This window comes from Bacillus sp. AK124 (assembly GCF_053903085.1).
Genome location: NZ_CP096378.1, coordinates 4,235,001 through 4,292,500 on the forward strand (window position 1 = coordinate 4,235,001; position 57,500 = coordinate 4,292,500).

Sequence of the window (57,500 nt, forward strand, 5' to 3'; positions counted from 1 at the left end):
CACCGGCAGTCACCTTAGAGTGCCCAACTGAATGCTGGCAACTAAGATCAAGGGTTGCGCTCGTTGCGGGACTTAACCCAACATCTCACGACACGAGCTGACGACAACCATGCACCACCTGTCACTCTGCCCCCGAAGGGGAAGCCCTATCTCTAGGGTTGTCAGAGGATGTCAAGACCTGGTAAGGTTCTTCGCGTTGCTTCGAATTAAACCACATGCTCCACCGCTTGTGCGGGCCCCCGTCAATTCCTTTGAGTTTCAGTCTTGCGACCGTACTCCCCAGGCGGAGTGCTTAATGCGTTTGCTGCAGCACTAAAGGGCGGAAACCCTCTAACACTTAGCACTCATCGTTTACGGCGTGGACTACCAGGGTATCTAATCCTGTTCGCTCCCCACGCTTTCGCGCCTCAGCGTCAGTTACAGACCAGAGAGTCGCCTTCGCCACTGGTGTTCCTCCACATCTCTACGCATTTCACCGCTACACGTGGAATTCCACTCTCCTCTTCTGCACTCAAGTTCCCCAGTTTCCAATGACCCTCCCCGGTTGAGCCGGGGGCTTTCACATCAGACTTAAGAAACCGCCTGCGCGCGCTTTACGCCCAATAATTCCGGACAACGCTTGCCACCTACGTATTACCGCGGCTGCTGGCACGTAGTTAGCCGTGGCTTTCTGGTTAGGTACCGTCAAGGTACCGCCCTATTCGAACGGTACTTGTTCTTCCCTAACAACAGAGTTTTACGATCCGAAAACCTTCATCACTCACGCGGCGTTGCTCCGTCAGACTTTCGTCCATTGCGGAAGATTCCCTACTGCTGCCTCCCGTAGGAGTCTGGGCCGTGTCTCAGTCCCAGTGTGGCCGATCACCCTCTCAGGTCGGCTACGCATCGTCGCCTTGGTGAGCCGTTACCTCACCAACTAGCTAATGCGCCGCGGGTCCATCTGTAAGTGGTAGCCGAAGCCACCTTTTATAATTGAACCATGCGGTTCAATCAAGCATCCGGTATTAGCCCCGGTTTCCCGGAGTTATCCCAGTCTTACAGGCAGGTTACCCACGTGTTACTCACCCGTCCGCCGCTAACATAAGGGAGCAAGCTCCCATCTGTCCGCTCGACTTGCATGTATTAGGCACGCCGCCAGCGTTCGTCCTGAGCCAGGATCAAACTCTCCATGAAGTTTGATAATGACTACGCACATTCGCATGTGCGATTTATTTAATGAATTAACAGGTACGTTTTGTCTTGTTTAGTTTTCAAAGATCATTATTAAAGCGACTTTTATATTATATCCAATCTCGGATATTAAGTCAAGAACTTTTTTTAAGTTCTTTTTTTCTTTCGCCGCCGTTTTGCGGCAACGAATAATAATATACCACCGTATTTATGATTGTGCAATACTTTTTTGAGAAAAAATTTAATTTGTTTTAAATGCGCAGCAGCCGCTTGTTACACGGCTGCTGCCCAAACGTCATTTAACGATGTCTCATTTGCGGGAATAGTAAAACGTCCCTGATTGAAGGAGAATTCGTCAAAAGCATAATCAGTCTGTCAATGCCGATTCCAAGTCCGCCGGTAGGAGGCATTCCGTACTCCAGTGCTTCGACAAAGTCTTCATCCATCATATGCGCTTCATCGTTTCCTTCTTCACGTTCTTTTAATTGAGCTTCAAAGCGTTCTTTTTGGTCGATAGGATCATTTAATTCAGTAAATGCATTCGCGTGTTCACGGCCGACGATAAACAGCTCAAAACGGTCTGTAAATCGAGGGTCTTCAGGGTTTTTCTTAGCAAGCGGAGAAATCTCCACAGGGTGTCCGTATATAAAAGTAGGCTGAATCAACGTTTCTTCAACTTTTTGCTCGAAGAACTCATTAATGATATGTCCTACTGACATGCTTTCAGAAATTTCAATTCCGTGTTCTTTCGCGAATGCTCTTGCTTCTTCTACCGATACTTCTTTCCAGAAGTCTACACCAGTGGCTTCTTTAACAGCATCGACCATATGAAGTCTCTTCCATTCAGGCTTGAGGTCAACTTCATAATCTCCGTATTGAACGGTTGTAGTGCCAAGCACTTCTTGTGCAATATGAGCGATAAGGTTTTCCGTCAAGCTCATAATATCTTTATAGTCAGCATAAGCTTCGTAAAGTTCAATCATCGTAAATTCAGGATTGTGCCGTGTGGAAACTCCTTCATTTCTGAATACACGTCCGATTTCATAGACTTTTTCCAATCCGCCGACAATCAGCCTTTTCAAATGGAGCTCGATAGCGATCCTCATGTAAAGCGGCATATCAAGCGCATTATGATGCGTAATGAACGGACGGGCAGACGCTCCGCCCGGAATCGCGTGCATCGTAGGCGTCTCAACTTCTAAGTATCCGTGGTCATCTAAGTATCTTCTCATCGATTGAATGATTTTGCTGCGCGTTATAAACGTATTTTTGCTTTCCGGGTTTACGATCAAGTCCAAATAACGCTGACGGTAGCGCTGTTCGATGTCTTTTAATCCGTGATATTTGTCCGGAAGCGGACGAAGTGCTTTTGTTAATAAATCAAAGGATGTAGCTTTGACAGACAATTCGCCAACATTCGTTTTAAACATGACGCCTGTAACGCCGACAATGTCCCCGAGGTCAGAGCTTTTAAACCATTCGTACTGCTCTTCACCGACACTGTCTTTCCTGACATAGATCTGAATCTGGCCCTTTAAATCCTGAATGTGCGCGAATCCCGCTTTTCCTTTTCCACGCTTTGTCATCATCCGGCCGGCAATCGTCACTTCAATTGCTTTTTCCTCTAATTCTTCTTTTGAGAATTCATTATATGATTCAATGAGATCAGTTGATTGATGGGTGCGGTCAAAACGCTGCCCGAAAGGATCTTTCCCGTTTTCTCTCAATTGATTCATTTTATCGCGTCTGACTTGCAGCTGGTCGTTTAATTCTTCATGGTTATGCTCTTCATGACTCATCATTTATCACTCCGTTACTTTTAGTCTTTCAGGAAAAAAGCAGAAAAACTGCCAGTGAAAACTGGCAGTGAGCAGAGGTCGGATTTATCCTACTTTTGCATCCTGAAGCTCTTTTGCCTCGGCTTCAATCGTAAACGCGTCTAAAAGCTGAACGAGCTCATCCCTCGTTTCGCAATGATTAATTTCATTCCGGACCTTTGCGTTTCCTCTTATGCCTTTTAGATACCAGGCTGCGTGCTTTCTCATTTCGCGAACCGCAACATTTTCGCCTTTCAGTCCGATTAATCGGTCAAGGTGAAGTTTGCAGACAGACATTTTCTCACGCACTTTCGGCTCATCTTTCAATTCGCCTGTTTCTAAATAGTGAACCGTACGGTAAATCATCCACGGGTTACCCAGCGCTGCACGGCCGATCATGACACCGTCAACCCCTGTTTCATCAAGCATGCGTTTTGCATCTTGCGGAGTTTTGACATCACCGTTTCCGATTACCGGTATTGAAACGGACTGCTTCACTTCTTTGATAATATCCCAATTTGCCGTTCCTTCGTACATTTGCACGCGGGTCCGCCCGTGAAGAGCGACCGCTTTTCCGCCTGCGCGCTCTACAGCTTTCGCATTCTCAACGGCAAAGATATGGTCTTCATCCCAGCCCATTCTCATTTTTACGGTCACCGGCTTGTCAACAGCCTCCACTACTGCAGAAACCATTTCATAAATTTTATTCGGATCAAGCAGCCATTTGGCTCCTGCATCACATTTTGTAATCTTTGGCACCGGACATCCCATGTTTATATCAATAATATCCGCAGTTGTGTTTTGGTCAACAAACCTCGCCGCTTCGACAAGCGTTTCTTTTTCGCCGCCGAAGATCTGCAGGCTGAGCGGTTTTTCACGTTCATCGATATAAAGCATTCCCATCGTTTTTGCATTATTGTAAAGGATCGCTTTATCGCTGACCATTTCGGCGCAGACCAAACCCGCTCCGAATTCCTTAACCGTCAAGCGGAAGGCGGAGTTGCAGACACCGGCCATCGGCGCAAGCACAACCCTGTTTTTTAATTCTATATCACCGATTTTAAACATTTTTAGTCCTCCTTTCTTATTCTTCTGATGGAGATAATTCCTCCACTGTTATATTTAAAGTATTGGCTACATCCCTGAGCATGCTCTCCGACGGCATACGATTCCCGCGTTCTACTTCACCAAGCACAGAAACGGATATACCCAATGCTTTTGCAAACCCTTCTTGAGTATAACCCTTCAGCTTTCGATATGCACGAATTCGTCTACCCCAGATTTCTGCTTCCATACTCTTACACCTTCTTGATTTTTCGCATGATTGACAGCTCCCTCAAGCTCGGGATAAATCTCCAGCAGCGGGATGAGCACAAACAAACGTTCATGCATTCTAGGATGAGGAACGATAAGTTGCTCTGTCTCAATATTTTCACGATTATACAACAAAATGTCAAGGTCTACAGTTCTCGGCCCCCATCTGATGTCGCGTTTGCGGCCGAGTTCTTTTTCAATACGCTGAGTCAAATCAAGCAATTCAAACGGTGAAAGAGATGTTTTAACAGCTGCAGCCATGTTTAAAAATAGATCTTGGTCTGTATACCCGACAGGATCTGTTTCATAAATCGACGAGATGTCTGTCACCTGTACAGACGGATGTTGATGGAGGAGAGAGACAGCTTTTTTTAAATATTCTTCCCGCTGGCCGATATTCGAGCCGAGCGCTATATATGCCGAATTGTTCATTGTCGTTTCCTCGTCATCTCGATGGCCACCGATTTATAGTGTCCCGGTATAGGCGGGTCAGGCTTGACGACTTTGACCGTGCATTCCTGAACCGCTTCAAAATGCTTCAGCACTTTTGCGGCAATCGTTTCTGCGAGGGTCTCCACAAGGTTGACCGGCTCTCCCTCCACAACCTCTTTGCACAGCTTATACAAATCAGCATAATTAATGGTGGCATCAATACGATCCGTTTTTCCGGCTTCGCTTAAGTCTAGAAATGCTGTCAGATCAACGCGGAATCTTTGGCCAAGTTTGTTTTCTTCTTTGAAAACACCGTGATATCCGTAAAACTCCATGCCCTCTACATACACTTTATCGATGATAAACGCCTCCTTTATCAATCATGGCATCCATCATTTTTGCCATCCTGGAAATTTGCTTGACGTCATGCACCCTGACGATATCGCACCCTTTTTGAATACCGAGGCATACCGTCGCGCCCGTGCCTTCCGCCCTCTCCTCAGGCGGCAGATCCAGAACGCGGCCGATAAATTTTTTGCGTGACGTCCCCAATAAAACCGGGTATCCGAGTTCGCTGAATTTCTCAAGCTGGTTCATGACCGCCAGATTGTCATGATACGTTTTGGCAAAGCCGATACCCGGATCAAGTACGATGTGATGATCTTGAACGCCTGCTGATTTTGCAATGCTCACACATTCCATCAAATCAGACAGCATGTCCGGGATCAAGTCCTTATAATTCCGTTCCTCGCGGTTATGCATCAAGATAATCGGCACATTATGAGCGGCCGCAACCCGGGCCATGTCAGGGTCTGCTTTTGCTCCCCAGACATCATTGATAATCGTTGCACCGGCCTTAAGGGCTTCATCCGCCACTTTTGCTTTATAAGTGTCAACAGAAATCGGCACGTCGATTTCCTGAACAAGTTTTTCAATTACAGGTATGACCCTTGACAGCTCCTCATCAAGAGAAACCTTTTCCGCCCCCGGCCTCGTTGATTCTCCTCCGATATCAAGGATATGGGCGCCGTCTTCGATCATTTGCTTTGCATGAATAACGGCGCGGTCGATGCTGTTATATTTTCCGCCGTCTGAAAAAGAATCGGGCGTCACATTTAAAATCCCCATGATCAATGTTTTATCTTCATAAGACAATGTGTATTGCTTTGCGGTCAACTTCTTTGAACGCACCGCTGTTTGAAGCGCCATATCCTTCACCCTTTAATTGAAATATAGTCTTTTGCTGCTTTTCTATCGTTAGTGTATGCCTCTTGCAGACGTTTCGACAAATTTCCATCCTTTCCCGGAAATTGAGTGCTGCCGATTCTCCGGAATGGAACGATTTCCTGAACGGAATTGGTCATCCATGCTTCGTCCGCAAAGAGAAGCTCCTTTAAAGGGTATACCCCCTGCATAACTTCGATTCCCATATCTGCAAGGCGCTCGATGACATAACGCCGGGTGACGCCGCCTAATATGCCGGTATCAAGAGAAGGTGTATACACACAACCGTCTTTTCCCCAAAAAATGTTGGAAATGATCCCTTCGGCTACAGCTCCGCCTTCGGTAAGAAAAATCCCTTCTTTGGCAGCGTCTGGTCCGAGCTCTCTTTTTCCGAACAGATTATTTAAAAAGTGATGTGATTTCAAGCGGAACGGACCTTCTGGCGTATTGCGTCGGACCTGTAAAATGACACCCTCCTTTTCAACCGGAACCGATTCAGGATGAAAAGGATTCATCATCACCATAACACCGGGTTTTTTGTATGAATCAGGAAAAAGACCTGATTCACCGGGGCCGGCAGATATATTTAACCGGACCTTGGCATCCAGATTTGGGGGCTGATTCAACTGAAGCAGCCTGTCAAGAATGGCAAGCACTTCGCTTTTTGTCAGCTCAAGCTCAATTCTCAGCTGTTCCAAAGCGTTGTTCAGTCTGTCCATATGCCAGTCTAAAAGGAAGGGCTCCCCTTCATAAAGACGGAACGTTTCAAATACCCCGATTCCGTATAAAAAACCATGGTCAAAAGGAGAAAGTCTTGCTTCCTCCTCCTTCACATATTGACCGTTCAGGTAAATGATCATGTGTTCACTTTCTTTCGGTAAGTCTCAATAAAATTCTTCAGCATTTCTTTTCCGGAGGCAGTCATAATCGACTCCGGATGGAACTGAACGCCTTCAATAGGCAGTTCTTTATGCCTGATGGCCATAATCTCCCCTTCTTCCGTCCAAGCCGATGTCACAAAACAACCGGGCAGCGTATCCGGTTTGACGATCAACGAATGATACCTCGTGGCCGTGAGCGGATGTTCCAAGTCTTTAAAGACCGTCAACCCGTCGTGCAAGATCTCGGAAGTTTTCCCATGCATTAACCGTTCCGCCCTGACGACATCGCCTCCGAAAACCTGGGCGATCGACTGATGTCCGAGACAGACCCCGAAAATCGGTATCTTCCCGGCAAAATGGCGGATCACTTCAAGGCTGATCCCGGCCTCATCCGGACTGCAAGGACCGGGAGATATCATCAAAAAGTCAGGCGACAGATCCTCTATTTCCTGAAGCGTGATCTCATCGTTCCGCTTGACGACTAACTCCTCGCCAAGCTCACCTAAATACTGAACCAAATTGTACGTAAATGAATCGTAATTGTCGATCATTAGAATCATATCTCAGCTCTCCTCTGCTCTTTTTTCTCTTCTTCACTCAACTGCAGCGCCTTTTTCATCGCCAGGGCCTTTTTAATTGACTCTTTATATTCATGCTTAGGGTTGGAATCGATGACGATTCCAGCTCCGGACTGCATGAACGCCTGGCCCGCTTTCACATATATCGTTCGGATAACGATATTAAAGTGCATATCCTGATTATATCCGAACCATCCTATAGAACCAGTATAAAGCCCCCGTCTCGTCGGCTCAAGCTCCTCTATAATTTCCATCGTTCTAACTTTCGGCGCTCCTGTAATCGTACCGCCGGGAAACACGGCATGGATGACATCCACGGCATCGCATTCGTCCCTTAGTTCCCCGCACACATTAGAGACGATATGCATGACATGGGAATACTTCTCAATCACCATGAATTCATCGACCCTGACCGAACCGTACTTGGAGACCCTGCCGAGGTCATTACGCTCTAAATCAACGAGCATCACATGTTCGGCGCGCTCTTTTTCATTCATGATCAGTTCGTTCGCGAGCGCTTCATCCTCCGCTTCATCCGCCCCGCGGGATCTCGTCCCGGCAATCGGTCTTGTCTCAAGCCTGGTGCCCTTTTTCTTAATGAGCAGTTCGGGCGACCCGCAGATGATTTGAAAATCCGGGGTTTCCAAGTAGGACATGTACGGCGAAGGGTTGATTTCTCTTAACATTTTGTATACCTCATAAGGAGGCGCAGACAGGCGCTCCGACTGGCGAACAGAAAGGTTCACCTGAAATACGTCGCCGCTTGCAATGTATTGCTTCACCTTCTCAACGGCCTGAGAAAAGCCGGCTTCTGTAAATGAAGCTGCGAATGACGGGCTTTTATTATCATTTGATTGATGACCGCCAGCGGTCTTCGGATGTTCCGTCTTCCACATTTGCTCAAGCCTGTCCAGTTTCTCTTCCGAAGCGGCCGGCGATTCTTCAACGGTGTGGGTAATCACCCAAAGCTGCTGCTGCTTATGATCATAGACGGCTATATCATCAAATACGAGAAAGAATAAATCCGGCGTTTGCAGATCATCGATAGACAGGATTTTGAATTTCTCAATATATCGGGCATAGTCATAGCTTAGAAAACCGACAGCCCCGCCCTGAAAGTCGGGAAAATCTGCAACCGTCTCCGTTTTCAGCGTTTCAAACCACTGAGAAAACTGCTGAAACGGATCCCCCTCTTTGAATATGATGTCCCCTTTGTATTGAATCGTCGTGATGCCGTCTTTCCCTTTTGCTATTGCGACAGGGTCGAGCCCGGCTATGCTGTATTCTCCGCCTCTCGCACTTTCGAGCAGAACGCGGTATTGCTTTCCTTTCGACAGGCTTTCAAATTGCTCTAAAAACCGTTGATTGGAAAATGGGAACGCTCTGGCTACAGGCCTTCGTTGTCTCATCATATCATTCCTCTGCCGTTAGTCTAATGTCCTTATTGTAATGCATATCTTTTTTCTAGGAAAAGAGAATTTCATTTCCAATATAGAAAAAAGTCCTTGAGCATGTTCACTCAAGGACACCGAGCTTTTAAAAGGGCTTCGCCCGTGAAAAACAAAAGGCCGCCGACATTGTCGGCAGCCTCCCGTTTCAACTGGAGCCTATTCAAATTGATAAAGAGGCGTGCTTAAGTATCTCTCTCCGTTACTAGGAAGAACAGCGAGAACTTTTTTGCCTTTCCCAAGCTTTTTAGCGACTTGAAGAGCAGCACAGATCGCAGCACCCGAAGAAATTCCTCCGAGAATTCCTTCTTCTCTCGCCGCTTTACGGGCAAATTCAAAGGCTTCTTCGTTTTTCACTGTGATGATTTCATCGTAAATTTCCGTATTCAAGATTTTCGGAACGAATCCCGCTCCGATTCCCTGAATTTTGTGCGGACCTGGTTTTCCTCCGGAAAGAACAGGAGAATCAGTCGGTTCAACCGCGAAAATCTTGATGGACGGATTTTTTTCTTTCAGGACTTCTCCGGCACCTGTTATCGTTCCGCCGGTTCCGATACCTGCAATGAATGCATCTAAACCGTCTCCGAATTGTTCGGCGATTTCTTTTCCCGTTGTGCGGCGGTGAACTTCTGAGTTCGCAGGGTTGTTAAATTGCTGAGGCATAAAATAGCCGTGCTCCTCAGCCAGTTCTTCCGCTTTTTTAATCGCGCCTTTCATTCCTTCAGCACCCGGAGTCAGCACAAGCTCAGCTCCATATGCACGCAGAAGGTTGCGGCGCTCAGAACTCATTGTATCAGGCATAACAAGAATCGCTTTGATGCCCTTCGCTGCAGCGACCATGGCAAGTCCGATTCCCGTATTTCCGCTGGTCGGTTCAATCAGTGTATCTCCTTCTTTCAGAAGGCCTTTCTCTTCAGCATCTTCTATCATGGCAAGCGCAATCCGGTCTTTTACGCTGCTTCCAGGGTTCATATACTCCAGTTTCACATATACTTCAGCACTGTCTTCATCAACTAGTCGATTTAATTTAACGACAGGTGTATTTCCGATTAAGTCATAAACAGAGTTTGCAACGCGAACCATTTGAACACCTCAATTTCCGAGTAATTTTATTGGGATTATATCTAATTTATCAATATCAAAATATTTTGTCAATCTTTATTTTTTATCGTCATAAAACCAAGATACTTTCGCATCTTTCCAAAGTGTCTTCACCGAAGCTTTGTCGCCTAATTGATCCATCGCGATCTGCCTTCTGATTTGATTTTTCACTTCGCTGTAAGTGAAAGCTTGCCCCGGGAGCTTTTCTTTGAGCTGGATGATTGCATAGCCTTGGCTCGTTTTAATCGGTTCATCCACCCATTGATTTTCCTTTAGCTGCTCAGCTTTCTCTAAATATTCGGCCGGAATGTTTTCGTGCTGATCATTGACGAACCCGAGGTCGCCGCCGTAAGGAGACGTATACCGGTCAGTCGAATGTTCAGCCGCGGCCGCTTCAAAGCTGGATCCTTCCTTCAGCTCTTTAAGAACTTGTTCTGCTTCGTCTTTATCTTTGACAACGATATGCTTGAGGCGATAAGAATCATCGAATTTATATAAGTCCTTATTTTTGTTATAGAATGACTTCAATTCGCTGTCAGAAATGACAATATCTTTTGTCAGGAGCTCTTCTAGAAGAATATTATGCTTGATCTGCTCTTTCCATTCTTTTTCTGTTGTGGCTTCGTCTTCGTAGAAGGAATTGTATACAGCTTTAATCAGCAGAAATTCTCTTTCAATGTCTTCATCAGACACTTTGATCTTATTTTTTTCGGCCATTTGGGTAACAACGCGGTCGTTGATCATATCTTCAAGCGTTGATTTTCCATAGCGCTCTTCCATTTCGCTCAGCCATTCTTCACGCGTGATGCCGTTTTTTCCGATATGTGCAATGACTTCTTGAGCGGACGGTGAAGAAGCAGTCTGCGATTTCGTCAAAACATACGCGATCACGATACAGTTGACAAAGATCGCACCTAAAATAATCGGCCAAAGTGTTCTTGATTTCAATATGGTGTCTCCCCTTTCCCCATTGTAAAAGACCCGCTACTGCATAGCGGGCTTATATTTCATCTCGAAGCGCTTCAAGCTCTTCCTTTGTAAACAGATACTTTTCATTGCAAAAATGGCATTGAGCCTCAGCTTGGCCATCTTCATCAATCATCTGTTGAATTTCATCTTTGCCAAGACCGATGATGCCTCCTGAGAAACGCTCTTTTGAACAATTGCATGTAAACCGGACAGGAACGGTTTCCAGTATTTCCGGTTCTTCTCCCAATACCGCAGCCAGCACTTCCTCAGGTGTCAAACCTTTCTGAATCAGCTTTGAAATGGGCTCCACTTGAGAAAGGTTTGTTTCAAGCTTCGTGATTGTTTCATCGTCCGTGCCCGGCAGCAGCTGAAGGATAAATCCGCCTGCAGCTAAAATCGTATTGTCGGGGTTGACGAGCACCCCTACACCCACCGAAGAAGGAACCTGTTCAGAAGATACGAGATAATATGTAAAATCCTCGCCGATTTCTCCGGAAACGATCTCAACCTGGCCTGTAAATAAATCGCGGAGACCGAGATCTTTTACTACGCTTAGTGTGCCGGACGTACCGACGGCTCTTCTGACGTCCAGTTTGCCGTGTTCATTTAAGTCAAAATGAACGTGCGGATTGGACACGTAGCCCCTGACATCTCCTTTTGCATTTCCGTCAGCGACAATCGCGCCGATAGGTCCGCCTCCTTCAATCTTGACGGTAAGCTTGTCTTCGCCTTTCAGCATGGCACCGAGCATGACAGCCGCCGTCATCGTTCTTCCTAAAGCGGCGGAAGCGGTAGGCCATGTGTTATGCCTTCTTTGGGCTTCATGAATCGTTTCTGTTGTATTCGCTGCATATGCTCTCACTTTGCCGTCATATGCGATGGCTTTCACTAAATAATCCATACCTCATCCTCCTATACACTTTCAACACGATTCCGTTCATAAATAAGCTCTAGTCCCTTCAATGTAAGGAACGGGTCAACGATATCGATGCAGTCCGATTCGTCTGCTATCAAGGAAGCAAGACCTCCCGTCGCAATGACTTTCGGATTTTTCTTGGACTGCCATTTCATCCGTTTGACAATGCCTTCAACCTGTCCGACGTAGCCGTAAAGGATTCCGGACTGCATCGCGCTGACCGTACTTTTGCCGACAATATGATCGGGCCGTGCAATTTCAATTCTGGGAAGCTTGGCAGCTCTCGAATAAAGCGCTTCAGTTGAAATCGTGATGCCCGGCGCGATCGCACCGCCCATGTACTCCTTGCGCTCGTTAATATAACAGTACGTCGTAGCGGTTCCAAAATCAACGACAATCAGGGGGCTCCCATAGAGATGAATAGCCGCCACTGCATTTACAATGCGGTCTGCTCCGACTTCTTTCGGATTATCGTATTTTATGTTTAATCCTGTTTTCATTCCCGGACCGACAATCTGAGGCTCGATCTGAAAATATTTAATACACATTCTTTCGAGGGAGAACATGATCGGAGGTACAACTGATGAAATAATAATTCCTTCGATCTGGTCAAACATCAGTCCGACATAATCAAATAAAGAACGAAGAAGCATGCCGAATTCATCTTCCGTTTTATGGCGGCTTGTCTCAATCCGCCAATGATATTCGAGCTCTCCTTCGTGGTAGATGCCAAGGACGGTGTTTGTATTTCCCACATCTATAACAAGCAACATTCTGATCACCACTTTTGACTAGTTTCTCTTACTTGGGCATAAAACATTCTACCATCATACAATACACGATGCCGATTCTGTTTGTAAACGAATCAAATCGTAGTGAACAAAGATTTTCCAAAGAGGTTTTTTAACCATAAAAAAAGAAAACTGCCAAAAGCAGAGCTTGGCAGTTTTCCTGAAGAGGCGGAAATGAGTCGTTACTCTTTCTCATCCTCGTTTTTTTCTTCGTCATCTCGTTTATTGATGTTGACTTTCACATCGTCTGTCTTTTCCTGATCATCCGAATATGTGCGATCAGGAAGTCTTCCGTGCTCAGACAAATGTTTGATTTGCTCAGCGTCGAGCGTTTCAACTTCCAGCAATGTTTGAGCGATCAGCTCAAGTTTGTCGCGATTTTCAGTAAGGATTGTTTTTGCACGTTCATAACATTCCTTAATGAAGCGCTGAATTTCTTTATCGATTTCATACGCAATCGCGTCGCTGTAGTTTTGGTCATTGTTGAAATCGCGTCCCAAGAACACTTGCCCGCCTTGCGATTGTCCGAATTGAAGAGGACCGAGCTTTTCAGACATACCGAATTCAGTTACCATTCGTCTGGCAATGCCTGTAGCGCGCTGGAAGTCGTTATGGGCACCCGTGCTGACCTCACCGAAGATGATCTCTTCAGCTACACGGCCTCCAAGCAAGCCGACGATCTTATCGAGAAGTTCGGGTTTGGTTTGGAAATAACGGTCTTCCTTAGGAAGCATAACGGCGTATCCGCCCGCTTGGCCGCGCGGTACGATCGTTACTTTATGCACCATATCCGCTTCATCCAAGACAAGTCCGATTACAGTGTGTCCCGCCTCGTGATAAGCCACGATATTGCGTTCTTTTTTCGAAATGACCCTGCTTTTCTTTGCAGGTCCGGCGATGACGCGGTCTGTCGCTTCATCGATGTCTCGCATATCGATCTTTTTCTTATCTTGACGCGCTGCTACGAGAGCCGCTTCATTTAAAAGGTTTTCAAGATCTGCACCTGAGAATCCAGGCGTCCGCATCGCGATCGCTTTTAAGTTTACGGATTCATCAAGCGGCTTGTTTCTTGCGTGTACTTGAAGTACAGCTTCACGGCCTTTAACATCTGGGCGGTCAACTGTAATTTGACGGTCAAAACGTCCCGGACGCAGCAATGCAGGGTCTAAAATATCGGCGCGGTTTGTCGCAGCGATAATGATGATTCCTTCATTGGCGCTGAATCCGTCCATTTCAACAAGAAGCTGGTTGAGCGTCTGTTCACGTTCATCGTGCCCTCCGCCAAGACCTGCTCCCCGCTGGCGTCCGACAGCATCAATTTCATCGATGAAAATCAGACACGGTGCATTTTTCTTAGCGTTTTCGAATAAGTCGCGAACACGTGATGCACCAACCCCGACGAACATTTCAACGAAGTCAGAACCGCTGATGCTGAAGAAAGGCACCCCTGCTTCTCCGGCACAAGCTTTCGCCAGCAATGTTTTACCGGTACCCGGAGGTCCGACCAAAAGCACGCCTTTCGGAATCCTTGCTCCGAGTTCAGCGAACTTGCGGGGATCCTTGAGGAAATCAACGACTTCCACAAGCTCTTGCTTTTCTTCATCCGCTCCTGCCACATCTTTGAATTTGACGCGTTTCTTTTCTTCTGTATAGAGCTTCGCCTTGCTTTTTCCAAAGTTCATAACACGGCTTCCGCCGCCTTGAGCCTGATTAAGCAGGAAGAAGAAAAGAATGAAGATAATAACAAAAGGGATGATGGTGGTAAAGAACGTCATCCATCCATTTGCTTCCTGTGCAGGTTCTACTTGTATCTTCGTTTTTTTCACTTGATCAATAATTTGATCTGCCCCTTTTCCTTCAGGAACATGGGTCAGGAAATATTGATCTTTCTCATAGGTCGTCAGCTGTCCCCGAACCTCGTACACGCCCCTGACAGGCTGGATGGAGACATTTTCAACCTTCCCTTTATCTAGGTTTGAAACAAAGTCACTATACGTCATATTTTCTGTTTTCGGATTTGCGGTTTGGAAGTAGCTCACAACTCCGATCACAACTAATAAAATAAGTAAATAAAAAATGGTATTACGGAAGACCCGATTCATTCCTTACCTCCTCCCACAGTAAGCACAACTATGTTCAATAGTATCATAGAAAATCGTTCCAATACAACAGATATCCCTTTCGCTAACAAGCCCGAATCAGCTCTCATAAACCGCAGGTTTCAGCACTCCGATGTACGGAAGGTTACGATAGCGTTCAGCATAATCGAGACCATATCCGACAACGAATGCATCGGGAACTTCAAAGCCGACGTAATCCGCTTTGATATCCGCTTTTCGTCCGCTTGGTTTATCAAGAAGGGTTACGATCTTAATCGATTTTGCTTTGCGGTATCGGAAAAGCTCTACAAGATAACTCAAGGTCAGCCCACTGTCGATGATATCCTCAATAATTAAGATGTCACGGCCCTCTACAGATGTGTCCAAATCTTTAATGATTTTTACCTCTCCGGAAGAAACCGTTGAACTGCCGTAGCTTGATACATCCATGAAATCCATTTCCAAATATGTATCAATATGCTTCAAAAGATCAGCCATAAACGGCATGGCTCCCTTTAACACACCGATTGCCAGCGGAAACTTGCCGCTGTACTCTTCTGTCAGAGTTGCGCCCAGCTCCTTGACTTTCTTTTGGATCTCTTCTTCTGAGATCAAGATATTTTCAATATCCTGTTTCATTCTTTGCTAGCCCCCTACACTTTTCATGCTGTCTATATTGTAATACAATGCGATCATTGTTTGTAACATCAAGTTCCTCAAAAATGGTTTTTTTCAGACCAGGTATCCAAATAATGTTTCCAACCGCGTCTGTTACAATGGGCCAGCTGTCTCTTTTCGCAAGAGGCACTTTTTCATCAATAAATATATCTTTAACCTTTTTTGAGCCGTTCATCCCTTTAAGTTTGATTCGGTCTCCGTTTTGCCTTGTCCGTACATAAAGGGGGAATTGAACCTGCTTGGGACTTGTTGCAAAAACATCGTTTCCTTGCAGCTTCCGGGTTGAACCGGGTCCGCTCACATGAAGGGAGGAGCCGTCGGGAAGCTTCAGTTCTTCTTCGTCTGCCCCGCTTATTTCATAATGATAGGAAACATTTTCACATTGTAAACGCTGAAATGTAAACAAACATGTATGATAAGATTTTGCAACTTTTAGCCCATTCGGAAAATCAAGGGAACCGGATGGTCCACCTTGTGAAATCCAATCCAGAAACACTTGAATATGATGGGCTGAAAACGCTGATGGAACGTTTTCATAAAGATAGTTTAATATTAGATGAACTCCCCTTCTTTGTAAAGGCATAGGGAGCGCAAGAAGCCGATCGATGCTGATTTCGACACCGGAACTTGACTTGCTTGTGATTACTGTATTCATTTTGCCTTTCGTTAATGCCTGTAAGTATAATTCGTCTTCTGTCAGGAATTCACTTACGGATTGAAACCTTTTATGGACATCTTCCGACTCTTTCTTCAGAAAAGGGAGAACATGGTGCCTGAACCGGTTCCTTGTGTAATCATCCTCATTGTTGCTCGGATCGGTTCTATACGGTATTCGATTCTCTTTGCAGTAAGCCAAAAGATCATCCTTTGACAGCCTTAGAAACGGCCTAAGCAGCCAGCCGCTGTCAAAACGGCGCTTTGGCTGAATTCCAGCAAGCCCGAGCCCGACAGTGCCTTTTGCCATCTTCATCAGCATCGTTTCCACCTGATCATCGCCATGATGAGCCAGAACCAGGTATTCAGCCCGGCGCCTTTTCATTAATTCTTGAAAAAACGCATACCGGCATTCTCTCGCAGCAGCCTGTTTATTCAGATTGTTTTCCGCGGCAAATGTCTGGACATCGATTTGCACCGCCTCGCATTGTATGCCTTCCGCCTCGCAGTAGTCCTGAACAAACCGCATATCATGCTCAGACTCTTCGCCTCTGAACATATGATCGACGTGTGCGGCAATCAGCGTCGCCGAGGCAGGAACCGTACGTTGCAGAGCATGCAGCAGCGCCATCGAATCAGGCCCGCCGGAGACGCCTGCAACCAGTGTCGCTCCATCAAATGACAGTTCGTATTTTCTCATGAAATCTTCAATACTTTTCACAATGTCCTCCCACTAAGAGCAGGGTGTATTTCAAAAGATATAAATATCCTAACACTTTCAATCGGTCCCTGCAAAGAAGAGCTATCCGCCGGCAAAGCAGAGCTAAATAAAAAAGAGAACGATATACGCAAAGTAAAGGGCAAGAACGCTTACGACGATCAGCAGCGTTTCAAAAACACCGCCGGATTTAGAACTGTTTCTTTGCTTTCTGCGCCCGCTTCTTAACATTTGCTGCTGAGGCGTCCCCCGCTTATGCCGCGGGCCTTGAGACGGGGCGGATGCCGATGAAGAGCGGGCGGTTCTCGACTGGCGGCTGCTTTGCATTCTGGCCGGCCGTCCGATTGCCAGGAGGTCTCCCTTCATTTCATCAGCTGTTCGATAGCTTCCTTTTAAAGCAGAAGCAAGAACCGGCTTATACCGCTTTAAAAACGGCTGTCCGTCGATGACTGACATAAGCTGTTCCTGAGGTCTTGCTGTCTTTTTAAATTCTTTTTTCACCGCACAGTTCACCATAATCATGGCGACTGAAAACAGATCATACGAAGGCTCAGCCTTACGGGTTCCAAATTCCCAATAGCCTCTGTCAAAAAACTCTGTATATTCCTTGATTGCCCGGCCTTCTTTTGTCGTCCCGCCCACATCAATGCAGCGGATTTGCGGCGGCGGGCCCGTCACGATTAAATTCTCGGGCTTTAAATCTCCAAACACCCATCCTTCGCGATGAATGGCCGACAAACTTGAGAGAAGCTGGCTGATCAGCACCGGTATCCATTCCTCGCCTTTTTCGTTTACATATCTTAAAAGAAGCGGACCTTCAATATATTCCATGACATAAAATGAAAGTTTTTTGCCCGCACCCGCAACCATCATGTCATCCACATCAAAAAAAGAAGGCCCCATTGCTTTTGCCTGGGCCTTTGAGAAAGATTTCAGAACATTCACTTCCGAGGTAATGGACAGGCTGTCATCGCTCACTTTTAATGCAACGCGGCCCTTTCCCGAATCGGCCAGATACACAACGCCATTCGCCCCTTTTCCAAGCTGTCTGATGATCTTGTAGGAATGATTGTTCCACTTTCCAACAACGGCTGCACCCGGCTTTAGACTAGCCGCCAAACTCGTCGAAGCGTTTTTCATCGTCTTCTAACATTCTCCTTCTTGAGCCGATTTTGTTAAAATGCTGAATCGCCTCTCGTATTGCGGGTCCTGTCGGCGTAATGCCGCCGGCTGAAAGCTTGGAAAATATTGAAGAAAGAGATTCAAACTTCGGGGTCCAATCAAGCACAAGCTCGACCTCTTGTTTTTTCCCGGGAAATATAAGCATCGCAAATTCATTTTCGCCGATTCTTGAATTGAGACTGATGGAAAGGTCTATCAATGCTTCTTTAACAGTCGGCAGCTTCGGATTCATGCTCGCGCTTGTATCGACAAGAACCAATACATGAAGATGTACGGTCTCGCCGAGCTCATCTACGACTTCCATAACTTCACCGCGTTTATCAGGAGGCAGTTCATCCATTTCGGTATGCTTGCCGAGAATTTGTTTGAGCTCACTATTGACAACGCCTTGAAGGGTTTGCGTCATCGCCTTTTTTGTCACCATTTGAACGGTCTGCGACAGCTGCGACGCGTAAACAACCTGGTGAACTCCCCCGCCTGCGAGGGCGATCCCTTCAACTTCTTTCATCGCCTCCTGATCCATTTCATGCTCGTCCATAATCCCAATCACATTCACGGTAATTCCCTGCTCCTTCGCAAAGGCGGCCATGGCCTGCGGGTCTTCGCCGCGGTTTGAACAGCCGTCCGTCAAAAGCAGGATTTGATTCAAGTGCCCCTTTTTCATCGTTTTTATTCCTCCTGGACAAAGATATCTTGATTTAGTTCCATCATCGCCAGAAGAAATTTGATTTATACGAAGGCTAAGAAATCTCTTGATTCTTTTGGAAAAAAGACGGCGCCGGAATGGAGGCCCACTTTGGCGTATTATGGTCCAGCTTGATAACAATCACCGTCATATCGTCCTCAATCAGACCCGACCTTGTCCGAATCACTTCTTCCATGATCAAGTCGGCGATTTCCTGCGGCTCCTCGGTTTTCAGAGATTTCAATTTACGCTTCATCCACAGATCATGATTTTCAACATGTCTAGGCCCTTCAAAGATTCCGTCGCTCATCATAATCAAAAGGTCTCCCGCTTTTAATTGCTCGCTGACTACATCAACATCGAATTCTGTAATGATGCCGATCGGCAGATTGCTGGCCTCCACTTTGATAATCTGATCGCCTCTTTTAATAAAGCTCGGGGTGGAGCCGATTTTCAAAAACTTGCAGCTCGCATCCTGAAGATCGATGACCGATAAATCCAATGTCGAATATATTTCATCTGTCGTCCTTAATGAAAGAATGCTGTTGATCGTTTTAATCGCCACTTTTTCGTCGATGCCCGACTGAAGAATCTTTTCCAACAGCTTGATCGTCTCATTGCTTTCAAAATGGGCCCTTGCGCCATTTCCCATACCATCGCTGATGGCGGCCGCATATTTGCCGGTGCCGAGCTCCATCATATTGTAGCTGTCGCCGGAGACAAGCCCTCCTCCTTTTGCTGCATGTGCGGCTCCCGTCACCACCCTGTATGACTTCGCCGAACCGAAAGCAACATGACAATATCCATTCGGATGGCCGGCGCACTGTTCCGCTTTGACGATAATTTGTTCTTCCAAAATATCGGACAGCATCGGAGCGATGATTTTTTCACACTCCCCGTGGCCGTTGCAATACGGGATACTCATTTCGATATCGATATTTCCCTGCTCTAGGCTGTAAATTTCGACTTGTTGAATTTCAATGCCGAAATGCTGCAGCGCATCCCGAATTTGTTCTTCTTGAATAAAATGCTGCTCCCTCTCCCTTTTTATTTCCCGAGAAAAGTCCGCCATGACCTGAGAAACCCCGAGCAGCTGCTCTGCGACGAGACGCCTGCTGTCATGCACCTTTTGTTTTAATGTCTGGTTTGCCCTAAAATGAGACAGCTCGTCTTCCATCAGCGCTTCTACTTGCTTTGATTTGGAGCAGTGCTGATGAAACTCCTTTTTCAGCTTGCGGTTTTTAAAATATTGCTTTTCTTCTGTTTCCTGCATAACTCGTTTCATCAAGTCATATGTTTTATCAAAGTTCTGAACCCAGCACTTGTTTTTTTTATAACAGGACTGGCAGGAGTGTTCTGTTACAGTGCTCAAAAACAGATCGATCTCTTTTTCTTTTCCTTCATCATCCGGAACCGAATGATAAAAGGTAGCGAAGCTTTCGGATAATGCGTGAAAAACACTCGAAAACTGATCGACCTTCTGCGCGGTGACATCGCGGATTTTTCTTGCATATTGCTGCTGTTCCTGAGCGTGTTCAGTCGTTCCCGGTATATACTTAGCCACTTTTTTCGTAATCGACTGAGGGGTTAAAAGAAACAGGCCGATTGCAATCAGTGATTCATAAAGCGTCGGCACAAGTTCAGCTGAACCTTCTCCGTACAGAGAAATCAATAGAGATCCGATCAATAAGCCGACCGCTGCACCGAACTTTTTTCCTTCTTTTAACAAACCGCCGAGAAGGCCTGAAAAAGCCAGCAGGCTCATCTGATATAAATTGCCGATATTTGAAAGGCTGAGGATCAGCCCCGTCACAACCCCGACTGTACAGCCGATGCTCGCGCCCCCGATGAACGCGAAAGCGAGCACGACATAACGGGCCAATATCAGTTCAGCCTGCATGCCTTGAAAAGAAACGCCTGTCAAACCTGTGAGAACAGAAGCGATTAAAATCATAAAACAAATGATCTCTTCAATTTTCAGCGACTGTTTCGCCCGCTTTGATGTAACAATCGGCAGGCTTTGCAAAAAAATCAGTGTGAGGATAAACGATAACCCGGCTTCAACAAAAGCCATAATATAGTGATAACCCGAAACCGTTCCGTATTCGGCATATACGAATCCGCATCTTGTCACAGCCATCGCTAAAAAGACGACGACAGGCAGCGTTCTGACGCGATCTTTTATAATAAGAGACGTCATTTTGGAACATATCGCAAATGCAAACAGAGCCGCAAGCACGAACAGCGAATGCTGAGGCGATATGCTCAGAGCCCCGGCAAGAAGTGCCAGGCATGCAAGAAAAGCTTTATCTTTTTTAATTAAAAGCATCGCTCCGAAAAATGGAAGAGCAAAGGGAATGACCTCTGACAGAATGAAGGCTCGTCCCAATAAAAAACCGATGATCATATAGATCAGCCCTTTATAAAAAAAGAGGGAATATAAATGCTGCATTACAAGCTTCGTCGTGCTGCCAATCCATGAATACAATTTTTGAACAACAGGTCCAGCTATTGGGCTGTTCACTCTTCTTTCCGCTTTTTCCATGCTCTCATCTCCCACTCGTTTATTCGTTGCTTGCCATTATAACGAAAGATGAAATAGGATTTTGTCAAAAGAAGGTAATGAATTTAAAGAACTGTTCGACGCTTTTTGTAGCATGCTTCAATCACTCTTGATAAGTCGAGTCCATTCCCGTTATTTTGCGTATTTTTATGCAGCAAAAAAACCGGCTTCAGAAGAAGCCGGTTTCCGGAATGACCCGTACGGGATTCGAACCCGTGTTACCGCCGTGAAAGGGCGGTGTCTTAACCACTTGACCAACGGGCCTTCATATAAGTAGCGGCGGAGGGGATCGAACCCCCGACCTCACGGGTATGAACCGTACGCTCTAGCCAGCTGAGCTACACCGCCATGTTGTTGATTTCTTTTAACGCACAAGTTCTATAATACAAAGGATTGTCCTATCCGTCAATAGAAATTTTAATAAAAATTTTATAAGACAATAAAAAGGCATCCGTTGGGATAAGACGAATGCCTTTCGTATATATAGAAAGCAGCAAGTTAACCTCTTCTTGCTCCGCGCCCTCCACGTTTTGATTCCGTGTTGCGTTTTAGAGACGATAAGCGATCTTCACTGTCTTTTAAAAACTTATTCATTTTCTGTTCAAACGTTTCTTTAGAGCGGAAATCATTTTTAGGTCTCGCAGGTCTTGATGATTGAGGACGGTCTACAGCCTTTTTGATCGACAAGCCGATTTTCCCATCTTTCTCAACATTGATGACTTTAACTTCTACTTGATCACCAACCTTCAGATGATCATTAATGTCCTTCACGTAGTTATCGGCTACTTCGCTAATATGAACAAGACCTGTTGATCCTCCAGGCAGTTCAACAAACGCTCCGAAATTTGTAATACCTGTTACTTTCCCTTGCAACTTGCTGCCAACTTCAATCGACATAAAAAAAGTGCTCCTCCTTAGACTTAAAAAAGATCATTTGTTTAATTATACATAAAGAAAAAAATAAGTGTCAACAAGGCTACTTGCTCTTATCTTCAAACTTGAAGATGATTTCGCCATCTTTTGAGAGGTAATAATCCTTTCTGGCAAGCTCTGCAACGTAGTCCTCATCCTTTAATTTCACAATCTCATCTTTCAAATCCGATTTTTTTGCTTCCAGTTGTTCCAATTGTTTCAAAAGGTCTTCTTTCTTCTCTTGCTTCGCGCTGATATCCGAAGTCTGCGACCAAAGAGAACTGACAATCACAATCGCCGACAGCAGCACAACGGCGCCGAAAACCATCAACCGTCTGTATAGACCGCGTCTTTTTCTTTTCAGCTGCTGCTGTTTTCGCTCCATCTGCTCTTTGTATTCGTTCTGTATTTGCGATATGTTGCGTCTCATGGGATCATTCATTCCAGACGGCCTCCCCTCATTTTTTTAAAAGTTTTGCCTTAATTGTTATGAATAGTTTCTTCCCCTTTTCGAAAAATCCTGCTCCTTTTTGCAAAAAGCGTCTCAACAATCCCCGAACCGGGGCGGGAAGAAGCCTGCAGCATTGATATAGTATAAAATAAATCGGATATCCTGCAAATTTTAATATCTTATATAAACATACCGCAAAAAAACGAAAAAGAACATAGATATTTCTCATTGTAAAGAGAATGATGGCAAAAATAGCTTGAAACGTCCATACAACAGGCCGAAACACCATCATCTGCATCATCTTTGAGACCAGCCTGGAGATGAATATGAAAAAGGAAATCATCCATTCCAAAAGCTTGATATAGATCTGCTTAAAAAGGCTTTGATAAGCGGCAAATCCAAGCATGACCGCCAGAAAGATATAAATTCGGAATTCCCCTTCATTCACGCTCAGCAAAACATAGAAAAAAAGGAGACCTTGTACCACCCAAAACAAAAAGTCATGGAGAAACAACAGCCACCTTGCTGTTTTCGAGCGGACAACGAAACGGGTGTAGGTGTCAAGGGAAGCGCCAAGCCATGCCCCCATTCCGGCCATGGCCAGCATCGTATAGAACTGAGTGGTCAGCGTCATTTAAACAACTTGCTAAAAAATCCTTTAGCTTTCTCCCCCTGCTGCTCATCCAAATAGACGAGATCAAGCACTCTTCCCTTGATGGAGACAACGCCTTTTTCCACATCGAGATTCTTCATCTGCAGGTTTTCGCCTCTGACTGCCAGCATGCCCATGACCGTCTCAAGTAAGAATTCCTCATTGTCAAAGCTCTCGACCTGTTTGACACCGGATATATCCAGCAGCTTGCGGCCCTTCATCGTCACATTATGTTCAGGACCAGATGCCCCGCCGGAAGGGTTGTGCTGATCATAATATACATTCATCGATTCATCCCCCATATCCTCATACTAAAGATTCGATACTGCATTGTATGAGACGGGGGATTTTTTTAGAACAAGCCTATTCTCCTCCCAGCTTCTCTTCTTTGAGAACGGTATACATATCAGCGGCTTCTTCTTTTTTTGTCGTATCCTTCAATTCATTGACTTTGACGGTTACAAGCTTTTGGCCAAAACGCACCGCAAGCTCGTCTCCCGCTTTGACAACAGAGCTTGCTTTCGCCTGCTGGCCATTGATCGAAATTCTTCCCTGGTCAGCCACTTCTTTTGCAAGCGTCCGTCTTTTAATCAGCCTTGATACTTTGAGAAATTTGTCGAGTCTCATCACTTGTCAGCTCCTTTCAATGTCTTTCGCTTCATTCCACAATTCGTCCATTTCTTCAAGCGTCATACTTTCCAGATCCTTGCCCATGCGCTTTGCAGATTGTTCAATATGCGTGAACCTTCTGTAAAACTTGGCATTTGTCATCGCCAGGGCTTCTTCCGGTTCAATTTTATAAAACCGGCCGATGTTGACGAGAGCGAATAAAAGGTCGCCGAACTCTTCTTTCATTTTTTTGCTGGACTGTTCGGCTTCGGAAATTTCTGAAGAAAATTCTTTCATTTCCTCGTGAACTTTATCCCAAATATCCTGGACATTCGACCAGTCGAATCCGGTCTTTGCCGCCTTTTTCTGAAGCTTGTTCGCTTTTGACAAAGCAGGCAGCGGCTTTGGAATGTCGTCGAGAAGGGATGGATCGTCCGCTTGTTTCTCCTGTTTCTTGATCTCTTCCCAGTTTACCATGACGTCGGCCTCATCACGAACAGATACTTCTCCGAAGACATGCGGATGCCTTCTGATCATTTTTGCCGTAATGCCGCGAATCACATCGTCAATTGTAAAAAGACCGTCATCCTCGCCGATCTGCGCATGCAGCAGAACTTGGAGCATCACATCGCCGAGCTCCTCAACAAGGTGGTCGGGATCTTCTTCATCAATCGCCTCGAGCACCTCATAGCATTCTTCAATTAAGAATTTTTTGAGCGATTCATGGGTTTGTTTCCGATCCCACGGGCAGCCGTCCGGTCCGCGCAGCTTCCTGATGACGCTGCGGAACATCGAAAATTCCTGGTACAGAACCTCCTCGTCTTTGACCGGCGGAACGTAGACGCTCGTTAAATTATTGATACCGACACTTCTGTCCAATTCGTAAAGAGGCACTGTCCGAATGTCTTGCATACTGCTTCCGGCCGCTGTGACAATGACGACTTCATAGTCATCAGGGAGCTTTTCCATCAACGTCAGTTTGACCTCTGATGCCGTCATTTGATCATATACCTGGCAAATAATCAAATGATGACGGAGCTCGACTTCGTCAGCGGAAAACCGGACGGCGTCGACAAACTGAAACCCGTCAATCGGATCGATCTGCAAAGCATTTAATGTCGCATCAATAAAGCTGTGGCCTCCCTCGACAACGACATCGGCCTGATGAGCGCCCCGCCTCTCAAGCAAAAGCTGAACCGTTTTTTCAGCGACGAACGGATGGCCCGGAACGGCATAGAGCACATCGCGCTGCTTCGCCTCCTCAAACAGCCGCTCTACGATCTCCTCGTAAACATCTTCGAATTGATCATGCTTTTCATAGACCTCATCAAAAAAATGAATCTCAGCTATTTCTTTTTTCAGGTCTTCTATTAACGGATGGTCTTTCGTCCTGACATAAAGAACCTCCGCTTGTGTGAGCCGTTTATATACACCGAGGGTTAATTGATTCATATCGCCTGCCCCCAGGCCGACTACCGTGATTTTACCGGCCATGTCTGCCGCCCCTTTCTCGTTTTATTGTCAGGAGCTTGCTGCCAAAAGGTACAAGCTCAAGTTCTTTTTCTGAAAACACGCGTAATGTGAAGATACCGGACAAAAAGACAATGCCGCCGACGAATACGGCGCTAAGACTTTCCGCCGCCGCGATCCATCTGTTTTCATGAGGTATGGCCGCTTCAAAAGCAAAAAGCCACACCGCCAGAGCGGCCGACATGATCACAGCCGACAGCAAAACTCCCGCTATCCTGTATTCCGGCAACTTGATCCAGCCTTTCCTTTTCAGCTGAAAAAAATTGAGTCCAGCGACAGCAGCGAATGACATCATAGTCGCAAAAGCGGCGCCGGAAATGCCGAAACCGGGGATCAGGAACTCGTTCAATACGGCTTTCACAAAAAAGCCGCAGCAGACGGAAACAGCTGGAAGACATGTATTGCCGAGTCCTTGCAAAACAGCAGTCATCGTGATCGCCAACGATGCAAACAGAATCGACACGCTGAAAATCTGCAGCGCAGCCGTTCCATCGCTGTTCTTAAACAGCATGACATTCACCGGCTCCAAAATGCATATCAGACCGGCGGCTGCTCCAATGCCGATGACGAAGCTCATTTTTAGCGAATAACGGATCTTTTCCTCCAGAACCGCCGTTTCTCCATTTTTCTTCGCTTTTGTAAGGGACGGGACAAGAGCTGTCGCAATGCTCGCAGCAAAAACGGTTCCAAGCTGCAAAAGCGGCTGTCCTCTGTCATACACCCCTTTTGTATGTTTCGCCTGAAGTTCGTCCATTCCTTGTCCGGCCAGCAATGAATACAAGTTCAATGCGTCGACGAGCTGGATGAGAATCAGCATGAGGCCGGCCGTGCAAATCGTAACCGAATGCAGACACAGCTGTTTCAAAATATCGCCTGTACCGGCCTCTATCCCGGCGGCAGCGGGTTGCTTTTCACGCTTGGCCCAAAACACGGCGAGAATGAAAAACGCCGCAAGGCCGCCGACAAGGGAGCCAAAGGCAGCCCCTGCCCCGGCGTCATATAAGGAAAAGCCGTTTTTGACGAGCCACCACGTCAAAATGAGGATCGCCCCGACCCGGAGTGTCTGCTCTCCAATTTGAGAAAGTGCCGTCGGAAGCATCCGTTCGCCTCCTTGAAAATAGCCTCTAAGCAAAGACACGAGCGGCAGCAGCAAATAAGAAAACGACACGGCGCGGATCACCCCGGCAAGGGCGGGATCACCCATAAACCCTGCGATGGCTTCGGCTCCGGCAAACAAGAGAAGAAAAAAGCCAAGGCCCACGACCGACAAAAAAAACATAGACACCCGGAGAATTTTTGCCCGGTTTGCCGTCCCGTAATCATTCAACAACTTTGAAATGATGACCGGGAACCCGGAGGTGGCAAGCATCACAGATATTCCGATCATCGGATACACCTGCTGAAAAATATAAAAACCGACATCTCCAACTATATTTTGAAAAGGCACTCTATATACAGCGCTTAATATCTTTGATAATATCCCCGCCAATGATAAAACAAAGGCGCCTTGCCAAATCCATTGTCTTTGGCCTTTTAAAAACCCCATTCCTTTAAGCTCCTTCCAATGCGCTTTCTCTCAGCTTTCTAAAAAGCGCACGAAACGTGCTTATTATACCATATTCAAGACTCATACCCCGCCTGCAACTGTGAACTAAAAAAGAACAGCCCAAAAGGTGCTGTTCCAACTGCTGATGCTGATTCAAGCTGAGAAAAACGCTTTCGGCATTCCAGCTCGTTCGAGCAGGAATGTCAAAATAAAAGGAATGAGACCTATTGTTCCATTTGACGGGCCAAAAAACCAGCGGCGGTTTCAACCGCTTTATGTTCCACTTCGCCGATTGACTGGTCTTTCGAAAAAATGACAACCGCTCCGATCGGATCGCCGTTTGCAACAATCGGACCGACGGTATAAGAAGCAACCTCTTCGTCAATACCATCAATAAGCTGAATTGTCTTGGCGTCTCCTTCCAAAACAGAATTTCGCTGATCCATCGCCTTTTCGACCATGTCGCTGATCGATTTGTTTAAATAGTCTTTTTTAGACCCCCCGGATACTGCGATATACACATCCCGGTCGCAAATCAGCACGGAATGGCCCATGCTGTCATAAAGCGCATCAGCATACTCCTTTGCAAAGTCGCCGAGCTCGCTGATCGGAGAATATTTTTTTAAAATAACCTCCCCATCCCGGTCCACAAATATTTCCAAAGGGTCTCCTTCACGAATGCGCAAAGTTCTGCGGATTTCCTTCGGGATCACGACCCGGCCTAAATCATCAATTCGACGTACGATACCAGTTGCTTTCATCTCTGCTGCCTCTCTTTCATTTGATGATATATCTGGTGGATATAAACAGAGCTGTGTACTTATGTAACACTCTCCACTCTTGATTGGTTTTAGTATCCTTCACATCAAATGTAATATACGCGAGAAACAACAAATTTTTATGATGAAGCGATCGTTTGCTTTTTAACGTTTTGAAGGCCTTTCAATATTTCGAGAAGCGTTTCCAGCCACTCTTCCGGATTTCGGTTTTTCACTTGAATCGAAATTTTCAATTTCTTTCCTTCCATCCCGAGGCCGATCTGTCTGCCGTACTTACTGCCGAGTTCAAACAGTTTTTGGCCGTCTATTTCGGCACTAGCTTTTTCGTCAATCGTCAGTCTGACGGCGTCTTTATCCTGCTTGATCAGCTCGACGCGTTCGGTGATGGCATATACCTTCGCCTCTGCGATGGCGAATAGATATTCGACTTCTTTCGGGTACTCGCCGAAGCGGTCGATCATCTCGTCTTGAAGCTCGCTCTTTTCTTCAATGGTTGAAATCGCTCTGAACCGTTTATACATATCTATTTTTTGCTTGCCGTCTGTCACATAAGTCTGCGGAATATATGCGTCAAGCTCCAAATCGATTTCCGGTTCAAATTTTTCAGCTTGCGGTACATCTCCCTTGCGAGCTTCTATTGCTTCCTTGAGCATTTGCGAATATAAATCAAAACCGACAGAATCAATGAACCCGTGCTGCTGCGCACCTAAAAGGTTTCCGGCGCCGCGGATCGTCAAATCGCGCATCGCGATTTTAAATCCTGACCCGAGTTCTGTAAATTCTTTAATCGCCTGAAGCCTTTTTTCGGCCACTTCCGTAAGGACTTTGTCCTTCCGGTACGTAAAGTAAGCGTAAGCTACACGGTTTGAGCGCCCGACACGGCCCCTCAGCTGGTACAGCTGGGAAAGCCCCATCTTATCTGCGTCAAATACAATTAGGGTATTGACGTTTGGAATATCAACGCCCGTTTCAATAATCGTTGTGCTGACGAGCACATCCGATTCTCCCTCTAAGAAATTCAGCATGACCGATTCGAGTTCGTTTTCTGTCATCTTCCCATGGGCATACGTCACCTTGGCATCAGGCACAAGCATCGAGATTTCTTCCGCTTTTCTTTCAATATCCTCCACCCGGTTGTACAAGAAGTAAACCTGACCGCCCCTGGCCAGCTCGCGTTCTATCGCTTCTCTGACCAGTGCCCCGTTGTATTCGACAACGTACGTCTGTACAGGGAAGCGGTTTTCCGGAGGCGTTTCAATGACTGACAAATCTCTGACACCGAGCATGGACATATGAAGGGTTCGAGGTATCGGAGTTGCCGTTAACGTCAAAACGTCGACATTCGCTTTAATGCGTTTAATTTTTTCCTTATGCGTGACACCAAACCTTTGTTCTTCATCGATGATAAGCAGTCCAAGATCTTTGTACACGACATCCTTGGACAACAGCCTGTGAGTGCCGATTACGATGTCAATCGTTCCGTTTTTTAAGCCCTTGATCGTTTCATTTGCTTCTTTTCTCGTCCGGAACCGGCTGAGCAAACCGATATTAATCGGGTAGTCCTGGAAACGTTCCAATATCGTTTCATAGTGCTGCTGTGCGAGGATCGTAGTCGGCACGAGGATCGCGACCTGTTTTCCGTCTGCAATCGCTTTAAAGGCGGCGCGGATCGCCACTTCCGTTTTGCCGTAGCCCACATCGCCGCAAAGGAGCCGATCCATCGGTCTTTCTTTTTCCATGTCTCTTTTAATCTCATGGATCGATCTCAGCTGGTCCTCTGTCTCCTGATAAGGAAATGCGGCTTCAAACTCACGCTGCATTTCATGGTCGGGAGAAAACGCGTAACCTTTGCTTGCTTCCCTTTCGGCATAAAGCTTGATCAAGTCATCGGCGATATCCTGGACAGAGCTTTCAACCTTTTTCTTAACCCGTTTCCATTCGCTTCCCCCGAGTTTATAAAGCTTCGGCTCTTTGCCTTCGGAACCGACGTATTTTTGCACCTGATCAATTTGGTCAACTGGTACGTAAAGCTTGTCGCTTCCCTGGTAGTGAATATTCAGGTAATCCTTATGAATGCCGTTGATCTCCAGCGTTTCAATCCCTAAATACTTTCCGATACCGTGGTTCACATGGACGACATAATCGCCGATCTGAAGCTCCGAGTAGCTTTTGATCCGTTCGGCATTGGTCAGTTTTTGTTTGCGCGCCTGCTTTTTGACACGCTTTTTAAACAGTTCTTCTTCGGTAATGACGGCCAGCTTGATCATCGGAAGTTCAAAGCCGGATTGAAGACCGCCTTCCATAATGTAAATCTGGCCTTGGGCAAGCGCTGCATCCTGGTCGGCCTGGGCGGCTTCGATCTCATAATCGGACAATACAGACGCAAGTTTTTCGACGCGTTCTTTGCTGTCCCCTAGAAAAACCGTTGTATATTTCGATTTCTTAAACCGTTCAATCTCATTTTTGAGCACATTCATTTGTCCGTGAAAGCTCTGCATTTGCTTGCTTGAAACATTGACGATGTTTTGCGGACTGGTGTGCTGCACATGCCTTAAAAACAGCGAGTAATACAAAATCGGGCGGGACTGTTTTGAAATGAGGCTGTGAAAAGGAAATGACATTGCTGTATCATGAAGGATTTTCCCTTCTTCCAGCAGGCTCGTAATCCATTCTGCCTCTTCCTTTTGAAGCTGGTCTTCCATTTCATGAATACGGCTGATCTCATCTAGTATCAGCAAAGTATTTTTCGGGAAATAATCTAGTAAACTAGCAGGCCTCTCATAGAAATAAGAAAGGTATTTAACCATTTCCTGGCCGATATGACCTTCATTGAGCCGCTCTTTATCTTCCGCGATATTTTGATCGAGAATTTCCTTTTGTTTATCAAGCTTCAGCTTTTTAAGACTGTTGGCAAGACCTTTATCGATTTGTTCAAGCGCTCTTTGCCGATCTTCATCCCGCACGATCAGTTCCTTCGCAGGGCCGATCGTTACTTCATCGCGCGTTTCCAGTGAGCGCTGATCATCCGTATTGAATATACGAATCGAGTCAACTTCTGTATCAAACAATTCAATCCGGACAGGGTTTTCTTCGGTCAATGAATAGACATCGATAATCCCCCCGCGAATACTGAATTCGCCTGGAGCCGCCACCATATCCGTACGCTCATACCCCATTTGAACAAGCTTCTGAAGCAGCTGTTCCGGGTCGATGTCGCGCCCCGTCTCAATGCGAATCTGACTGTTTTGCCATACTTCGACAGGGGGCAGCATTCTTCTGACGGCTGCTGCCGGAGCAATAACGATAGGCGTTTCACCGCTTGCAAGCCGATTTAAGACATCAAGCCTTTGCGAGCGCAGCTCAGGGCTTGCCACCGCAATTTCAGAAGAAATCAATTCGTTGACAGGATATAAAAGGACAGGCTGATCTTTTATCAGCCCTGTCAAGTCATCTGTAATTTTTTGAGCCTGATAAAGGTTATGCGTAATTAAAAATACCGGCCGTCTTGTTTCTTTTGTAAGAGCGGCTGTAAATAACGACCGGGCAGATCCGGAGAGCCCCGCAAGCAGCTGTTCCTTCAGCCCTTCGTTCAAGCCGTTGACGATGGATTTAAAATCATCGCTTATTGTGATATAGGATTGAATATTGTTCAAATGAGCCCCTCCTCTCTTCCTCAAATAGAAAAATGCTTTGGTCTAGTCTCTACACCAAAGCTATTTATTGAATAAACGAATGATATTGGTGATAATCCGGGTTTCGCTCAAGCGCTTCTTGACAATCTTCACATATCGTCTTCACGTGTAAATCCCCATTATCCATATAAGAAATCATATCGTTTCTTTCATCGTTTGTTAAGTGGTTAAAGCCTAACTGTTCACTGTTTACATAAGAATGATCAAGACTTCCGACTTTAATGCCGCAATGCCGGCAATAATAATGTAAAGCCATAATGGAACCTCCATACCGAGTCTTTTTAAAACTAGTATGTTCCGTTCCCTTCTGCCTTATACCTTGGCATTAAATTCATTCATGACTTCTAAAAAAGGTTTTTCCAGAGAAGCTTCACAGGCCTTGGCCGATTGTCTGACGGCCTCTTGTATCGCCGGCTCTTCTTCATCTGTAAAAGCGCCAAGGACATAATCGACGATTTTCATGCCGTTGACCGGACGGCCGATTCCGATTCTGATCCGGTTAAACTCAGTTGTTCCCAGATGCTGAATCATCGATTTGATGCCGTTATGGCCTCCTGCGCTTCCTTTCGTCCTCAGACGGATTCTTCCGGTCGGAAGATCCAAGTCATCGTAAATCACTTTCAAATTGTCAACAGGGATCTCATAATAGTCCAAAAGCGGCCTCAAACATTCTCCCGATAAATTCATATATGTAAGCGGCTTAACAAGTAGAACCTTTTTGCCGGAAACAAATCCGATTCCGTATTGACCGTTGAACTTTGTTTTATCAAGCGGAATGTTCCACTCTTTTGAAAGCTCGTCGATCGTCATAAATCCTACATTATGTCTCGTATTTTCATATGTTTTACCCGGATTGCCCAATCCTGCAAACACAAGCATTATTCTATATCCTCCCTTAAGCAAAACCCTGCCTCAGCATACTGAGGGGGAGCATCCTAATTTCCCCTCATTCTAGCACAAAAGACGTAACCGCGGGAGGATTACGTCTTACGTACTTATTCTTCTTTTTCCTCTTCAGTGCCTTTTTCTGGTTCCTCAACGTCTTGAGCGGCTGATTCGGCTTCCGTTTCTTCCTGCTTTTGAGGAGGAAGAATGGATGCAACAACTTCATCAGGCTCATGGTTGTATGAATAATCGCCTTTAGACGGAATATCGCCGACGGTTAGAACATCGTTGACTTCGAGACTGGAAATATCGACCTCGATCGTTTGCGGAATGTTCTTCGGCTTCGCTGTGACAGACAGCTCGTAAAGCGGCTGCTGAAGAACACCGCCCTGTTTAATCCCCTCTGCTTCACCCGTAAGGTTTACAGGAACCGTCGCCTCCATTTCCGCTTCCATATCAACCACTTTAAAATCGGCATGTACAATTGAATCTTTTAATGGATCCGTCTGCAGCTCAGTCACCATAACAGAGTGCTGGTCTCCGTTTATATCCAAGTTGATAATCGTATTTTTGCCCTCAGCTCGCAAAATTTTTAAAAGCTCAATACTGTCTAACGCAACGGATTTGTTTTCCAGGTTTCTTCCGTAAATGACACCCGGCACATACCCGGATTGCCGGATCTTTCTTAAAGAAGACCGTCTGGAATCCGTTCTTTCTTCCGCTTTTAAAATTGCCATGTTCAGCACCATCCTATCGTTAGATTGGTCTTTCTAAAACCATACCCATAACGACAAAACTTTAAACCAGAATCAGCAAATTAATCGAACAGGAAGCTGACAGATTGTTTTTCATGCACACGAATAATCGCTTCTGCCAGAAGCGGTGCAACAGAAAGCTGCTTGAACTTCGCGATTTTCTTTTCTTCAGGAAGCTCAATGCTGTTGGTCACAACAAGCTCTTTAATTTTCGAATTGTCGATTCTTTCGATCGCCGGACCGGAAAGAACCGGATGTGTACAGCATGCATACACTTCCTCTGCGCCGCTTTCGACGAGCGCATTAGCCGCAAGCGTAATCGTTCCTGCCGTATCAATAATATCATCAATTAAAATGGCTGTTTTCCCTTCAATATGTCCGATGATATTCATAACCTCGGCTACATTCGGCTTAGGTCGGCGTTTATCGATAATCGCAATCGGCGCTTTCAAGCGGTCCGCCAATTTGCGGGCACGCGTCACACCGCCGTGGTCAGGGGACACGATCACGACATCCTTGAAATTTTTCTCTTCAAAATAATTACCTAAAATCGGAACACCCATTAAATGATCGATCGGTATATCAAAGAAACCTTGGATTTGCGGCGCGTGAAGATCAAGTGCAATCACACGGGTAGCTCCGGCGGTTTCCAGCAGGTTTGCCACCAGTTTGGCTGTGATCGGCTCACGGGAACGGGCTTTACGGTCCTGACGGGCATAGCCGTAGTAAGGCATCACGATATTAATCGTTTTCGCCGATGCGCGTTTCAGCGCATCTACCATAATCAAAAGCTCCATAATATGCTCGTTCACCGGTGCGCTTGTCGATTGGATGACATAGCAGTCGCAGCCGCGGATGCTTTCTTCAATATTAATTTGAACCTCACCGTCGCTAAAGCGTTTAACAGAACTCTTCCCCAGCTCAACTCCGACGATATCTGCGATTTCCTTCGCAAGACCCGGATTTGAGTTTAAAGAAAAAATCTTCAAATTGTCGTCTTCATATTTAGACATGGTAAACCTCCGATTTAGGATTATTTTTTGTGTATGTTCTCAGCGTAGTCTTCTTTGTTGACTTGTCTTGCTCTGGCAATAGACAAAGCCCTGCCTGGTACATCGTCGGTAATCGTTGAACCCGCAGCTACGTATGCGCCTTCGCCGATTGTCACCGGAGCGACCAAATTGGAGTTACAGCCGATAAATGCCCCATTTTCAATCTTCGTTTTGAACTTATGTTTCCCATCATAATTTACGGTAATCGACCCGCAGCCGAGATTGACATCCGTTCCGATTTCCGCGTCCCCTATGTAGCTTAAATGAGATGCTTTGCTGCGATCACCAAATTCCGATTTTTTCACTTCGACGAAATTCCCGATCCTTACCTCATTGCCGATCTTTGAATCGGGTCTGATATGAGCAAACGGTCCAATTGTAACATCGTCACCGACTTCACTGTTCACGACAACGGACTGCTTAATAACCGTTCTGCTGCCGATCGTACTGTTTTCGAGTTCGCTGTTCTGTCCGATGACCGCGTCCTCACCGATGACAACCCGCCCTTTAATAACGGTGCCGGGATAAATCACGGTATCTCTGCCGATGACGGCTTCCGGTGAAATATATGTGTTGTCGGGGTCGATTAAGCTTACGCCGTTTCGCATGTGGCGTTTATTGATCCGCTGCTTCATATAAATTTCCGCTTGTGAAAGGGCGACTCTGTCATTGACTCCGAGCGTTTCCTGGAAGTTGCCAGTCTGATAAGCGGCTACAGTTTCACCTTGATTTTTCAAGATCTCAATGACATCCGGAAGATAATATTCCCCTTGTACGTTGTCATTGGAAACCTGCTCGATCGTTTGAAAAAGAGCTTCGTTGTCAAAACAATAAGTTCCTGTGTTAATTTCTTTGACAAGTCTTTCCTCGTCTGTTGCATCTTTATGTTCGACAATTTTTGCAACATCGCCGTTTTCATTGCGAATAATGCGTCCGTAGCCTGTCGGATCCTCCGCTACAGCGGTTAAAATCGTCACTTTTGCTGCTTTTTTCTGGTGCTCATTGAGCATGGCTTCCATCGTTTCGGCAGTTAAAAGCGGTGTATCTCCGCAAATGACGATAGTCGTTCCTTTTTCGCTTCCAAGAATCGACTTGGCCTGCTTAACGGCATGGGCTGTTCCGAGCTGTTCAGCCTGCAGGGCATATTCGCTTTTTTCCCCGAGCTGTTTTTTGACATCTTCGGCTCCATGTCCAACTATTGTGACAAGTTTTTCTAATGATAGCTTGCGAGCTTCGTCGACAACATGCTCGACCATAGGTTTTCCGCAAACCGGATGAAGAACTTTATAAAGCTTTGATTTCATTCTTGTTCCTTGACCAGCTGCTAACACAACTGCAAACCGCTTATCCATGTATTGGCCTCCATTATCCCTATTATCCATAGAAAAATATATCCTAAATATGAGTTGATTTCAAGCAAGCCAAAATGAGAAATCAGAAAATCAAGACAGCATATTTTGGATATTCAGAGTATATTTAGGATTCACTGATCAGGGAGACAAATTGATTCCTTCGGGATGGGATTCTCAAACCGCCATATGTTTTACCTCCTGTTTCTGTTATACGCAATCACAAACCATATATTGTCATTTTATTATGATAAGATTATTTTTTTTCAAAACAAAAAGGGCTTATCCATAAGCCCTTCTTTTTTTAAGAAGCTCCAGCTTCTTCATATTCTATTTCCTCAACGTCACCCAAACGATGATATTCATTTAACACCGCGTCCTGAATTTTTCCGCGGGTGCTTGAGTTGATTGGATGAGCGATATCACGAAATTCTCCATCAGGTGTACGCTTACTTGGCATCGCAACGAAAAGACCATTGTTTCCATCAATTACACGAATATCATGCACTACAAATTCGTGATCCAGCGTGATGGATGCAATCGCTCTCATGCGACCATCGGTATTCACGCGGCGTAATCTTACGTCGGTAACTTCCACAGTAGTTCACCACCTTTTCCCAATATAAAAACATTAGTGTAACTATTCAACGGTTTTTTTTGTTTTCCTGCATAATTAAAAATATTTTTGTAATATTGGGATAAAAAAACACTGAATTGACAAATTTTCCAAACAAAAAAGATGATTTTGGAGACCAAAACCATCTTTTCGGAGTTTTTTCTATTTTACTAATGCGACGACTTCTATTTCAACGAGCGCGTCTTTCGGCAGCCTTGCCACCTCAACACATGATCTCGCCGGTTTGTGGGTATCGAAGTACTGTCCGTAAACTTCATTCACCTCTGCGAACTGATTCATATCCGCCAAAAACACAGTTGCTTTGACGACAGTCTCCAGAGAGGCGTTCGCTTCTTTCAGCACGGCTTTTAAATTGCGGAAAACTTGATGCGTCTGTTCTGTGATGTCTCCAGTCACCATTTCACCCGACGGGGTCAGTGGAATTTGCCCTGAACTGTAAAACATATTATTGACAACAATTCCTTGTGAATACGGTCCGATCGCCGCCGGTGCTTCTTTTGTCTGAACAACCTTTGTCATCTCAAACTCCCCATTTCCTATTCATTGTCTGCAAAAAAACGCTGAAAGTTTCCGTTTTGGATTTCCACCTTTTTTTCCTTCATATCAATTTCAGAAAGAGTCAAAAGGGACATGTACTCATCGACCAGCCGCTCCTTGACTCCCTGAGCCTCCACAAGAACACCGATGCCTGCTACATGGGCATTGAATTCCTCGAGAAGATTGATCATACCGTTGATCGTTCCTCCCGCTTTCATAAAGTCGTCTATAATCAAAACGCGCGAGCCCGTCTGCAAGTTGCGTTTTGCAAGAGACATCGTCTGAATGCGGTTGGAAGATCCAGACACATAGTTAATGCTGACCGTTGAACCTTCAGTTACCTTATTGTCTTTTCTGACGACCACTGTCGGCACATCAAGGTAGCTGGCTACCGCATATGCCAGAGGAATTCCTTTTGTCGCCACCGTCATCACGACATCGATCTCCCTGTCTGAAAAAGCTGAAGCAAAAATCTTGCCGGCCTTCGTTAATACAGAGGGCTTGCCAAGGATATCGGTTAAATACAAATATCCGCCGGGCAATATCCGTTCCGAATCGATCAATGACTCACCGAGCGACTTTACAAATTCCTCCGCTTCATCGCGTTTTACCTTTGGAATGTATTTAACGCCGCCTGCTGCTCCCGGCACGGTCTGAAGCGTCCCGATCCCCTGCTGCTCGAAGGTCTGCTTAATAATGGTTAAATCTTCACTAATGGATGATTTAGCAGATTGATACCGTTCTGAAAAGAAGGTTAATGGCACTAAGACATGCGGATGGGTCAACAAATAATTTGTCAGATCCACCAATCTGCCGCTTCGACGAAACTTCATGCACTTACCTCCAAAATCCGAATATTTTTAAAAATAATATAACTTAACATACGGATTTAATCAAGTTCATTTTGTTCTCCGATCATCCGCACCGCATAAACCTGATCGCAAAACCCTCTTAATCCGTTATAGATTCTTTGTACTTTTGATTCGTATTGAACCAATCCGAACACAGTGGGGCCGCTCCCGCTCATCAGCACAGCATCGGCGCCAAACCGCTTCATTTGATTTTTGATCATCGCGACTTCGGGATGCATATTCAATGTAACAGATTCGAGAACATTGCCGAGTTTGTCGCACATTTTTTGAAAATTCTTCTCTTCGATCGCAGAAATCATACCTTGAACATCCGGATGTTCAATCTCATCGACTTTCAGCTGCTTGTACACTTCTGCAGTTGATACGCCGATCGTCGGCTTTGCCAGCACAACCCAGCAGTGCGGCGGAGTCTCGATATGACGGATTTTCTCTCCTCTTCCCGTTGCAAGAGCCGTTCCTCCATGTACGCAAAAGGAGACATCAGATCCGATCTCAGCGCCAAGCTCAGCCAGTTCATTCATCGAAAGCTTCAAATCCCACAGCCGGTTCAGCCCTCTGAAGACGGCAGCCGCATCGCTGCTTCCTCCCGCAAGCCCCGCAGCAACGGGAATCACTTTCGTAATAAATATAGAAACACCTTTTTTAATGCCGTATCGTTCTTTCATGAGCATTGCAGCCTGATAAGCAAGGTTTCGCTGATCGTCGGGAACAAAGCGGTTATGCGAGGAAACCGTTACTTTATCTTCTGCCAGCTCGGTTAATTCAATCCGATCCGCCAAATCAATTGTCGTCATGACCATCTCTACTTCATGATACCCATCTGGACGTTTGCGGCGAACGTCGAGCGACAAATTAATTTTAGCCGGCGCCTTCTCTAAAATACGCAATCCATTCACCTACTTCTCCATCTAAACATAAGTATCCACATTGTAACATATTTTGAAGTACAGGACGTACAAATGCATGCGCCCGCGCAGGACGCCGCGCTCTTAGCATGCGGTCATTCCCGCAGATCGCGATTGCCCCCTTCAGCGAATCCTCAAGGCGTTTGCAGCACCTGATCGGCTGAATGCAGATCAATGAAAAAAACGGAGGACAGAAGCGCCCTCCGTATGTCACTGTTTTAATGATTTTGCTGGTTTTGAGCCATATGCTGTTCGGCTAATTCAATGGCCCTCTTCACCATGTTACCGGCGTCTCTGGCCCGAATTCCGCCCCAGCCCTCGGTTTTTACCGTGTCGTAAAATCCAAGATCCTTAGCCAATTCATTTTTGAATTCCTCTGACATGATGCTTCGACGTCTGCCCATGCGAAACAGCCCCTTTCAAGTATCATACCATCCGTCTGACTCATCATAAAACAAGTGACATGTATTAGCTTTGCTCGATTTGTGCAGAACTTCCCCGAAAAATTCTGGATAAAAAAAGGCAAAACAAAAAGCAGCAAACATAAAGTCCGCTGCTTATTAAAGGGCTACTGAGCTGGTTTTATCATCAGAAAATCTCAATTCAACCGTCTCAGTAAGAATATCCGCATAACTGTATGAAACTCTTTCAAACGAATTCTCGTCTTGGTCTAGTTGTATCACAAAAACAGAAGGGTACGTCTCAGCTAAAATGCCCGAACGCTCAATCGTTTTTCGGCGGCCACCGTTTGCTTTTAACGTCAGCCTTTTTCCCAAATGTCCATCAAGCGATCTTTTAATATCGGACAACGTTTTCGCCATTGCATCCACCTCACTATATTCAGTATACACCAGAAGCCCATTTTTGTCAAATAAAATTTAAATTATATCAACGTTCATAAGCCTCTGTCAATAAAATATTTGTGACAAATTATACGCCGACTTTCCCTTATTTTCCTCATTTTTCGTTTCATTATGTATGTTTTTTAAAAAAAAGGTAAAAACATTCGGCTGTATGGCAAAAACCCGCCATCCGGCGGGCTCGTTTAATCGTTTTCTTTTGTTTTATATGGCATTCCGATTCGCAATACGCCTCGCGTCTCAATGCCTCCGAGTCCCTTTTCCCTCGTCAGGGTGTTTCTGAGCACTTCCCAGACGTTAATGCGGTCCATAAACGGTGTGAAGCTGATTTTTGCGACTATATAGACCGGATCAAGCGCATGGATGTTGACTCTTGACGGAGAGCTTGCAAAATTTGCACCGGCTCTGATCAGTGATTCAAAATGGGACTGGCATGCGCCTGCAAAAATGACAAGCTGATCAAGATGGGGAATTTTTTTTCTCGCTTTTTGAACGGTTTCGATAAAATCTTTTGAATGCCTGTAGGCATCCAGATTGTTAATATCACCCTTCTGCTTAGAATAGGCATCGTGTCCGGTGATGACGAGAAGATCCGGGCGGTACTCATCGATCAGTTCCTCGATGACCGATGACATTTTCTTTTCATAACAATGAATGCCGTATACAGGAACCCCGATCTTTTCATAGAGCGCCAGACATTTTTTTAAATAAGCCGAATCCCCGTCTAAATGAAGGACTCTTCCAGGCATATGAAAGTACTGCTGTTGATTGTTATATTGGTTTGTGGCGCGGTACTCATGTTTATTGTGAAGGAGTTTGTAATCCTGGCGGAGAAGATCGAGGGATTCCTTCATTCTCGATTCTTCTTCCCGCTTTCTCATCTGCCGCTCAGCCTCGCGGACCATCTCCAAGTCCGTTAAATATGCGTCAGCGATTAATCTGACCTCATCTCCGTGCAAAACGGCCACAGGTTCTCCATTTGCCGATTGATCAATTCGTATAATTCGAAATAAGATATCTCTTCGATAAGATTTTCTGACGACCATATCGCCTATTTTAAATTGCATGCTTTTCACTCCACACATAGACTAAGCCCCATCCTGATGAATATAAAGCAATGAAAAGTAAAGGTGCTTCTTTAGCCTATGTGCCCGCCCTTCAAGTGGTGAACGGATGACAAGCCTGATCAGGCTTAAAGCCCGGCTTCAAATAAAAAAAGCCCTCCATTAAAGAAGGACTGCTCTCAAGCGGTCAGATAAGACGGCGAACTCTTCAATGCTCAGCGATTCTCCGCGTCGTTTTCCGTCGATTTGTGAATCCTGAAGCGCTCTTTCAATTTTTGATTTATTCTCTTTGCCATTCGGCAGGTTGTTAACGAGGTTGTTGAAAAGCGTTTTTCGGCGCTGTGCAAAGCTGGATTTTACGACTTGAAAGAAAAAGGCTTCATCTTGAACCGCGACAGCCGGTTCTCCCCTCAGCGTCAGCCTGATGACCGCGGAATCCACGTTAGGCTGAGGGACAAATACAGTCTTTGGCACATTCATGACCGTTTTGGCTTCGGTATAAAACTGAACCGCGATGGAAAGGGACCCGTATTCCTTTGTAGAAGGTTTCGCAGCCATTCGGTCCGCCACCTCTTTTTGAAGCATGACGACGATCCCTTTCAGCGGCAGATTTTCTTCTAAAAGCTTCATGATGATCGGAGTCGTGACGTAATACGGGAGGTTGGCGACAACCATCACCTCATCGCAGTCTTGAAACTGCTCGTCCATTACCGCCCGGACATCGGCTTTCAGGACATCCTGGTGAATGACAGTCACATTATCATACGGAGAAAGCGTATCTTTTAAAATCGGCAGGAGCCTTTGGTCGATTTCGAAGGCCGTCACTTTCTTCGCACGCTTTGCCAGCTGCTCGGTCAATGCCCCGATCCCCGGACCGATTTCAATCACGCCGGTACGCTCCGTCACCCCCGCATGGTCGACAATTCTGTCCAATATGTTCGTATCAATCAAGAAGTTCTGCCCCAGGCTTTTTTTGAATGAAAATCCGTATTTATTGAGAATTTCCTTAGTTCTAATTGGGGTGGCGATATCTTTATTCATGCTCTTCCTCCCGCAGCACAACATCCAGTGCGCTTAAATAATCACTCTTTTTGATCTGAAACATTTGCAGCCGCTTTTGAAGCTGTTTCCCATTTGTATAGCCGATATTCAATATCTCGCCGAGCCGCTCCCGCCTTTGTTTTGCCAGAGGGCCCCCGATCAGGCCGGCTTCGATTAAATCCCGAGCCTCAATCTCAGGTTCCGTCGCCTCCATTTCCTCCTGAACGGTTTTTAAGCATTCGCGGATTGCCTCAAGCGAAGCATGTTCAACACCGATTCCGCGCTTATTTTTAGGCTTTGCCAAATGCTTGGGTAAAAATGCATGCTTGCAGCCGGGGACTTTTTCTGCAATCGTTTTTCTGATTTTTTCCCCCGGGAAATCAGGATCGGTTAAAATAATGACCCCGCGCGTTTCCTGGGCAAGCCGAATCCGTTTGATGACGTCTTCCCCTATGGCAGATCCGTTCGTTTCAATCGTATCAGCATCAACAGCCGATTTGATTTTTGCTGTGTCATCACGGCCTTCGACAACAATGATTTCTTTAATCTTCATTTCTTCCTCCGTATAGTGAAAAACCTTTTATTACATTTTTAAAATCATTGAAACCTTTTTGTAATAAAACCGTCTAATTAATTAGAAAACAAGATGGATCTATTATAACCAAAAAAACAGAGGGCGCAAAATCCCTCTGCTTATATAAGAAGCGTAATAAATGATATTTAGTTCAACACCTTGATTTTAACTCTTTTGTTACCCCAGCGGTAAGCTGTAGACTTACTCGGAAAGAATACATCGATTTTACGGCCTTTGATGGCTGAGCCTGTATCGGCTGCAACCGCGTAGCCATATCCTTCTACATGTACTTTAGAACCCAGCGGAATGACGCTCGGATCGACAGCGATCACTTTAGCACCCGGATTATTTTTCAAGTTAACGCCGGTCGCAGTGTGGCCAGAGCATCCGTTGCAGCTTGCCGTATAAGCTGTAGAGGATACATAAAATTCTTTTCCTGAGGATTGATTTCCGCGCGATACATTCGCGCTGACTGTAGCCACTGCGGCTTGCTTTGTACCGACAGCAATGATTTTGGCTTTGCTTTCAGCGGCTGTTTCCTCTTTAACCAGTTCTCTGGAAACTTCCTTGCCGTTTTTCATAACAACGGCATAGTGCTTTTTAAGCTTGCCATGTTTACCGTCCCGTACAACTTTTTCTTTCCCTTTTTCAAGTGAATCGTCCTCTTTTTTGCGGACTTCAAAAGGGATGTTCTCTTCCACTACATCGGTGACTTTTTTGATACGAGTAATGTGAATCGCCTGATCTTTTGTCAGCTTTTTATCAAGCGCAGGCTTAACTTCATCATCGCCTTTTATGCTGATCTTATGATGTTTTAAAAAGTCAGCGACCGTAGTCGAAGTCGTCCATATATCTTTATCTTTACCGGCATCCTTTACGGTTACTTTAAAAGCCCTTTGCAAAGTCAGCTTCATGTCTTTCGTTATTTCTTTATCAACTGAGGGTTCAATTTGATCGTGTTCCGCCAACTCTAGATTTAAATCTTTCAGCAGTTTGCCGACAGTACCCGCTGTTGTCCAGATTTCTTTTTCCTGTCCGTCGACCGCGAAATGAACAGGTTTTGCGGCAACATACTCAACATTCGTGTTCGCCGTTAATTTTGTATCTTCAGCGGGAGAGATGTGATCTTCTTTCCTCGTCTCGATGTCTAAGCTTTTCAGCAGTTCACCTACGGTTTCCGCATTCGTGCGAACATCCTGCTTTTTCCCGTTTATCGAAATGGTGACTTGCTGTTTAGCGAGCTCATGTGCTCCGTAAGCAGTTCCGCTTCCTGCGACAAGCAGTCCAGCAGCAATCAGTATCCATCTGCTTTTGCTAAGCTTTACGGAAAACAGCTTTTTCATTTTTTGTATGATGAAAAACGCCTCCTTCTCCTCGGGGAGATTATATAGAGTATCTACAAGCCTGTCAACCCTCCTCTCTATTTCTCCGCAAGCCCGCCATCTCTTTTATTATGGGAAAACCACCTCATAAAAGAAAGAAAGACTTGTCGACAAAGATATCCTATGAGTGCAAACAGACATGTAGAACTTTTTAGAACCGTCCCCCGAAGAGACAAGCTTGAACAAGGCTCGATATCAAATCGTGTCAGCTGATGCCGAAAAGTTTTTTTGCATTTTCTGTGGTGATGGCCGCTATTTCTTCATAAGTCATCCCTTTCAATTCAGCAATTTGTTCGGCGACAAGCTTCACATAGCTTGGTTCATTCCGCTTTCCTCTGTATGGATGCGGCGTTAAATACGGGCAGTCCGTCTCAATTAAAAGTCGGTCATTTGGTATTTGTTTGACCACTTCCTTCGGCTTTTTGGCATTTTTAAATGTGACGGGACCGCCGAAAGATAGGTAGAAATTCATATTTATGCACTCTTGTGCAATTTCGGCGCTTCCGGTATAACAGTGCATGATCCCGCCGACTTCCTCGGCCCCTTCTTCCCGCAAAATAGAAACGACATCCTCTGTTGCATCACGGTTGTGAATCACGATTGGCAAGCCGACTTCTTTTGCCAAAGCAATCTGTTTTCTGAACACCTCTTTTTGAACGTCCTTCGGCGACTTATCCCAATGATAATCAAGTCCCATTTCACCGATCGCCACAACTTTTTCATGGGCAGAGAGGTCTTTGATCCAAGCCAAATCTTCATCGGTCATATCAATTGCATCAACCGGATGCCACCCGATGGCAGCATAAATAAAATCGTATGCTTCAATCAATTCCATTGCGCGCTTAATCGTCGGACGATCGAATCCCACAACAACAATGTGCTCCACTTTTTCTTCCTTTGCCCGAGCAATGACTTCTTCCAAATCCTCATTAAATTGCTCGGCATTTAAATGTGCATGTGTATCAAATAACATCAAAATGCCACCTTTTTTAGATATTGTCGAAAAACAAAAGGTGTTCGACGAAATGTTACACGTGGAACACCCTTTGCCAACATTTATTTGATTCGCGTTCCGTTTGATAATGAACTGTCTACCGCTGCAAGCGACAGAACGCCGTTGTCTTCTCCAGCCAATATCATGCCTTGAGAAAGTTCTCCTCTTAGTTTGACCGGTTTTAAGTTTGTTACACAAATGACTTTCCGGCCGACAAGCTCTTCAGGTTTGTAGTGCTTGGCAATTCCTGAAACGACCTGGCGTTTTTCAAAGCCCAAATCAAGCTGAAGCTTTAACAGACGGTCCGCTTTTTTGACGGGTTCGGCATGGATGACTTCAGCCACTCTCAGCTCCGTGCTCATAAAATCGTCTATCGTGATTTCCGGAAGCCTTTCAATTGCTTTTTCCTCTTGTTTCGGTTCTTCTTTTGGAGCCGTTCCCTGCATTTTTGATTTGATATAAGCGACTTCGTCTTCCGCTTCAAGACGCGGGAACAACGGTTCTCCTTTTTGAACTTTGACCGATTTCAGCTGGCCGAAGCTTTTAATGCTGTCCCAGTTTTTCAATGACGCATCCGTAACACCGAGCTGTGCAAAAATCTTTTCAGGCGTCTGCGTTAAGAACGGCTGCAGCAATACAGCAGTGATGCGTAACGACTCTGCCAAATGGTACATGACCGATTGAAGATCTTTTTCTTTGTCCTTATCTTTTGCCAGTACCCATGGGGCTGTCTCGTCAATGTATTTATTCGTTCTGCTGACAAACTGCCACAATGAAGAAAGCGCTACAGAAAACTCCATATTTTCGATCGCCTGTTCGTACGCTTCAATTGTCTTTTGTGAGAATGATGACAACTGTTCGTCAAAAGCGGTAACCGGGCCTTCGTATGACTGAACCCGGCCGTCAAAGTATTTGTTGACCATGGCGACCGTTCTGTTTAACAGGTTGCCTAAATCATTCGCTAAATCATAGTTAATCCGCTCGACAAATCCTTCCGGTGTAAATACGCCGTCAGAACCGAACGGCACTTCGCGAAGAAGATAGTAACGCAATGCATCAAGTCCGTATTTGTCGATTAATGTGACTGGATCGACCACATTTCCTTTTGATTTAGACATTTTTCCGTCCTTCATCAGCAGCCATCCGTGGGCAAAAACTTTTTTCGGCAGCGGAAGGTCCAATGCCATTAGCATAATCGGCCAGTAAATGGTATGGAAACGGACGATCTCTTTACCGACAAGATGAACGTCTGCCGGCCAATATTTTTGATAATTTTCATCGTTTGCCGTATTAAAGCCAAGTGCCGTAATGTAATTAAACAGCGCGTCTATCCAAACATAGATGACATGCTTCGGGTTGCCGGGCACTTTTATTCCCCAGTCGAACGTCGTCCGTGAAACAGCCAAATCCTCAAGACCCGGTTTGATAAAGTTGTTGATCATTTCATTTTTGCGGGATTCAGGCTGAATGAATTCAGGATTTTCTTCATAGAAAGCGAGCAGCCGGTCCGCATATTTTCCCATGCGGAAGAAGTAAGATTCCTCTTTGATTAACTCAACGGGATGGCCGCTGTCAGGACTTTTTCCTCCGATTACCTCGCCTTTTTCGTTTCGCTCAACATCAACGAGCTGGGTTTCGGTGTAAAACGTTTCGTCAGGTATGCTGTACCAGCCTTCATATTCATCAAGATATATATCACCATTGTCAAGCAGCTTCTGAAAAACCTTTTCGATCACGTTTTTATGACGTTCCTCTGTCGTCCGTATGAAATCGTCATTGGATATGTCGAGCTTTTTCCAAAGCTGCTGAATGTCTTCTGCCGCACGATCGACCAATTCCTGCGGAGTAATATTTTCCTTCTCCGCCGTTTGCTGGATTTTTTGTCCGTGCTCATCTGTACCTGTTAAGTACCTGACATCAAAGCCTCTCAGTCTTTTATACCGAGCCATCGCATCACCGGCAACGGTTGTGTAGGCATGTCCAATATGTAGCTTTCCACTTGGGTAATAAATGGGTGTAGTGATGTAAAACGTATTTTTTTCTTGCGGCATGATGGAACCTCCCAATTAAAATGTCAAAAAACTCCCGCCCAAAGGACGAGAGCGGCATGTGTATTCATTCAGTATATACTCAATATATAATCCCTCTTTATATGATACCATCTTAGCCTTCAAGTTCAAGAAAATATACATTGTCGATCCATCATGAATACGGTCGATTACAAATTTTTTAACAGAAAGAAATATTATAATTCGACAAAAAAATGCTTTCATTGTCGAATAATGTCGTATATAATCGATATGAGGAAAAACCTTAGTTCGAAAGTCTTGATTTAAGGGCTTTTTTTTGATTGATCCTACTGTTTTATCATCTTCATTTCCCTTGTTACATCAGTTCTTCCAAGGTCTTTTGACTATATGATCTAATTTTTACAAACAATAGAAAAGAAAATGATTGACGTTTATTGGAAACCTTGTTATGCTAGGACTGTAAGGATTTTGTCGAATAATGACGAAGATAATAAACACCTATAAAAATAACAATCTTTCGGGAGGAGAATGAATATGAAATCTACAGGTATTGTACGTAAAGTTGATGAGCTAGGACGCGTGGTGATTCCGATCGAACTTCGCCGTACGCTTGGAATCGCGGAAAAAGACGCTCTTGAAATCTATGTAGATGACGAAAAAATCATCTTGAAAAAATATAAACCAAACATGACTTGCCAAGTTACAGGTGAAGTTTCTGATGACAACCTTAAACTTGCAGGCGGTAAATTGGTTCTTAGCCCTGAAGGCGCTGAGCAAATCATTAACGAAATTCAAGCACAACTTCAATCTCAAAAATAATTATTTTGATTATACAAAAACCGCTCTTGCCGAAGCAAGGGCGGTTTTTTTAGTTTTGAATATGATAAGCGTCATAAATCTTCCGTTTCGGAACGCCGCGGTCTACCGCGGTTTTTTTAATGGCTTCTTTTGAATGATATCCTTCGCTGATATAATGCTCGACATGTTCTTTTTCTGAAAGGTGCTCCCACCAGAACGATTCTTCGATCGTTTCTTCACGGCTTCCCTCGATCACAAGGCAAAACTCTCCGCGCACCTGTTCCTGTTCAGCCCATTTGAGTGCTTCTTCGATCGAACCTCTGATAAACTCTTCAAATTTTTTCGTGAGTTCCCTTGTCAATGCGATTTGCCGGTTGCCGAATACCTCTCTGATGGCTGACAAGGTTTCTTTCAGCCGATGCGGGGACTCGTAAAAAATCATCGTCTCCTGTCTGTTTTTCAAAGCCTCGAGCTGTTTTTTCCTTTCCCGTTTGTTACGGTCCAAAAAACCGAAAAAGAAAAACGGCTGCGGCGCAATGCCTGAGGCTATCAGTGCGGTCAAAGCGGCATTTGCACCGGGCAAAGGCACGACATAACCGCCCATTTCGATAAAATCGCGGACGATTTCAGCCCCGGGGTCAGATATTGTCGGCATTCCGGCGTCACTGACCAGCGCGACATTTTTACCTTCTTTCAGCCATTCCAAAATTTTGTGTCCGCTGCTTTCTTTATTGTGTTCATGGTAGCTGACAAGCTGTGTCTCGATTTCGTATACATGGCACAATTTCTTCGTCTGCCTCGTATCCTCCGCAGCGATAATGTCCGCCTCTTTCAACACAGAAACCGCTCGAAATGTCATATCCTCCAAATTGCCGATGGGTGTCGGAACGAGATATAACATGCCCATGTCTGATTTTTGGTCAAAGCTCTTTTGCCGGTTGATAATCAACACCCTCCCGTCTTTTTTCTTCTATATAACGTTCTTTGTTCTTTCTCGATAATTTTTTAAAATAGTATTCGGCCTGCATCGCCTCTCGCTTTGTTGAAAAGCACTCTGCATAATGGAGTTTTACCGGCAGCCTTGCCCTCGTATACTTCGCGCCTTTCCCGTCATTATGGGTTTTCAGGCGCTTCTCGATATTGTTTGTATAGCCGGCGTACAAGCTACCGTCCCGGCACGAAAGCACGTAAAAATAATGGCTACTCGTCTCCATATAAAATCTTCCTTATTTCAGGTGTATATTGATCTTGTTCATCATATACGAATAAAGGAGGCAGAATTTTCAGGTCAGGCCGGCCGTCTTTTATTCCTTCCACTAAAATGGTGTTGGCCTCTTTACTTTTTTTCGGGTAAACAAACTGGACGCGCTTCGGCTCGATTTGGAAGGCCTTCATCAATTCAAAGATTTCGAGCAGCCTCCCCGGCCGGTGAACGAGAGCGAGTTTGCCGCCCTGCTTTAACAGCTTGCTGCTGACGCGAACGACGTCTTCAAGCGTGCAGTAAATTTCATGTCTGGCAATGGCCAGATGTTCATTTAAGTTTTGCTCCGTTTTTTGCGGCGTCTTGAAATAAGGAGGATTGCATGTGACGACATCAGCTTTATTATATCCGAGCACCTGCGGCATATTGTTCAAGTCGTCCCTGATGAGATGAATCTGTTTTTGTAGGTTATTGTATTCCACGCTGCGGAGAGCCATGTCATACAGCCTTTCCTGAATTTCCACCCCGGTGATGGCGGCTTTTGTGCGGGTGCTGAGAAGCAGCGGAACAATCCCGTTCCCTGTGCACAGATCAATGATGTTTCCTTTTTGTATCGGAACATATGCAAATTTCGACAGCAGAACGGCGTCTAAGGAAAACGCAAAAACTGTCGGGCTTTGCACGATTTTCATATCTTCTGCAAGTAAATAATCCAGTCGTTCATCGTCTTTTAATTGAATCATGTCTTTTCCCTTTCCTAAACACATTTTACCGTTAAAAAGGCTTCCGTTCCGCCGGAAGCCTTTCTTATTTTTTATTTAAGAACGAGAGGCAGAACAGGCAGTCTCCTTCTTTGCGAACACTTCCGTAATGGATGTTGCAAATATGGAAACCCTCCTGATACAGGCGCGCCAAATTATCATGGCCTTCTCCAATATCAGCATGCCCTGTCTTTTCTGCTTTTATCTCTTTTTCATCGGATTTTGCGTTTTTTAGCCTTTGATCCGTTTCTTCCAGCCTCTTGCGCAAATGCTCGTTTTCAAGCTGTAAATGATTGTTTTCTTCAATCATTTCCCCGATATGCTGCTTGAGATCTCCAAGCTGGCGGTAAAGGGACCCGATTTGTTCTTCTAAACTTATCACTGTATCAAACAATTCTTTTTTATCCAAGGTTTCACACCTCGTTAATCTGTGGTTTGTGCAGATACGACACCTTCTTGCAACAGCTCATCCCACGTATATTCAACGACTTTGTCACAGTCTGTCAGTTCAACTTGGAGAATGCGTTCAAGAATATTCAAGCCGACGACTTTTGCCGGGCCGTTGGACGTGGCGATCACTTCCCCAATATCCGGAAGCTGTTCTTTTGCTGTTTCGTATTCATCGTTTTCATATTTCAGACAGCACATCAGCCGTCCGCATAGTCCGGAAATCTTCGTCGGATTCAGCGACAGATTTTGATCCTTTGCCATTTTAATAGACACGGGCTCAAAATCACCTAAAAATGTGGAACAGCAAAGCATTCTTCCGCACGGTCCGATGCCGCCCAGCATCTTCGCTTCATCCCTGACGCCGATTTGCCTCAGTTCGATTCTCGTTTTAAAGATTGACGCCAAATCTTTGACGAGTTCTCTAAAATCGACTCTTCCGTCAGCCGTAAAATAAAAAATGACTTTGTTGCGGTCAAAAGTGAATTCCACATCGACCAGCTTCATCTCAAGGCCGTGCTCGTTAACCTTTTTCTGGCAGACATCAAAGGCGGACAGCGCAGCTTCTTGATTCTCTTCAACGATCAGGCGGTCGCGCTCATCCGCAACTCTGATCACTTTTCTTAAAGGCAGCACGACATCGTTCTCGTCTACTTTCTTGTTGGCGATGACAACCTGCCCGTATTCAACACCGCGAACCGTTTCGACGATCACACAGCTGTCTTTATCTATCTGAAATCCGTTCGGATCGAAATAATATATTTTGCCCGCTTTTTTAAAACGGACACCAATAACGTTGTACAAGCTTATCCCTCCTGCAGCATTAAAACCAAGTGCTCCATTAATCCTTGAGCATTCACATTGGAATAAAGCCGTTTTTTTGCTTCTAAAACAGCAAGTATCTGGTTTGTCACTCTTTGTTGTGTTGTTTGCAGCGCATGCTGTTTTAATGATTGGAATAAGTCCTGAAATAGTATTTTATCTTCATGTCCCAACTGAATGGACAACACGTCGCGATATATAAATAAAAGCATATCAAGACCCATTTCTTGGTGGTCTTTCTCCTTGAAAAAGGGCATCCACTGATCTTGAATATAGAAAAAAGCATGTCCTTTTCGCTGGTGTAAGACTTCATACAATTTTATCACTTTCGCTCGCGACTCTGCAAATTGATCATTTCGACTCAATTCGAGCGCTTCCGATAAATTGTTTGTCATATTCGACAAAAGGGCAGCAATATTCGGTGAGACCTCTTGTTTGATCAGTTCCTTTTCAATTGATTCGGGCTGCAACGACTGAAAGGATAAAACTTGGCATCTCGATATGATCGTATCGAGCAATTTTTGCGGCTGTTCCGTTAAAAGAACAGCGATTGTATCGCTGCTCGGCTCCTCTAAAAACTTCAGAAGGCTGTTCGCCGCATTGACCGTCATTTGATCGGCATGGGAGATAATGTACAGCTTTTTATGCGATTCCAAACCGGTCTTTGAAAACTCTTCCTGAAGCGCCTGAATTTGTCCCTTTTTAATCGAAAGTCCGTCCGGATGCACGACGTGAACGTCCGGATGGTTTCCTGATTCAATCCGCTGGCAGTTCCGGCACGACTCACATGGCTCCGCTCCGTCTTCAAGGCAAAAAAAGCTTTTTGCCAGAAGGGTTGCCGCGTCTAATTTGCCCGTCCCTTTGCGCCCTTCAAATAAATAGGCATGGGCAAGCCGGTTTCTTTCTATACTATTTTGCAAAAGCTTCATGACCCGTGGCTGAAGCTTCTGCATTTCTGTCCAGGTTGTAGCCATACCATCACTCTCTATGTGTAAAGGTTTATCAGTAAACCCTTGATTTCGCCAATCTGTTCTAAAAGTTCGATAGAAGATTTTTCTTGGTCCATCAGGTCCTCTGTTAATTGCACAAGCTTTTCGTCCAGTTCTTTTACAATGCTCAATGTCCGGCTGTTTCCGTACAGATCGAAGCTTCTTGAATTCTCCACCGTCAGCCCGTTTTCAACGGTCTCTTTTACAAATCGTTTGATCAAGCCTTTGAATCTGGCCAAATCCTTGAAGTTCCTCGACTTTGATAAGCGTTTTCCGAACGCTTCAATATCTGTTAAAAGCATTGTCAGCTGTTCAACTCGTAGCTTGCCGCTTTGTATATTCATCTTCTCTTTAAATGAAGCAGAAACGTTTTCTCCTCTTGCAGGCGGAGTCTGCTGTTTCTCTATCATTGTACGCAGTTCTTGACTTATTTTCATATCCTCAACCCTTAAAATTGATGGAATTGCTCGATCGGCAGTACAAAAACGGTTGCTCCGCCCACTTCAACTTCAACGGGATAAGGAACATATGAATCGGCATTTCCGCCCATTGGAGAAACAGGGGCAATCAGCTGATCGCGCTTGCTTCCGTTTTCTTTTATCAAGCTTAAAGCTTTGTCTACTCGAATATCATCTACACCCAACATGAAGGTTGTGTTTCCCGATTTCAAAAAGCCGCCGGTTGACGCCAGTTTAGTCACGCGAAAATTGTGATCGGTTAAAGCCTTTAAAAGCCTATTGCTGTCTTGGTCTTGAACAACAGCGATAATTAACTTCATATGAAAAGCCCCCTTTTGGATGGAAACACTTAAGGATACTCTTGCTACCATTATAACAATGAATGGTAAACAGGTCACAACTGATTTTCTTTTAATGCTTCCTTAATGATGTTATTTACCCTTTTTAACACATGTTCAACATTCTGACTGGCATCCACGATCCGAAATCGGCCGGGAAACCGGTTCATAACTTCTTTATAGCCTTTTTGAACAAGCTGATGAAAATGGAGTTTTTCCAGATCAAGCCGGTTCTTCTCTCTGGCATGATTTATATTGATCCGCTTCATTCCCTCTTCCGGGTCGATGTCGAAATAAATCGTCATATTAGGCATCATATTGCCGATCGCAAATTGATTAACAGAAAATACTTCATCAATGCCGAGTCCCCTGGCATACCCCTGATAAGCAAGTGAACTGTCGATGAACCGGTCGCATAAGACGATTTTTCCTTCTTCAAGCGCCGGTTTTACTTTTTCGACAAGATGCTGCCTTCTTGCGGCTGCATATAATAAGGCTTCTGTTTTTGGGTCCATAGCCATATGACTTGGATTTAAAATAACCTCGCGAATTCGTTCAGATATTTCAATGCCGCCCGGTTCTCTTGTCGCAAGAACAGAATAGCCGTTTTTCGTCAATTGGTCTGCCGCAGCCTGAAGGATTGTCGTTTTCCCCGCACCTTCAGGCCCTTCAAAAGTAATAAATAATCCGTTCATGATTTCTCCTCTTCTATATATACAGTTAATTGCTTTTGTTTGAGCTGATTGCTGCCCTGAATGTGTACATTCAGGTCGACGAGCCGCGTCAGCCGGCTGATCGTCTCTTTTGTTATTCTCTCACCCGCCATAATCAACGGAATACCCGGAGGGTACGGTATGACCGGTTCCGCGCTTATTCTGCCCGCGGCTTCCGTAAAAGGAACCGATTCTTTTTTGAAGGCTGACAACTTGCTTTTCCGGTAAGGCAAAGCTGTGACTTTTTCAGAAGGGATTCCGATTCCGGCAGGATGATCGTGTTGAACAGCTGTATCTTTGATTTCTTTGCTGATTGTGCTGATCAGTTCCGGCGCAGGCTTGTTTTTTGCTTCAAGCGGCAGGATCAACAGGACTTGCCTTTCATCTGCCAATTCAGGATGGATGCCGTTTGCTTCAAATATGGATTTCAGTTCAAAACCGGAGTGGCCATACGCTGATCTGACAGACAGCTTAAGCGGATCTTGCTGGATACCGGCTTCAGCCGGCTCGACGATCTCGGCTCCGTTTATTTGAGAAAAGGCTTCTCTCATGTTGAGGAGCTCTTTCTCAATATCGGCTGTTCGATTTGTTTTCAAGATATCTTCGGCGTATGCCCTGGCTATATCCAAAGATGCCATGATTGGATAAGAAGGACTGCTGCTTTGAAGTACAGAGAGATAATATGCCAGTCTGTCCCTGTTCATCCTGCGGCTGTTAATATGCAGATAAGATCCCATTGTCATCGCCGGGAGCGTTTTGTGCGCAGACTGAACGACAACATCGGCGCCCGCTTTCAGCGACGACTGGGGAAATGGATGGCCCAGCACAAAATGGGCGCCGTGAGCCTCGTCGACTAGAACGGGAATGTCGTGTTGATGGGCCTCTTCTATGATCGGCTTCAGATCAACAGCATGTCCGTAGTAATTGGGATATGTCAGCACGATTCCTTTAGCGTGCGGATATTGTGAAATTGCATCTTTTGCCGTTTCGTACAGTATATGTGTGGGAACGGCCATCGCCTCATCAATTTCCGGCGTCAAAAAAACCGGATGGGCGCCTGAAAGTTCAATCGCATGAAATACAGACTTATGGCAGTTCCGCTGAACAAGTATCGTGTCACCCGGCTGACAAACAGCCATGATCATCGTCAGATTCCCGACGGTCGAACCATTGACGAGAAAAAAACTTTCTTCCGCGCCATAAAGCCGCGAAACTAAATCCTGCGCTTCTTTGATGACGCCTGATGGCTCATGCAAATCATCCAGACCCGTCAGTTCAGTTAGATCAACTTTGAGAATCGTTTCGAAAAAGGTTTTCGCTTCATCAAAAAAGACATCTCCATTGTGATGTCCCGGAACGTGAAAAGAATAATGATGTCCTTCAGCATGGTTCACCAATGCTGTATATAAAGGTGTCTTCATATAACCGATCCTTTAGTCATCTTCTCTATTTTCTTCGTCACCCTCGTGCTCCCGGGTGACGGTATGACATTCTGCATTTATTATACCCTTCAAGGCGGATTACATAAAGGGCGGACGTTTTGGTAAATGTTTATCTTGCTTATGATAATCGGTTTTGGTTTTCTTTCATGTCCAGCAGCTTAGCCTTGAGATCATCTTCCATTGCCCTTATTTCTTCTTCTGCCTGAAGGCGCTTTGAACGGCCTTCTTCTTGAATTTTAAGCGTCTCCTCAAGCGTTCCGATCAGATTGTCCTGCACTTGTTTCAATGTTTCGATATCGATAAAGCCGCGCTCATTTTCCTTGGCAGTTTCGATCGTGTTGGCCTTCAGCATCTCGGCATTTTTCAAGAGCAGTTCGTTTGTTGTGGCTGACACCTTTTTTTGAGCTTCTACGGCTCGGCGCTGCCTCAACAGAGTAAGTGCAATAGCAACCTGATTTTTCCAAAGAGGAATTGCTGTCATAATCGATGATTGGATCTTTTCCACCAGCACTTGATTTGTGTGTTGGATTAAACGGATTTGCGGGGCGCTCTGCAGTGTAATTTGTCTGCTCAATGTTAAATCATAAACCCGCTTTTCCAGCCGGTCGGCAAACTGAATCATATCATTTACATCCTGAACGGCCATATGATGATGTTCTGTTTTCGATTTCTCTTTTAATTCGGGTATGGTTTGATGTTTTAATTCTTCAAGCTTCAGCTGACCGGCTGCAATATAGACATTCAGCGCTTCATAATATTCTTTATTTTTTTCATACAGCCGTTCGAGCATCTTATTATCATTGATCAGCGCGCTTTTGGAATGCTCAAGTTTTACGCTGATTCTGTCTATTTGGGCGCCGGTTTTTTGATACCTTGATAAGACTTCTTGAACAGAATGGGATACTCTTCCGAAAAAACGGGAAAAAAAGTTCCTTTTTTCAGTTTTCAATTCATCAGGGCTGACCTGTTCAAGCTTTTTCATTAGGTCGCTTAAGACCTGCCCAATTTCACCAATATCTTTTTTTTGGACGTGCTCAAGCATCTCGTGTGAAAAATTCAAGAGTTTGGATTGAGCTTGCGTTCCATACAGAGTCATGCTGTCATGTTGTTTTGGATCGATCTGTTTGGCCAGTTGGAATGCCCGCCGGCGTTTTTCTTCGGATAACGTATCAACCAGATTTACTTGCTGCCCGCGGTGTTCTTCCTCCATGCCGGAAACAGACTTTTCTCCTTGTCCAAAAGGATCGGAAAGCAAATCATCAATTTTAAGCTGTGCGCCAGTTTTGTGTAACGATGGTTTATATTCGCTCATTTTCAGCTTTCCTCCGTCAGCCTTTTTTCATTGAATGCTTTGCGACGTCCAGTTCAAACTCCAAGTGGTCAATGTCTGTTTTCAGCAAGTCATAAAGGTCGTCTTCCAATTGCTTGGCAAGCTTATCGATCATCATGCGTGTTTCGCTTAAAGAAACTTCAAGCTTCGCATTACGTTTTGGCTGTGACGCCAAAAACGCATGCTTTTCCGTCAGTTCAACAATTGAATCAAGGCTTTGATAATAAAAGCGTTCAACCTGGTAAAAACGCTTTGGTTCGTTCTTTGTGATGCTGTAAATTTTTCTGACGATACGGAGAATTTCTATATTTTGTTTAATCGTTTGAATGTTTTTGACTGCGAATAAGGCTTTTCTTAACCGGGCGATTTTCAGCTTAGCTTCCCGCAGATTTTGCTTTATATAGGTATATTCCCGCCGTGTAAGCTGGTTTTCTTTTAAAAACAAATAGGTTCCGTACCATTTCCCGCCAAGATAAACGGCAACCCAGGTTCCGGCTGCATAAGCGGAAGACAGCAGAAACGTCTGGTTAAGCGCGAAGAAGCTGGTGAACCAAAGGAGCACGGACAATGCACTTGCAGCAGTTGCACGAAGCATAAAATGAAGAATCGGTTTCATTACACCACTACTCCTAATATATAAATTTCTTTTTTTATGATAAATCGGTCGTTTCTTTATACTACTTTCTAATACGGATATCGGCTAAACAAAGTTTCAGCTCGAAAATCATGGTGTATAACAAAAAAGACACCTTAACCGTGTCTTCATCACTTTCATTATACCTTTGATCCATACAGACTTAAAGGCTTAAAAAAAAGACCAAAAACGGTCTAAGAATATAATGGCGGTGTCCGGAGACTCTTTAATTTTTTGACATAGTCAGAGTACTCAGGATCTGATGTTGATGTAGATATAATCTTTTTCTCACAATCCGAACATAAAAATTTCGTATAAAGGTGAATGCCTTCGGTTTTATTTTCCTCACAAATGATACACGTTTCCCCATGATTAGACTTACTCATCCATTCCACCTCCATGGGTTTCAGTATGCCCAAAGAACAACATTTGTATACAAAATTAAGAATGTTTTTGAAGGTTAGATTAGTATATGTAGTCAGGAAGGGTTAGGTGTTTGTATCAATGAAAAAGACCAGCTTATATAAGCTGGTCTTTTTAAGTGCTTGGCGGCGTCCTACTCTCACAGGGGGAAGCCCCCAACTACCATCGGCGCTGAAGAGCTTAACTTCCGTGTTCGGCATGGGAACGGGTGTGACCTCTTCGCTATCGCCACCAAACTATTGCCTTCAGGATGAAGGTACTGGGCGTTCCTCACAGGATGTGAGGGCCTTTAGCCGAGTTTCCTTGCCTTTGGCTTTTGAGAGGCATTCTCTCAAAACTAGATAACGGTCAGACGATTCACAAACATTTAGGTTAAGTCCTCGATCGATTAGTATCTGTCAGCTCCATGTGTCGCCACACTTCCACCTCAGACCTATCAACCTGATCATCTTTCAGGGATCTTACTTCCTTGCGGAATGGGAAATCTCATCTTGAGGGGGGCTTCATGCTTAGATGCTTTCAGCACTTATCCCGTCCGCACATAGCTACCCAGCGATGCCCTTGGCAGAACAACTGGTACACCAGCGGTGCGTCCATCCCGGTCCTCTCGTACTAAGGACAGCTCCTCTCAAATTTCCTGCGCCCGCGACGGATAGGGACCGAACTGTCTCACGACGTTCTGAACCCAGCTCGCGTACCGCTTTAATGGGCGAACAGCCCAACCCTTGGGACCGACTACAGCCCCAGGATGCGATGAGCCGACATCGAGGTGCCAAACCTCCCCGTCGATGTGGACTCTTGGGGGAGATAAGCCTG

Annotated in this window: 58 protein-coding genes, 2 tRNA genes, 3 rRNA genes and 1 pseudogene (2 of these 64 cut by a window edge); 1 reads left to right on the forward strand and 63 read right to left on the reverse strand. The window is 45.2% G+C overall.

The window, feature by feature from the left end; all coding sequences use genetic code 11:
• From M1E06_RS21295 to metG, 48 genes and pseudogenes are all read right to left on the reverse strand, one after another.
• Positions 1 to 1,173, reverse strand: a 16S ribosomal RNA gene (locus M1E06_RS21295) (it extends 376 nt beyond the left edge of the window).
• A gap of 296 nt (positions 1,174 to 1,469) precedes the next feature.
• Positions 1,470 to 2,969, reverse strand: coding sequence for a lysine--tRNA ligase (lysS, locus tag M1E06_RS21300; protein ID WP_026578986.1), 1,500 nt, complete (start codon positions 2,967 to 2,969; stop codon positions 1,470 to 1,472).
• An 84-nt stretch (positions 2,970 to 3,053) separates the two neighbouring features.
• Positions 3,054 to 4,055, reverse strand: a complete 1,002-nt coding sequence (gene dusB, locus M1E06_RS21305) for a tRNA dihydrouridine synthase DusB (RefSeq protein WP_020449833.1) — start codon at positions 4,053 to 4,055, stop codon at positions 3,054 to 3,056.
• A 16-nt stretch (positions 4,056 to 4,071) separates the two neighbouring features.
• Positions 4,072 to 4,281 (reverse strand): helix-turn-helix domain-containing protein, encoded by a 210-nt coding sequence (locus M1E06_RS21310; RefSeq protein ID WP_031304995.1) that lies wholly within the window; start codon positions 4,279 to 4,281, stop codon positions 4,072 to 4,074.
• Positions 4,233 to 4,733 (reverse strand): 2-amino-4-hydroxy-6-hydroxymethyldihydropteridine diphosphokinase, encoded by a 501-nt coding sequence (gene folK, locus M1E06_RS21315; protein ID WP_025809559.1) that lies wholly within the window; start codon positions 4,731 to 4,733, stop codon positions 4,233 to 4,235. The genes M1E06_RS21310 and folK overlap by 49 nt, the downstream gene beginning before the upstream one ends.
• Complete coding sequence (folB, locus tag M1E06_RS21320) at positions 4,730 to 5,092, reverse strand: dihydroneopterin aldolase (protein WP_023855968.1); 363 nt, start codon at positions 5,090 to 5,092, stop codon at positions 4,730 to 4,732. Before folB ends, folK begins: the two co-directional genes overlap by 4 nt.
• Positions 5,085 to 5,942, reverse strand: a complete 858-nt coding sequence (folP, locus tag M1E06_RS21325; RefSeq protein WP_035337486.1) for a dihydropteroate synthase — start codon at positions 5,940 to 5,942, stop codon at positions 5,085 to 5,087. Before folP ends, folB begins: the two co-directional genes overlap by 8 nt.
• A 5-nt stretch (positions 5,943 to 5,947) precedes the next feature.
• On the reverse strand, positions 5,948 to 6,817 hold the full coding sequence (gene pabC / locus M1E06_RS21330; RefSeq protein ID WP_035337488.1) for an aminodeoxychorismate lyase: 870 nt from the start codon (positions 6,815 to 6,817) through the stop codon (positions 5,948 to 5,950).
• Positions 6,814 to 7,398, reverse strand: coding sequence for an aminodeoxychorismate/anthranilate synthase component II (gene pabA / locus M1E06_RS21335; protein ID WP_035337491.1), 585 nt, complete (start codon positions 7,396 to 7,398; stop codon positions 6,814 to 6,816). Before pabA ends, pabC begins: the two co-directional genes overlap by 4 nt.
• Positions 7,395 to 8,825: an anthranilate synthase component I family protein gene (locus M1E06_RS21340; protein ID WP_025809565.1), complete on the reverse strand. Its 1,431-nt coding sequence runs from the start codon at positions 8,823 to 8,825 to the stop codon at positions 7,395 to 7,397. Before M1E06_RS21340 ends, pabA begins: the two co-directional genes overlap by 4 nt.
• Before the next feature lie 198 nt (positions 8,826 to 9,023).
• Positions 9,024 to 9,947 carry a cysteine synthase A gene (gene cysK, locus M1E06_RS21345; protein WP_020449826.1) on the reverse strand — a complete coding sequence of 308 codons (924 nt, stop codon included), beginning with the start codon at positions 9,945 to 9,947 and terminating at the stop codon, positions 9,024 to 9,026.
• A gap of 75 nt (positions 9,948 to 10,022) precedes the next feature.
• On the reverse strand, positions 10,023 to 10,913 hold the full coding sequence (locus M1E06_RS21350; RefSeq protein ID WP_026578991.1) for a peptidyl-prolyl cis-trans isomerase: 891 nt from the start codon (positions 10,911 to 10,913) through the stop codon (positions 10,023 to 10,025).
• Between the two features lie 52 nt (positions 10,914 to 10,965).
• Positions 10,966 to 11,835, reverse strand: coding sequence for an Hsp33 family molecular chaperone HslO (gene hslO, locus M1E06_RS21355; protein ID WP_020449824.1), 870 nt, complete (start codon positions 11,833 to 11,835; stop codon positions 10,966 to 10,968).
• A gap of 11 nt (positions 11,836 to 11,846) precedes the next feature.
• A complete protein-coding gene (locus M1E06_RS21360) occupies positions 11,847 to 12,623 on the reverse strand; it encodes a type III pantothenate kinase (protein ID WP_003178242.1) in 777 nt (258 codons plus the stop codon).
• A 200-nt stretch (positions 12,624 to 12,823) separates the two neighbouring features.
• The gene (ftsH, locus tag M1E06_RS21365; protein ID WP_020449823.1) at positions 12,824 to 14,743 is read right to left on the reverse strand and encodes an ATP-dependent zinc metalloprotease FtsH; all 1,920 of its coding nucleotides are present in this window, start codon (positions 14,741 to 14,743) and stop codon (positions 12,824 to 12,826) included.
• Positions 14,744 to 14,839: 96 nt separating this feature from the next.
• The gene (gene hpt, locus M1E06_RS21370; RefSeq protein ID WP_003178236.1) at positions 14,840 to 15,379 is read right to left on the reverse strand and encodes a hypoxanthine phosphoribosyltransferase; all 540 of its coding nucleotides are present in this window, start codon (positions 15,377 to 15,379) and stop codon (positions 14,840 to 14,842) included.
• On the reverse strand, positions 15,363 to 16,793 hold the full coding sequence (gene tilS / locus M1E06_RS21375; protein WP_035337494.1) for a tRNA lysidine(34) synthetase TilS: 1,431 nt from the start codon (positions 16,791 to 16,793) through the stop codon (positions 15,363 to 15,365). Before tilS ends, hpt begins: the two co-directional genes overlap by 17 nt.
• A 102-nt stretch (positions 16,794 to 16,895) precedes the next feature.
• Complete coding sequence (locus M1E06_RS21380) at positions 16,896 to 17,930, reverse strand: protein kinase domain-containing protein (RefSeq protein ID WP_035337495.1); 1,035 nt, start codon at positions 17,928 to 17,930, stop codon at positions 16,896 to 16,898.
• A complete protein-coding gene (locus M1E06_RS21385; RefSeq protein ID WP_023855976.1) occupies positions 17,899 to 18,636 on the reverse strand; it encodes a vWA domain-containing protein in 738 nt (245 codons plus the stop codon). Before M1E06_RS21385 ends, M1E06_RS21380 begins: the two co-directional genes overlap by 32 nt.
• A 76-nt stretch (positions 18,637 to 18,712) precedes the next feature.
• The gene (gene spoIIE, locus M1E06_RS21390) at positions 18,713 to 21,202 is read right to left on the reverse strand and encodes a stage II sporulation protein E (protein ID WP_035337497.1); all 2,490 of its coding nucleotides are present in this window, start codon (positions 21,200 to 21,202) and stop codon (positions 18,713 to 18,715) included.
• A gap of 210 nt (positions 21,203 to 21,412) precedes the next feature.
• Positions 21,413 to 21,484 (reverse strand) — tRNA-Glu (locus tag M1E06_RS21395).
• 10 nt (positions 21,485 to 21,494) lie between these two features.
• A tRNA-Met gene (locus tag M1E06_RS21400) sits at positions 21,495 to 21,568 on the reverse strand.
• 150 nt (positions 21,569 to 21,718) lie between these two features.
• Positions 21,719 to 22,117: a S1 domain-containing RNA-binding protein gene (locus M1E06_RS21405; RefSeq protein ID WP_003178226.1), complete on the reverse strand. Its 399-nt coding sequence runs from the start codon at positions 22,115 to 22,117 to the stop codon at positions 21,719 to 21,721.
• A 79-nt stretch (positions 22,118 to 22,196) separates the two neighbouring features.
• Positions 22,197 to 22,574 (reverse strand): FtsB family cell division protein, encoded by a 378-nt coding sequence (locus M1E06_RS21410; protein WP_020449818.1) that lies wholly within the window; start codon positions 22,572 to 22,574, stop codon positions 22,197 to 22,199.
• A 16-nt stretch (positions 22,575 to 22,590) separates the two neighbouring features.
• A complete protein-coding gene (gene yabQ, locus M1E06_RS21415) occupies positions 22,591 to 23,217 on the reverse strand; it encodes a spore cortex biosynthesis protein YabQ (protein ID WP_020449817.1) in 627 nt (208 codons plus the stop codon).
• Positions 23,214 to 23,522 (reverse strand): sporulation protein YabP, encoded by a 309-nt coding sequence (yabP, locus tag M1E06_RS21420; protein ID WP_011197470.1) that lies wholly within the window; start codon positions 23,520 to 23,522, stop codon positions 23,214 to 23,216. The genes yabQ and yabP overlap by 4 nt, the downstream gene beginning before the upstream one ends.
• 76 nt (positions 23,523 to 23,598) lie before the next feature.
• Positions 23,599 to 23,862, reverse strand: a complete 264-nt coding sequence (locus M1E06_RS21425) for an RNA-binding S4 domain-containing protein (RefSeq protein WP_003178218.1) — start codon at positions 23,860 to 23,862, stop codon at positions 23,599 to 23,601.
• A gap of 6 nt (positions 23,863 to 23,868) precedes the next feature.
• The gene (gene yabN / locus M1E06_RS21430; protein ID WP_023855978.1) at positions 23,869 to 25,338 is read right to left on the reverse strand and encodes a bifunctional methyltransferase/pyrophosphohydrolase YabN; all 1,470 of its coding nucleotides are present in this window, start codon (positions 25,336 to 25,338) and stop codon (positions 23,869 to 23,871) included.
• Positions 25,328 to 26,920 carry a putative polysaccharide biosynthesis protein gene (locus tag M1E06_RS21435; RefSeq protein ID WP_020449814.1) on the reverse strand — a complete coding sequence of 531 codons (1,593 nt, stop codon included), beginning with the start codon at positions 26,918 to 26,920 and terminating at the stop codon, positions 25,328 to 25,330. The genes yabN and M1E06_RS21435 overlap by 11 nt, the downstream gene beginning before the upstream one ends.
• Positions 26,921 to 27,144: 224 nt before the next feature.
• Positions 27,145 to 27,681 (reverse strand): stage V sporulation protein T, encoded by a 537-nt coding sequence (spoVT, locus tag M1E06_RS21440; RefSeq protein ID WP_020449813.1) that lies wholly within the window; start codon positions 27,679 to 27,681, stop codon positions 27,145 to 27,147.
• A gap of 137 nt (positions 27,682 to 27,818) precedes the next feature.
• On the reverse strand, positions 27,819 to 31,352 hold the full coding sequence (gene mfd / locus M1E06_RS21445) for a transcription-repair coupling factor (protein ID WP_035337500.1): 3,534 nt from the start codon (positions 31,350 to 31,352) through the stop codon (positions 27,819 to 27,821).
• Between the two features lie 64 nt (positions 31,353 to 31,416).
• Positions 31,417 to 31,647 (reverse strand): anti-sigma-F factor Fin family protein, encoded by a 231-nt coding sequence (locus M1E06_RS21450; RefSeq protein WP_035337504.1) that lies wholly within the window; start codon positions 31,645 to 31,647, stop codon positions 31,417 to 31,419.
• A 56-nt stretch (positions 31,648 to 31,703) separates the two neighbouring features.
• On the reverse strand, positions 31,704 to 32,270 hold the full coding sequence (pth, locus tag M1E06_RS21455; protein WP_025809572.1) for an aminoacyl-tRNA hydrolase: 567 nt from the start codon (positions 32,268 to 32,270) through the stop codon (positions 31,704 to 31,706).
• A gap of 116 nt (positions 32,271 to 32,386) precedes the next feature.
• The gene (locus tag M1E06_RS21460) at positions 32,387 to 33,013 is read right to left on the reverse strand and encodes a 50S ribosomal protein L25/general stress protein Ctc (RefSeq protein ID WP_020449810.1); all 627 of its coding nucleotides are present in this window, start codon (positions 33,011 to 33,013) and stop codon (positions 32,387 to 32,389) included.
• An 80-nt stretch (positions 33,014 to 33,093) separates the two neighbouring features.
• Positions 33,094 to 34,044 (reverse strand): ribose-phosphate diphosphokinase, encoded by a 951-nt coding sequence (locus M1E06_RS21465; protein WP_020449809.1) that lies wholly within the window; start codon positions 34,042 to 34,044, stop codon positions 33,094 to 33,096.
• 20 nt (positions 34,045 to 34,064) lie between these two features.
• Positions 34,065 to 35,435 carry a bifunctional UDP-N-acetylglucosamine diphosphorylase/glucosamine-1-phosphate N-acetyltransferase GlmU gene (gene glmU / locus M1E06_RS21470; protein ID WP_035337507.1) on the reverse strand — a complete coding sequence of 457 codons (1,371 nt, stop codon included), beginning with the start codon at positions 35,433 to 35,435 and terminating at the stop codon, positions 34,065 to 34,067.
• 301 nt (positions 35,436 to 35,736) lie between these two features.
• Positions 35,737 to 36,030: a septation regulator SpoVG gene (gene spoVG, locus M1E06_RS21475; RefSeq protein ID WP_003178198.1), complete on the reverse strand. Its 294-nt coding sequence runs from the start codon at positions 36,028 to 36,030 to the stop codon at positions 35,737 to 35,739.
• Between the two features lie 180 nt (positions 36,031 to 36,210).
• Positions 36,211 to 36,588, reverse strand: a complete 378-nt coding sequence (gene ridA / locus M1E06_RS21480; protein ID WP_020449807.1) for a 2-iminobutanoate/2-iminopropanoate deaminase — start codon at positions 36,586 to 36,588, stop codon at positions 36,211 to 36,213.
• Positions 36,586 to 37,439, reverse strand: a pseudogene (gene purR, locus M1E06_RS21485) (pur operon repressor); the annotation flags it as partial. The gene ridA and the pseudogene purR, both read right to left, overlap by 3 nt.
• A 56-nt stretch (positions 37,440 to 37,495) precedes the next feature.
• A complete protein-coding gene (gene ispE, locus M1E06_RS21490; RefSeq protein ID WP_025809574.1) occupies positions 37,496 to 38,365 on the reverse strand; it encodes a 4-(cytidine 5'-diphospho)-2-C-methyl-D-erythritol kinase in 870 nt (289 codons plus the stop codon).
• Between the two features lie 236 nt (positions 38,366 to 38,601).
• A complete protein-coding gene (locus M1E06_RS21495; protein ID WP_003178189.1) occupies positions 38,602 to 38,787 on the reverse strand; it encodes a small, acid-soluble spore protein, alpha/beta type in 186 nt (61 codons plus the stop codon).
• Positions 38,788 to 38,943: 156 nt separating this feature from the next.
• A complete protein-coding gene (gene veg / locus M1E06_RS21500) occupies positions 38,944 to 39,204 on the reverse strand; it encodes a biofilm formation stimulator Veg (protein WP_003178187.1) in 261 nt (86 codons plus the stop codon).
• A gap of 224 nt (positions 39,205 to 39,428) precedes the next feature.
• Positions 39,429 to 40,310 (reverse strand): sporulation peptidase YabG, encoded by an 882-nt coding sequence (yabG, locus tag M1E06_RS21505; RefSeq protein ID WP_023855980.1) that lies wholly within the window; start codon positions 40,308 to 40,310, stop codon positions 39,429 to 39,431.
• A gap of 159 nt (positions 40,311 to 40,469) precedes the next feature.
• Positions 40,470 to 41,348: a 16S rRNA (adenine(1518)-N(6)/adenine(1519)-N(6))-dimethyltransferase RsmA gene (gene rsmA / locus M1E06_RS21510; protein WP_020449803.1), complete on the reverse strand. Its 879-nt coding sequence runs from the start codon at positions 41,346 to 41,348 to the stop codon at positions 40,470 to 40,472.
• The gene (gene rnmV / locus M1E06_RS21515; RefSeq protein ID WP_020449802.1) at positions 41,341 to 41,901 is read right to left on the reverse strand and encodes a ribonuclease M5; all 561 of its coding nucleotides are present in this window, start codon (positions 41,899 to 41,901) and stop codon (positions 41,341 to 41,343) included. The genes rsmA and rnmV overlap by 8 nt, the downstream gene beginning before the upstream one ends.
• 167 nt (positions 41,902 to 42,068) lie before the next feature.
• A complete protein-coding gene (locus M1E06_RS21520) occupies positions 42,069 to 43,265 on the reverse strand; it encodes a G5 and 3D domain-containing protein (RefSeq protein WP_020449801.1) in 1,197 nt (398 codons plus the stop codon).
• A 244-nt stretch (positions 43,266 to 43,509) separates the two neighbouring features.
• Entirely contained in the window at positions 43,510 to 44,277 is a 768-nt protein-coding gene (locus M1E06_RS21525; RefSeq protein WP_020449800.1) for a TatD family hydrolase, read from the reverse strand.
• Between the two features lie 83 nt (positions 44,278 to 44,360).
• A complete protein-coding gene (gene metG / locus M1E06_RS21530) occupies positions 44,361 to 46,349 on the reverse strand; it encodes a methionine--tRNA ligase (RefSeq protein ID WP_035337513.1) in 1,989 nt (662 codons plus the stop codon).
• Between the two features lie 507 nt (positions 46,350 to 46,856).
• Here metG and M1E06_RS21535 point away from each other — a divergent pair.
• Positions 46,857 to 47,147 (forward strand): AbrB/MazE/SpoVT family DNA-binding domain-containing protein, encoded by a 291-nt coding sequence (locus M1E06_RS21535; RefSeq protein ID WP_085959887.1) that lies wholly within the window; start codon positions 46,857 to 46,859, stop codon positions 47,145 to 47,147.
• 49 nt (positions 47,148 to 47,196) lie between these two features.
• Here the strand turns inward: M1E06_RS21535 and rsmI are convergent, their stop codons facing one another.
• From rsmI to M1E06_RS21610, 15 genes are all read right to left on the reverse strand, one after another.
• Positions 47,197 to 48,072 carry a 16S rRNA (cytidine(1402)-2'-O)-methyltransferase gene (gene rsmI, locus M1E06_RS21540; RefSeq protein WP_035339267.1) on the reverse strand — a complete coding sequence of 292 codons (876 nt, stop codon included), beginning with the start codon at positions 48,070 to 48,072 and terminating at the stop codon, positions 47,197 to 47,199.
• The gene (locus M1E06_RS21545; protein WP_020449797.1) at positions 48,047 to 48,340 is read right to left on the reverse strand and encodes a GIY-YIG nuclease family protein; all 294 of its coding nucleotides are present in this window, start codon (positions 48,338 to 48,340) and stop codon (positions 48,047 to 48,049) included. The genes rsmI and M1E06_RS21545 overlap by 26 nt, the downstream gene beginning before the upstream one ends.
• The gene (locus M1E06_RS21550; RefSeq protein ID WP_020449796.1) at positions 48,327 to 49,070 is read right to left on the reverse strand and encodes a tRNA1(Val) (adenine(37)-N6)-methyltransferase; all 744 of its coding nucleotides are present in this window, start codon (positions 49,068 to 49,070) and stop codon (positions 48,327 to 48,329) included. The genes M1E06_RS21545 and M1E06_RS21550 overlap by 14 nt, the downstream gene beginning before the upstream one ends.
• A 64-nt stretch (positions 49,071 to 49,134) precedes the next feature.
• On the reverse strand, positions 49,135 to 49,497 hold the full coding sequence (yabA, locus tag M1E06_RS21555; RefSeq protein WP_020449795.1) for a DNA replication initiation control protein YabA: 363 nt from the start codon (positions 49,495 to 49,497) through the stop codon (positions 49,135 to 49,137).
• Between the two features lie 14 nt (positions 49,498 to 49,511).
• Positions 49,512 to 50,339, reverse strand: coding sequence for a PSP1 domain-containing protein (locus tag M1E06_RS21560; RefSeq protein ID WP_020449794.1), 828 nt, complete (start codon positions 50,337 to 50,339; stop codon positions 49,512 to 49,514).
• A gap of 2 nt (positions 50,340 to 50,341) precedes the next feature.
• Entirely contained in the window at positions 50,342 to 51,331 is a 990-nt protein-coding gene (gene holB / locus M1E06_RS21565) for a DNA polymerase III subunit delta' (protein WP_020449793.1), read from the reverse strand.
• Positions 51,332 to 51,342: 11 nt separating this feature from the next.
• Positions 51,343 to 51,783, reverse strand: a complete 441-nt coding sequence (locus M1E06_RS21570) for a YaaR family protein (RefSeq protein WP_020449792.1) — start codon at positions 51,781 to 51,783, stop codon at positions 51,343 to 51,345.
• An 11-nt stretch (positions 51,784 to 51,794) separates the two neighbouring features.
• Entirely contained in the window at positions 51,795 to 52,124 is a 330-nt protein-coding gene (locus tag M1E06_RS21575; protein ID WP_003178156.1) for a cyclic-di-AMP receptor, read from the reverse strand.
• A gap of 74 nt (positions 52,125 to 52,198) precedes the next feature.
• Positions 52,199 to 52,837 (reverse strand): dTMP kinase, encoded by a 639-nt coding sequence (gene tmk / locus M1E06_RS21580; RefSeq protein ID WP_023855983.1) that lies wholly within the window; start codon positions 52,835 to 52,837, stop codon positions 52,199 to 52,201.
• The gene (locus M1E06_RS21585; RefSeq protein WP_023855984.1) at positions 52,834 to 54,276 is read right to left on the reverse strand and encodes an aminotransferase class I/II-fold pyridoxal phosphate-dependent enzyme; all 1,443 of its coding nucleotides are present in this window, start codon (positions 54,274 to 54,276) and stop codon (positions 52,834 to 52,836) included. Before M1E06_RS21585 ends, tmk begins: the two co-directional genes overlap by 4 nt.
• Before the next feature lie 139 nt (positions 54,277 to 54,415).
• A complete protein-coding gene (locus M1E06_RS21590; protein WP_035337516.1) occupies positions 54,416 to 55,609 on the reverse strand; it encodes a toxic anion resistance protein in 1,194 nt (397 codons plus the stop codon).
• Positions 55,610 to 55,625: 16 nt separating this feature from the next.
• The gene (locus M1E06_RS21595; protein WP_023855986.1) at positions 55,626 to 56,243 is read right to left on the reverse strand and encodes a 5-bromo-4-chloroindolyl phosphate hydrolysis family protein; all 618 of its coding nucleotides are present in this window, start codon (positions 56,241 to 56,243) and stop codon (positions 55,626 to 55,628) included.
• A gap of 212 nt (positions 56,244 to 56,455) precedes the next feature.
• Complete coding sequence (locus M1E06_RS21600; protein ID WP_020449787.1) at positions 56,456 to 56,647, reverse strand: sigma factor G inhibitor Gin; 192 nt, start codon at positions 56,645 to 56,647, stop codon at positions 56,456 to 56,458.
• A 157-nt stretch (positions 56,648 to 56,804) separates the two neighbouring features.
• A 5S ribosomal RNA gene (gene rrf / locus M1E06_RS21605) occupies positions 56,805 to 56,920 on the reverse strand.
• A gap of 132 nt (positions 56,921 to 57,052) precedes the next feature.
• Positions 57,053 to 57,500: ribosomal RNA gene (locus M1E06_RS21610) — 23S ribosomal RNA — on the reverse strand (it continues 2,482 nt past the right edge of the window).

Bases quoted from the DNA above. Each gene is read 5' to 3' on its own strand.
- lysS (WP_026578986.1), bottom strand. From the start codon at position 2,969: ATGAGTCATGAAGAGCATAACCATGAAGAATTAAACGACCAGCTGCAA.
- dusB (WP_020449833.1), bottom strand. From the start codon at position 4,055: ATGTTTAAAATCGGTGATATAGAATTAAAAAACAGGGTTGTGCTTGCG.
- M1E06_RS21310 (WP_031304995.1), bottom strand. From the start codon at position 4,281: ATGGAAGCAGAAATCTGGGGTAGACGAATTCGTGCATATCGAAAGCTG.
- folK (WP_025809559.1), bottom strand. From the start codon at position 4,733: ATGAACAATTCGGCATATATAGCGCTCGGCTCGAATATCGGCCAGCGG.
- folP (WP_035337486.1), bottom strand. From the start codon at position 5,942: ATGGCGCTTCAAACAGCGGTGCGTTCAAAGAAGTTGACCGCAAAGCAA.
- pabC (WP_035337488.1), bottom strand. From the start codon at position 6,817: ATGATCATTTACCTGAACGGTCAATATGTGAAGGAGGAGGAAGCAAGA.
- pabA (WP_035337491.1), bottom strand. From the start codon at position 7,398: ATGATTCTAATGATCGACAATTACGATTCATTTACGTACAATTTGGTT.
- M1E06_RS21340 (WP_025809565.1), bottom strand. From the start codon at position 8,825: ATGAGACAACGAAGGCCTGTAGCCAGAGCGTTCCCATTTTCCAATCAA.
- cysK (WP_020449826.1), bottom strand. From the start codon at position 9,947: ATGGTTCGCGTTGCAAACTCTGTTTATGACTTAATCGGAAATACACCT.
- hslO (WP_020449824.1), bottom strand. From the start codon at position 11,835: ATGGATTATTTAGTGAAAGCCATCGCATATGACGGCAAAGTGAGAGCA.
- M1E06_RS21360 (WP_003178242.1), bottom strand. From the start codon at position 12,623: ATGTTGCTTGTTATAGATGTGGGAAATACAAACACCGTCCTTGGCATC.
- ftsH (WP_020449823.1), bottom strand. From the start codon at position 14,743: ATGAATCGGGTCTTCCGTAATACCATTTTTTATTTACTTATTTTATTA.
- hpt (WP_003178236.1), bottom strand. From the start codon at position 15,379: ATGAAACAGGATATTGAAAATATCTTGATCTCAGAAGAAGAGATCCAA.
- M1E06_RS21380 (WP_035337495.1), bottom strand. From the start codon at position 17,930: ATGAAAAACGCTTCGACGAGTTTGGCGGCTAGTCTAAAGCCGGGTGCA.
- M1E06_RS21385 (WP_023855976.1), bottom strand. From the start codon at position 18,636: ATGAAAAAGGGGCACTTGAATCAAATCCTGCTTTTGACGGACGGCTGT.
- spoIIE (WP_035337497.1), bottom strand. From the start codon at position 21,202: ATGGAAAAAGCGGAAAGAAGAGTGAACAGCCCAATAGCTGGACCTGTT.
- M1E06_RS21405 (WP_003178226.1), bottom strand. From the start codon at position 22,117: ATGTCGATTGAAGTTGGCAGCAAGTTGCAAGGGAAAGTAACAGGTATT.
- M1E06_RS21410 (WP_020449818.1), bottom strand. From the start codon at position 22,574: ATGAATGATCCCATGAGACGCAACATATCGCAAATACAGAACGAATAC.
- yabQ (WP_020449817.1), bottom strand. From the start codon at position 23,217: ATGACGCTGACCACTCAGTTCTATACGATGCTGGCCATGGCCGGAATG.
- yabP (WP_011197470.1), bottom strand. From the start codon at position 23,522: ATGAATGTATATTATGATCAGCACAACCCTTCCGGCGGGGCATCTGGT.
- M1E06_RS21425 (WP_003178218.1), bottom strand. From the start codon at position 23,862: ATGAGACTCGACAAATTTCTCAAAGTATCAAGGCTGATTAAAAGACGG.
- yabN (WP_023855978.1), bottom strand. From the start codon at position 25,338: ATGGCCGGTAAAATCACGGTAGTCGGCCTGGGGGCAGGCGATATGAAT.
- M1E06_RS21435 (WP_020449814.1), bottom strand. From the start codon at position 26,920: ATGGGGTTTTTAAAAGGCCAAAGACAATGGATTTGGCAAGGCGCCTTT.
- spoVT (WP_020449813.1), bottom strand. From the start codon at position 27,681: ATGAAAGCAACTGGTATCGTACGTCGAATTGATGATTTAGGCCGGGTC.
- M1E06_RS21450 (WP_035337504.1), bottom strand. From the start codon at position 31,647: ATGGCTTTACATTATTATTGCCGGCATTGCGGCATTAAAGTCGGAAGT.
- pth (WP_025809572.1), bottom strand. From the start codon at position 32,270: ATGCTTGTGTTTGCAGGATTGGGCAATCCGGGTAAAACATATGAAAAT.
- M1E06_RS21460 (WP_020449810.1), bottom strand. From the start codon at position 33,013: ATGGCAATTTTAAAAGCGGAAGAAAGAACGGATTCCAGACGGTCTTCT.
- M1E06_RS21465 (WP_020449809.1), bottom strand. From the start codon at position 34,044: ATGTCTAAATATGAAGACGACAATTTGAAGATTTTTTCTTTAAACTCA.
- glmU (WP_035337507.1), bottom strand. From the start codon at position 35,435: ATGGATAAGCGGTTTGCAGTTGTGTTAGCAGCTGGTCAAGGAACAAGA.
- ridA (WP_020449807.1), bottom strand. From the start codon at position 36,588: ATGACAAAGGTTGTTCAGACAAAAGAAGCACCGGCGGCGATCGGACCG.
- M1E06_RS21495 (WP_003178189.1), bottom strand. From the start codon at position 38,787: ATGGGCAGACGTCGAAGCATCATGTCAGAGGAATTCAAAAATGAATTG.
- veg (WP_003178187.1), bottom strand. From the start codon at position 39,204: ATGGCGAAAACGTTGTCCGATATTAAAAGATCGCTTGATGGACATTTG.
- yabG (WP_023855980.1), bottom strand. From the start codon at position 40,310: ATGCAATTTAAAATAGGCGATATGGTCGTCAGAAAATCTTATCGAAGA.
- rsmA (WP_020449803.1), bottom strand. From the start codon at position 41,348: ATGAATAAAGATATCGCCACCCCAATTAGAACTAAGGAAATTCTCAAT.
- rnmV (WP_020449802.1), bottom strand. From the start codon at position 41,901: ATGAAGATTAAAGAAATCATTGTTGTCGAAGGCCGTGATGACACAGCA.
- M1E06_RS21520 (WP_020449801.1), bottom strand. From the start codon at position 43,265: ATGAAAAAGCTGTTTTCCGTAAAGCTTAGCAAAAGCAGATGGATACTG.
- M1E06_RS21525 (WP_020449800.1), bottom strand. From the start codon at position 44,277: ATGTTATTTGATACACATGCACATTTAAATGCCGAGCAATTTAATGAG.
- metG (WP_035337513.1), bottom strand. From the start codon at position 46,349: ATGCCGCAAGAAAAAAATACGTTTTACATCACTACACCCATTTATTAC.
- M1E06_RS21535 (WP_085959887.1), top strand. From the start codon at position 46,857: ATGAATATGAAATCTACAGGTATTGTACGTAAAGTTGATGAGCTAGGA.
- M1E06_RS21545 (WP_020449797.1), bottom strand. From the start codon at position 48,340: ATGGAGACGAGTAGCCATTATTTTTACGTGCTTTCGTGCCGGGACGGT.
- M1E06_RS21550 (WP_020449796.1), bottom strand. From the start codon at position 49,070: ATGATTCAATTAAAAGACGATGAACGACTGGATTATTTACTTGCAGAA.
- holB (WP_020449793.1), bottom strand. From the start codon at position 51,331: ATGGCTACAACCTGGACAGAAATGCAGAAGCTTCAGCCACGGGTCATG.
- M1E06_RS21570 (WP_020449792.1), bottom strand. From the start codon at position 51,783: ATGAAAATAAGTCAAGAACTGCGTACAATGATAGAGAAACAGCAGACT.
- M1E06_RS21575 (WP_003178156.1), bottom strand. From the start codon at position 52,124: ATGAAGTTAATTATCGCTGTTGTTCAAGACCAAGACAGCAATAGGCTT.
- tmk (WP_023855983.1), bottom strand. From the start codon at position 52,837: ATGAACGGATTATTTATTACTTTTGAAGGGCCTGAAGGTGCGGGGAAA.
- M1E06_RS21585 (WP_023855984.1), bottom strand. From the start codon at position 54,276: ATGAAGACACCTTTATATACAGCATTGGTGAACCATGCTGAAGGACAT.
- M1E06_RS21590 (WP_035337516.1), bottom strand. From the start codon at position 55,609: ATGAGCGAATATAAACCATCGTTACACAAAACTGGCGCACAGCTTAAA.
- M1E06_RS21595 (WP_023855986.1), bottom strand. From the start codon at position 56,243: ATGAAACCGATTCTTCATTTTATGCTTCGTGCAACTGCTGCAAGTGCA.
- M1E06_RS21600 (WP_020449787.1), bottom strand. From the start codon at position 56,647: ATGAGTAAGTCTAATCATGGGGAAACGTGTATCATTTGTGAGGAAAAT.